This window comes from Methylobacillus sp. (assembly GCF_036844465.1).
Classification (GTDB): domain Bacteria; phylum Pseudomonadota; class Gammaproteobacteria; order Burkholderiales; family Methylophilaceae; genus Methylobacillus.
Window position 1 is genome coordinate 112763 of record NZ_DAIUFW010000001.1, and the last position, 57671, is coordinate 170433.

Consider the following 57671-nt stretch of genomic DNA (forward strand, 5'->3'; position numbering starts at 1 on the left):
AATTAGCATTACGCTTTCATTCCCACGCGCTGCTGAACTCTATTTATCGCAATTTATTGATTGCGAATCACATGTTGTTAAGCTAATTGACAATAATGCCAAATCCGTGTGTGTTACAAGAGGAAACTCTCTGCCTTTATCCTGATCTACTTTATCTATTGACAAAATTGAGCAATGACAAGTTCATGCTAATCTGTCACCTAACTATTCATCAGGAATACCCATGTCTTTTATCCAATATGCACAGGCAGCAATCATGTGCTTGCCTATGCTTTATGTGTCATCTCACGCATGGGCTGAAGATCAATGGTTGCTTGTCGCCCAAGGCGAAGCTATCAATGTAGGGCAATCACTATCCTTCAAGATAATCAAACCTGGCAATGCTGCTGAATGGCCAGCCAGCATGCATATCAAGCTTTCAGGCGCCGGCAGCAGTAATGAAGACATTGAACTGGTTGCGCGCGTAAGCAGCGAAGCAAACCAGATCAGCCGGGAGTATAGCGGTATGCCTCGCCAGGCATTTGTCGGCGTGGTGCGGGCTACACTGGCGGAACAGCCTTCCAACACAGTATTGCTATTAGCCAATAACGAGTCCGTGATTGCGACAGAAGCAAAGGACTCCACCCAGGTTGCTACCACTGAAAATGTTGCTCCGCAGGTTGTGATCGCAGCTCCTGACGATGAGCCTGCACTAAGTGCCGAGGAGCCGGTCTATTTCCTCTTTGGTCATAGGAATGAGCATGGATGGGATGCGCGTTTCCAGATCAGCTTTAAATACCGCCCATTTGAACCCAAAGGCTCGGTGGCGCAATTCGCTCCATTTTTGAGCAATCTCTATTTCAGCTATACCCAAACGACTTTGTGGGATCTTGGCAGCGATTCCAGCCCATTCCGCGATACGAGTTACCGTCCCGGTCTGTTCTATCATTTGGCGGGCAATACTCACGGCTGGCTTCCCGCGCATTGGCGCATCGGCGTGGAACATGAATCAAACGGGCAGGGCGGAAACGACTCGCGCTCCCTTAATACTGCCTATATACGTCCCAGCTGGCAGATCAATTTTGCCAGCGGCAGAAAATTGGTCTTCTCACCCAAGATTTATACCTATCTCGACAAGGATGAAAATCCGGATATCCAGCATTACCGGGGCTATGCAGATTGGCAATTACGTTATGGTAGAGAGGATGGTCTCATGCTCACCGGACTATATCGCCAGGGAACGCGCGGCTACGCCACCGGCCAATTGGACATTACCTATCCCCTGAGCGACCGCATCCTTTCCCGTACCGGCACGTTCGCGCATTTGCAGCTATTTTCCGGCTATGGCGAGACATTACTTGATTACGACCAAGACAGAGATACCCAGATCAGGTTGGGGATTTCCATCACCAGATAGCAGGCAGAATTCAGGAGTGCAGCATGCCAGAAATCACCAAAGCAAGCGCAACAAGACCGCATATCGCTCCGATAATGGCGGCTATGGCGCCAACCCATATCAGCCGGTGAGGTTTTGTTGCTTTGGCGACTTCTTTTTTCAAAGCGTCGAATTGCTCTTGTAGCTGACGCTTCTCAAGCTCTGACCGGATTGCCTGCATGGTATAGGCTGATACAAGGCCTTTATAGATCATGGATTCGCCAGCGGCAATCTTGTCTAGCTCATCGCTGGTGAGATTTCTGATTTCATTTAAATTGATTTTGACGTGTTTTAGCATAATGAATTAGAGACTGCTAAAGTAAATGAGCTCTGAGTGTCAGTTCACTGTCTGGAGAAAGAGTAGGAATGATGACTTGGAAATGAGTATGTTACTAAAGAGAAACCCGGCGTGACCTGCAAGATTAATTACACAGGATCAACGCCGGGATCAATATGGCGTCCCCACGGGGATTCGAACCCCGGTTACCGCCGTGAAAGGGCGATGTCCTAGGCCTCTAGACGATGGGGACTTCATCGTCGGAACCCGGAAAACCGGGTTCCATATTTGGTGGAGATAAGCGGGATCGAACCGCTGACCTCTTGCATGCCATGCAAGCGCTCTCCCAGCTGAGCTATACCCCCGAAAAAGAGCCGCTATATTAATGAGCCAACTGACACCTGTCAACGCCTCAGCGCAATTTAAATCAATAAACCGCTATTTTTCTTGCAACAGACGTTTGAGCTGCTCAGCAAAGCACTGCCACGCTGGCGGAATCAACCGCGGATATTAGATTGCGATGCAAACTCGGCCAGCTCGACGCGGGGCTGCGGCTGCCAGCCCGGCTTGCGGTGTTCTGCGACCACATTGGTGAAAATACCGCCGCGCACGTAGAACTTGGCGGTCAGGCGCATGAATTTGGGATCAGTCGCCGCTACGAGGTCGTCCAGGATGCGGTTGGTGACCGCCTCATGGAAGCAGCCTTCCTCGCGGAAGGACCAGATATAGAGCTTGAGGCTCTTCAATTCCACGCATTTCTGGTCGGGGATGTAGTCCAGGTAGAGCACGGCAAAATCCGGCTGGCCGGTCTTGGGGCACAGGCAGGTGAATTCGGGGATTTCCATATGGATATGGAAATCACGTCCGGGATTAGGGTTGTCGAAGGTTTCCAAATCTTTGCTGGGTTGACTAGACATAAGGGCTACCGTATAAATCGGGTTGTTCAAAAAAGTGTCATTATAGCCAAGAGCTCCACCAATTGCGCCTTACTCACCTCAAGCTTGCCGGCTTCAAGTCCTTCGTCGATCCCACCACCTTGCATATACACGGCCAGCGCGTGGGCGTGGTGGGGCCGAACGGCTGTGGAAAATCCAATGTCATGGAGTCCATCCGCTGGGTGCTGGGGGAGTCCAGCGCCAAGGAAATGCGCAGCGAGTCGATGGACGATGTGATTTTCAACGGCTCGGGCAACCGCAAGCTGGCTTCCCGCGCAAGCGTCGAACTTATCTTTGACAACAGCCTTGGCGGCGCTGCGGGAGAGTGGTCGCAATATGCCGAAATATCCGTCAAGCGCGTGATCGAGCGGGAAAGAGGCTCTACTTACTTTATTAACAATACTGCGGTGCGCCGCCGCGACGTGGCCGATTTGTTCCTGGGTACCGGACTTGGCGGCCGCGCCTATGCCATCATCGGCCAGAACACCATTTCCCGCATTGTGGAAGCCCGGCCGGAGGAAATGCGGGTATTCCTGGAAGAAGCCGCGGGTATCTCAAAATACAAGGAACGACGTCGAGAGACGGAAAACCGTTTGCGCGATACCCGCGAAAATCTGGTCCGGGTGGAAGATATCAGCCAGGAAATGGATAAGCAGATTACCCGGCTGGAGTCCCAGGCTGCGGTGACCTTGCAATATCAAGGGTTGCAATCCAGCCTGCGCCTTACCCAGGGCCAGCTGTGGTTATTGAAAAAGCGTGATGCCGGCATGCAGTGGGAGAAGGCCCAGGCCCTTGTGAACCGCTTGGGCATCGAGTTGGAGGCGCAAATGGCAGCACTGCGCCAGGCAGAAAGCGGACTGGAATCCTTGCGCCAGCGGCATCACGAGGCATCCGCCGGTCTGCAGGCCGCGCAAGCCGCCTATTATGAAGCCAATGCGGAGGTCTCCCGCTACGAACAGCAACTGCGTCATGCGCAGGAAAACCACTCCCGTTTGCAGGTGCAGTTGCAGCAGATTGATGCTCAGGCGCTTAAGCTAGGACAGCAGCATCTTGAGGTAAGTGAAAAACTAACCGGCCTGCAGCAACAGCATCACACTGCCAGCCAGGAAGAAACGGATGCTGCCGAGCAACTAGCGGCATTGAAGCAAAAGCTGCCTGAAATGGATCGGGCTTTCCAGTCCGCGCTGCATATCCACTCGGCGGCGCAGCGCGCCATGCATGAAGCTGAGCAGGCCATCCGCCTGGAAGATACCAATATCAGGCATGCCGAGCGTAACTTCTCCGATATCAGCCAACGGTTGCAGCGCTTGCGTCAGGAATTAAACAATCTCAGGCTGCCGGATGAAACCAAACTGCATAAACTGGAAACTGAATTCAAGGAAAGCACAGCCTGGCAAATTGAGCGGGAGCAACAATTACAGCAACTGAGGGAACTGGAATCCCACCAGGCTGAGCTGATCAAGACATTGCGCGAGAACATGCAGCAATCCGAGCGCCAATTGACCCAGGCCGAGGCTGAAGCTGCCTCTCTGCGCAAGATACAAGCCTCTTTGGGCCAGCAAGGAAAATTGGAAAGCTGGTTGCGCGACCAAGGGTTGGATGGGTGCGAACGCCTGTGGCAAAAGATCAGGATCACACCCGGCTGGGAAACCGCAGTGGAAGCGGTATTGGGTGCTCGGCTCAATGCGTTGATGGCTTCGCAAAATCAGAACCCGTTATCACTGGTCGCAGAGCGCCCGCCTGCTGCGCTGGTGTTGGCCCTGCCTGATAAGGGGGACGTTGTTTCGGCTACGGCACAGCGCTTGAGCACCATGGTCGAAGTGCAGGACTCAGCAGTGCACGCCTTGATCATTCATTGGCTGGACAATGTGCTGATCGCGCAAACCACAGTTGAAGCGCAGGCGATATGTATATCGCTACCGCCAGGGCAAAGTGTGGTTACTGCTGCTGGCGATATATATGATCGCCATAGCATTAGCCTGCATGTGCAGAATTCGGAACTGCATGGCGTGCTGGAACGCCAGCGTGACCTTGATGCGCTGGAAGCTGTGTTACCGGAGATGCGCCGGCTCTTGCAGGAAGCGCAAAATGCCTTGCAAGAGGCAGAACTAAAACAGCAGGAACAACGCCAGCAGCAACAGCAACTGCAGCAGCAATTACGCCAAACCAGCCAGGCGCAGCATCAGCGCAGCTTGCAGATTCAGCAGCTAACCCAGGAAAAGCAGCATGTCGCCCAGCGCCGCCAAGGTCTGGAAAAGGATATTGCTAGCCTCGCAGTACAACAGGAACAGTTGCAGCAGGAGTGTCAGCAGCAGCGGCAAAAACTTGATGAGTTGCAAGCATCGCTCAGCCAGTTGCAAACCCAGCGCCAAACAGCCCAAACCAAACGCAATGCCATGGAAAGCGAATTGAGCGCGGCACGCGCCGCCTGGCAAAAAGCCGAACGCACAGCGCAGGAAAAAACGTTCAACCATAAATTGCTGGCCACCAGCTTGTCGGATAGCCAACACCGCTTGAGTGCGATCCAGGAAGAGCAGCAGGGTATTGCTGCCCGCCGTCAGGAAACATTGGAATTGCTCGCGGTTTCAGACCTGGAAAACCTGAAGGCCAGCCTGGAAGCTGCGCTTGCCTTCAAGCATCAGCATGAGGCGGCACTGGCAAACGCGCGCGATGCCCTGGCTGAAACCGAGCATGTATTGCAGCAACAGGAGCGCAGCCGCATGCAGTGCGAACAATCGCTGCATCCGCTGCGCGACAGACTGGAACAATCTCGCCTGAATGAGCAGCAAGCCAGATTGTATTTTGAGCAATGCCAGCAGAGCTTGCAGGAATGCGGCTTGGATGAGGGCGAGTTGGTGCATGGTCTGACTGCCAATACCAAGGCTTCCGACCTTGAGCGCAGGATTGCTTCCCTGGGGCAGGATATCGAAGCGCTCGGCCCGGTGAATCTCGCGGCCTTGCAGGAACTCGAAAGCGAACGCGAGCGCAAGCATTATCTGGATAGCCAGGCGGCGGATCTCGAGCAGGCGATTACCACGCTGGCAGACGCGATACGGCGCATAGACCGTGAGACTCGCAGCCGCTTGCAGCACACTTACGACGAGGCCAACCGCAATTTTGCTGAACTATTCGCCGAGCTATTCGGCGGAGGTCAGGCCAAGCTTGAAATGCTGGGCGACGAAATCTTGGATACCGGCATGCAGGTATTCGCGCAACCACCCGGCAAAAAGAACAGTACAATCCATCTTCTGTCCGGCGGCGAAAAGGCATTGACGGCCCTAGCGCTGGTATTCGCGCTATTCAGGCTCAATCCGGCGCCGTTCTGCCTCATGGATGAAGTGGATGCGCCGTTGGACGACAGCAATACCGAGCGTTTTTGCGCCTTGGTGAAAAAAATGTCCGAGCGCACGCAATTTTTATTTGTCAGCCATAATAAAATAACCATGGAAATGGCCCAGCAGCTCGTGGGGGTCACCATGCAGGAATCCGGCGTTTCACGTATTGTGGAAGTGGATATCGCTGCCGCATTGCAAATGCATGAAGCGACATGATGGGAACGCCGCCCTTGACGCCAAAAGCGCATTCAACATGTTTAACAAGTTCAGGATCACTTAAGCAGATCAAAAAGCGTGGAGTATCAAAATAATGACTGATCTACATTGGGCCTTATTGGGGCTGGGCGCACTTATCATTGGCGCCGTACTTGCCTTCAATTGGTGGCAGGAACGCAAATTCCGGCAAACATTCAAGCGCTTGGATGAGCCTGAGTACGATGCGCTGATGGAAGAGGCCCGCGCGGTCCGCAATGAGGAATTCCATATCGACCACAGCATGGTCAGGGATATTGATGATGCGCCTGTCGAGGAGCTCCAGGAGCAATCCGAGGTTGAACAGCAAGCCCGGCAAGCTGATGAGTATCAATACGAAGCGTCATACGAACCTGAAGTGCCTGTTGCCCCTTCCACACCTGAGCCTAGCATCACAGATTATGCTCCCGCCGCTACAGAGGAACTGCCACCGTGGGAAGATGAGCCTTCGACACAGCTTGACCATGAGACTGAGCCGGAATTTTCTCCCCAGCCAGTCACGCTTCCCGTCATTACCATTCCGCCGGAAGTGAATCCCGAAATCGACCTGGTCGCCGTGCTTTCCCTGGCTGCTCCTGCCAGCGGCCAGGCATTGCGTGAATTCTTGCTCTCCATCACGGACATCGACAAGCCGGTGTATGCGTATGGCTTGGGTGACGACCAGCGCTGGCACCTGCTGACGCGGGAACAGGAAGCCGCTCATTTCCATGCTGCCGTCTGCAGCTTGCAGCTCGCAGACCGCGCAGGCGCTGTTTCAACCGGTACCTTGTCGCGCTTTCACCTGGCAGTGGAAGAGTTGGCGCAAGCGCTGGGTGCCAGCCTGGAATGGCTGAATGTGGACAATGCATTGCAACAGGCCAGGGAGCTTGACCAATTCTGCATCGAGGTGGATCAACTGGTGAGTTTCCACTTGGTGCAGGGAAATGGATCATTTACCGGCACCAAGCTCCGTGGCCTTGCCGAGGCCGGCGGCCTGTCGCTGGGCGAGGATGGCGCTTATCATTATGTGGCAGAGAATGGCGACGGCAATCCGCATGTGCTGTTCTCCGTGGTAAACCAGGACAACCAGCCATTCGGCGTGGATATGCTGCGTACTTCAGTTATCCGCGGACTGATTTTCCAGCTGGATATCCCGCGGGTGCAAAACTATGTTGAAGCCTATAACCACATGGTGTTGCTAGCCCGACAGATGGAGCACAGCCTGGGGGCGCATCTGGTGGACGACAAGCAACGCGCGCTCAACGATATGCAGATCGACAAGATCCGCCAGCAGGTCAAGCTGATTCACGACAAGATGATTGCGCACGGCATTATGCCAGGGCAGGCTTATGCCTTGCGCCTGTTCTCCTGACATGGCGGATATGCAAACAGGACTGTTTCCTGAGCAGGAACCTGCTACTAAACCGCCGGAGTTGCTGAAAACGGCGGAAGAGTTACGCGCCACCCTTCGGCGCTACGATCATGAATACTATGTGCTGGATGCGCCCAGCGTGCCGGACAGTGAATATGACCGGATGTTTCGCGCGCTCCAGGCACTGGAAAACGAACACCCGGAGCTGCTGACGCCAGATTCGCCCACGCAACGCGTCGGTGGTGCTCCCATGGGCGAACTGATGCCAGTCCGGCATCGCATTCCCATGCTATCAATTGAAACAGAAACCGATATCACGCCGCAAGGCGCTTATAACTTCGATGCGCGTGTGCGCAAAAAGCTTGGATTGCTGCCAGAGGATGCGCCCATTGAATATGCCGCGGAACTGAAATTCGACGGCCTGGCCTTGAGTTTGCGTTATGAACAGGGGAAATTGGTACAGGCAGCCACTCGCGGCGACGGCGAAGTCGGTGAGGATGTCACGCATAATATTCGCACCATCCGGCAGATTCCTCTGCAATTGCATGGCGACGTGCCGGAGGTGATCGAAGTGCGCGGCGAGGTCTATATGAGCCGCCCTGATTTCGAGCGCTACAACGCCCGTCAGCGCGAGCACGGCAAGCCTGCGTTGGTCAATCCGCGTAACGGCGCTGCCGGCAGTATTCGCCAGCTCGACCCGCGCCTGGCTGCGCAACGGCCTTTGTCATTTTTTGCCTATGGCCTAGGCGAAACGCTGGGCTGGACAGTGCCGTCCACGCATGCGCAAGTGCTGGATGCCATCAAGGCATTCGGGCTGCCCGTCTGCGGCGAGTGTGTGGTAGGCCAAGGGCCGGATGTTCTGGCTGCCTTCCACCAATACATCGCTGCCAAACGCGATCAGTTATCCTATGACATCGATGGCGTGGTATATAAAGTCAACCGCCTGGACTTGCAGCGTGAACTCGGTTTTCGCTCGCGCGAACCCAATTGGGCCGTGGCGCATAAATTCCCGGCACAGGAAGAAATGACCGTGCTGGAGCAGATTGAGGTGCAAGTGGGGCGCACGGGCGCCATCACGCCGGTGGCGCGCCTGCAGCCAGTATTCGTTGGCGGCGTTACCGTCACCAATGCCACCTTGCACAACCAGGATGAAATCGACCGCAAGGATGTCCGTATTGGCGACACTGTCATCGTGCGCCGTGCCGGTGATGTGATTCCTGAAGTAGTATCTGTCGTCCAGGATAGGCGTCTGCCGGGCTCGCAGCCTTATATCTTACTGGAAGCCATCAACCACCAATGTCCGATTTGCGGCTCCCACGCCGTGCGCCTGCCAGATGAAGCTGCCGTGCGTTGCACGGGCGGTCTGTTCTGCCCGGCCCAGCGCAAGCAGGCTATGCTGCATTTCGCCTCTCGCCGCGCGATGGATATTGAAGGACTGGGAGAAAAACTCGTCGACCAACTCGTGGATGGTCAGCTTGTGGCAACATTGGCCGATATCTACCAGCTTGACCTTGGGACGCTAGAAAATCTTGACCGCATGGCGGAAAAATCCGCGCAGAATCTGCTGGATGCTTTGGAAAAGAGCAAGCAAACCACACTGGCCCGCTTTATTTACGCACTTGGCATTCGCAATGTGGGCGAGGCTACTGCCAAGGACCTGGCGCGCTATTACGGCAACCTCAATGCATTGCAGGCGGCGGATACGGGTTCCTTGCAGCAGGTGCCGGATGTAGGGCCGGTGGTAGCTAATTCGATTGCGGAGTTTTTTGCCGAAACACACAACCGTGAAGTCATCAGGAAGCTTACTGATGCCGGCGTGCATTGGGAGGAAAACGAAGGCCAACCTGCCAGCAGCGGCAAGCTGGAAGGCAAGACATTCGTACTGACCGGCACGCTTCCCACCTTATCCAGGGAACAAGCCAAGGAACGTATCGAGGCTGCTGGCGGCAAGGTAAGTGGCAGCGTTTCCAAGAAAACCAGCTATGTGGTGACCGGCAGTGAGGCAGGCAGCAAGCTTGCCAAGGCCCAGGAGCTTGGCTTGGCTATCCTGGATGAGGCTGGGCTATTGTCCCTGCTGACAGAATGAACGATGACTTTCTCCCAGCAGTGATTCAGTTGGCGCATGAGGCCGGAGCGGCCATCATGCAGGTATACCAGAGCGATTTCGCCGTAGAGCATAAGGATGATCAGTCTCCACTGACCGAGGCCGACCTGGCCGCTCAGCGGGTGATCAGTCAAGGTTTGCGAGATTTATGCCCGGAATTGCCATTGATTTCCGAAGAGTGCGAGCTTGCCCCCTATACGGAGCGCAAATGTTGGCAGCGGTATTGGCTGGTGGATCCACTGGATGGTACGCGCGAATTCGTCAAGCGCAACGACGAATTCAGTATCAATATCGCCCTTATCGACCATGGGCAGCCCGTGCTGGGCGTGGTATACGCCCCAGCGCTGGATTTATGCTACTACGCAAACAGGCAGGGAGCATACAAACAACAGAGCGGCATGCCGCCCCAACGCATTCACGCTCGCCATTTGGACTTGGGTAATATCACCATTGCCGCCAGCCGCGCTCACCCAGGGCAGAAAATCCAGGCGATGTTGCGCCATATCAGCAGCCAACATGGGGCGCCCCAAATCATCAATATGGGCAGTTCGCTCAAGATATGCCTGGTTGCCGAAGGAAAAGCCGATATGTATCCGCGGCTGGGGCTAACTGCCGAGTGGGATACCGCAGCAGCGCAATGTATTCTGGAGCAGGCGGGCGGTAAGCTGGTTGACCGTCATGGGTTACGTCTTTACTACAATCGCAAGGACACTATCCTCAACCCGGAATTTTTCGCGCGCGGCGCTACCGTGCATGACTGGAATCAATACTTGGAGTAAGCATGCTCGCTGCAAGACTGACGCTATTACTGTTGACCGGCTCTGCCATGACTTCTGCCTTTGCTGCCTCGGCAGATAACTGTCTGAAACTGCTGGGTGAAGGCCAGGCAGAGGAGGCAATCAGGCAGGCCGAGCTGGCTCTTGTTCAGATCCCAAACCATTATGAAATTTTACTATGCAAGGGCAGGGCAGAGTTAAAGCTGGAGCACAGCCAAGCCGCCATCAGCAGTTTTACGGCTGCTGAATCCGCCGCGGCTAATCCGCATCAACATCTGCTGGGTCACATTTTTAAAGGCCATGCCTATAAGGCTGGCATGCAACCAGCGCAAGCCCAGGCTAGCTACGAGGCTGCCTTGACAGTGGCTGAGCAAGAAAAAAACCAGAAATTCCAAGTTATATCTCATCTTTTGCTTGGGGAATTGCTGGTGGAAGCAGCCCAGTTTCCGCCAGCCAAACAACATTATGAACAAGCGCTCAAGCTGGCTGGTAATTATAGCGAGCGGGCAGATGCCAATTATCATCTTGCCGAACTGGAAGCGGCACAGGGCCGTTATGAGGAAGCCATACCATATCAACTGCAAGCAGTGGTCATGTATGCATCTCATGGCAGCTTTGATGAATATGCCAATGCAGGGCTGGAACTCGGCCATTATCATCTTCAGGCCAAAGAGTTTGCCAATGCGGAAAAGAATATCAACAGGGTATTGAATAAAGCTCGCGAAGCGGAAGATGCCTATTGGCTCGCTAAAAGCCATCTCTACTTGGGAATGACCTATGCAGCTTCCCAACAAACTTCACAAGCCAAGGAGTCCTTCCAGCAGGCGCTGGATATCTGTGAGGCGGTAGGTGCTGAAAAACTGGCTGCCGAGGTGCGGTTACAACTTGGCAAGCTTTCACAGTAGCCTTGCGAAATTAATAAAAAATATTAGATAAATATCATAATCTTAAAGGAAATTGATTAAGTATTACTTTAATAAAAGTGCGCTTTTGGTTTGCGATGTCCTGGCATTTACGCGAAAATATGCGCCTTGTTTAACCTCGCCAAGCAGCTGCATTGGCTCACACAAAGCTTTGATTATAAAAGCTTAAATCAATATAAGGAGTGTGCACATGCAACATCAGATTGATATTTTCCTCTCATCTCTCAACGAGTTCTGGTCCCAGGTCGCCACGTTTTTCCCCAAGATGCTGGCTGTTATCGTCATTCTGGGATTTGGCTGGGTGTGCGCCAAAATTGCCTGCCTGGGTGTCAAACGAGTGCTTGAGTTAGCCCATTTTGATAAGTTTGCCGATCGCTCCGGTCTCGAAGCATTCCTGAAACATGGTGATTTCGACCTTACTCTGAGCGGTGTGATCAGCCAGGTTGTTTATTGGCTGGTAATTCTCTTATTTGTGATTACCGGCGCCAACACCCTGGGCCTGACCGAAGTGGCCCACATGCTCAATAACCTGGCCAACTATCTGCCTAAAATTATTGTGGCCATTCTGGTGCTCATCTTCGGCACTTTGCTTGCTCGTTTCGTGAACCGCCTGGTGTTTGCCTGGCTGCATGGCATGAAATACGATGGTGCATTAAGAATCAGTACCACTACGGAATACGGTATCCAGATATTTGCTTTGTTTGTTGCCCTTGAGCAGCTCGATATCGGCACCCAATTGCTGACAGCATTGTTCGTCATCGTCTTTGGCGCCATCTTCCTGGCGCTCGCCATAGCCTTTGGCCTGGGCGGTAAAGAGAGGGCAGCCCGCCTGATCGAAGAGGCAGAATCCAAACGCAAGTAAGTGTCGCATCTCCAGCCGGCGCCGCGAGCCGGCGCTGGTTTCGTGCCAGATAATTCTTACACCATAATCAGCCACCTCCTATCCGCTCCTGAAAGCGCCTGCTTTAGCATGAGGTGGCAATTTGATATTGCCTTCACCACTCAAATGATTCGGGAGAAATAGCATGGCGTTCGGTACGGTCAAATGGTTCAACAATGAAAAAGGTTTCGGCTTCATTTCTCCAGATGATGGGGGAGATGACCTGTTCGCCCACTTTTCAGAAATCCAGGCCACTGGTTATAAAAGTCTGAGAGAAAACGACAGGGTGCAGTTTGAAATCACCCAGACAACCAAAGGGAAACAGGCTTCGCATATTCAAAAGGCTTAGCCAGGTTCCAGGGGTGATGAGAATCGCCCCGTTTCTGTTTTGCCTCCCTTTCCTCTTCAAAGGCAATTGATCAATCGCCTCGTCACTACATCAGTCAGATCATCATTTCCAGCATTATGTTTTGCAAACAGCTATGCTAGAATTCACAGTTAATATTCATGTTCGACTTAATCTCCTTTAACAAACATTAAGTTGTGCCGAATGCTGGTGCAGAACTGATTCCAGTTTTGCAATTGTTTAATTTCAACTACTTGATTGATGCCATGAAGCCAAATAGTTGGCGGGGCGTTACGATCAAAATCTCGATTTAAGGAATACAGCAGATGCAAGCAACCGTTGAGACCATCAGCAATCTCGAACGCAGGATGACGGTTTCCTTTCCAGTACAGCCACTGGAATCCGAAGTAAATGAGCGCATCAATCGTTTGGCTCGCACCGCCAAGATGCCTGGCTTCCGCCCTGGCAAGGTGCCATTGAACATGGTGCGCCAGCAGTACGGAGCGCAGGTACGTAACGAGGTGCTTACCGATGCAGTAGAGCGCAGCTTCAATGATGCTATTCAGCAGAACAAACTGCGCGTGGCTGGATACCCCAACATTGAACACAAGCCTTATGCGGAAACCGACGAAAGGCTGGAATATATCGCAACCTTTGAGATATTCCCTGAAGTTAAGGTCGGTGACGTTTCCAAGGTCAAGATCGAGCGTCCGGTACTGGAAGTCGGTGAAGCCGAAGTCAAGAAAACCATAGATGTCCTGCTGCGCCAGCGCGCCACTTTCGAGCCGGTCAAGCGTGCCTCCAAGAAAGGCGACAAGATCAACATCAGCTTGATTGCTTCCATTGACGGTCAGGAAGTCGAGCGCACCGATGCAAACGGCCTGGACCTCATTATTGGCGAAGGCGGTCGCTTCCCGGCTTTTGAAGACGAGCTTTCCGGCAACAAGCCAGGCAGCAACAAGGTATTCGAAATTGCTTATCCGGCAGATCATCGCCCTGAACAACTTGCAGGCAAGACTGTCAGCTACGATGTCACCTTCAATACCGTTGAACAAGCCAAGTTGCCTGAATTTGATGCAGACTTTGCCCGCAGCCTGGGTGTGGAAGATGGCAACGTGGAAGAGATGCGCGAGGAAATCACTGCCAGCCTTAAGCAGGAAGTGGAAAAGCGCGTGCGCGCCAAGCTGAAGGAGCAGGTATTCCAGGCATTGATTGACTCCAGCGAGCTTGAGTTGCCAAAAGCCTTTATCAATGCGGAAATTGGTCGACTGATGCAGTCGACACAGAACAACCTGAAACAACGCGGCGTTGATTTGTCCAATGTGAACCTGGAGCCTGCAATGTTCGAAGAGCAGGGCAAGCGCAACGCTACGCTGCGCCTGGTGCTTTCCGAGATTGTCAACGCCAATAACCTGCAAGCTACTGCTGATCAGGTTCGCGGCATGGTGGATACTTTCGCGCAAAGTTTTGAGCGTCCAGAGGATGTGGTGTCCTGGTACTACGCAGATACCAAGCGCCTGGATGAACCAGCTGCATTGGCAACAGAAGAAAACGTGGTTGACTGGGTGCTGAAATCAGCCAAGGTGACTGATAAAAAAGTCAAGTTCGATGACCTGATGGGAAATAGCTAATGATGCATTATCCTGCAACTGCGCAAAGCCAGTTTGAAGCTCAAGGCCTTGGGTATATCCCTATGGTTGTGGAGCAAAGTGGCCGTGGCGAGCGTTCTTACGACATTTATTCCCGGCTGTTGAAAGAGCGCATTGTTTTCCTGGTCGGCCCGGTCAATGATGTCACCGCGAACCTGGTGGTTGCTCAGTTGCTATTTCTGGAGGCGGAAAACCCTGACAAGGATATTCATCTCTATATCAATTCCCCTGGTGGTTCGGTAACTGCCGGCATGGGTATTTATGACACCATGCAGTTTATCAAGCCTGACGTTAGCACCTTATGCGTCGGTCAAGCGGCCAGCATGGGCGCCTTGCTGTTGACGGCAGGAGCGAAGGGTAAGCGCTTCTGCTTGCCGAATTCCCGCGTCATGATTCACCAGCCGCTAGGCGGCTTTCAGGGGCAGGCATCCGATATCGAGATCCATGCCAAGGAGATCCTGTTTCTGCGCGAGAAGCTTAACCGCATCCTGGCGAGCCATACTGGCCAGCCTGTGGAAAAAATTGCTCTTGATACAGACCGTGACAATTTCATGAGCGCGGAGCAGTCAGTGGCTTACGGCTTGGTGGATAAGGTGCTTGCCAACCGCACGGATGCTGCCTGACACGATATTTAAGTTTATTTAGGATAGTTTGATGACCACAAAAGCCGAGGGCGAAAAATTACTGTATTGCTCGTTTTGCGGCAAAAGCCAGCATGAAGTGCGTAAGCTGATTGCCGGCCCATCTGTTTTTATCTGTGATGAATGCGTTGACTTGTGCAATGACATCATCCGCGAAGAAATTCAGGATGAAAACGGCCTTAAGCCCAAGAGCGGCAAGTTGCCGATTCCCAAGGAAATCTGCGGTATCCTCGATCAGTACGTGATTGGACAGACACAAGCCAAGAAAAATTTGGCTGTGGCTGTCTACAATCACTACAAGCGCCTGGATCAGGGCGTGCAAAAGGATAAGGATGATGTCGAGATTGCAAAAAGCAACATCCTGCTGATCGGCCCGACAGGTTCTGGAAAAACCTTGCTGGCGCAGACATTGGCCCGCTTGCTGGACGTGCCTTTTGTCATGGCGGATGCCACCACCTTGACCGAAGCGGGTTATGTGGGCGAAGACGTCGAAAACATTATGCAGAAGCTGCTGCAGAAATGTGATTACGATGTCGAGAAAGCTCAGCGCGGTATTGTTTATATCGATGAAATCGACAAGATCTCGCGCAAATCCGACAATCCATCCATTACGCGCGATGTATCGGGCGAAGGCGTTCAACAGGCATTGCTCAAACTGATCGAGGGTACGATTGCCTCTGTGCCACCACAAGGTGGTCGCAAGCATCCCAATCAGGAGTTTGTGCAGCTTGATACGACGAATATCCTGTTTATTTGTGGCGGTGCTTTTGATGGGCTGGAAAAAATTATCCGCCGCCGCTCCGAGAGGGGCGGAATTGGTTTTGGTGCAGAGGTCAAAAGCAAGGAGGACACTCGTGCTGTCGGCGATCTCCTGCGAGAGGTTGAGCCTGAAGATCTGATCAAGTTTGGCCTGATTCCGGAATTTGTAGGTCGCCTGCCTGCTGTTGCCACGCTTGAGTCACTGGATGAAGCCGCATTGGTCACCATTTTGGTGGAACCCAAGAATGCCTTGACCAAGCAATATACCAAGCTGTTCAAGATGGAAGGCGTTGAGTTGGAATTCAGGGAGCCTGCTTTGCACATGATTGCCAAGAAAGCACTGGAGCGTAAAACTGGTGCACGCGGCTTGCGTTCCATCATGGAGCATGCGTTGTTGGAAATCATGTATGACCTGCCTTCATTGTCCAACTTGAGCAAAGTAGTCATTGATGAGGGAGTCATCAAGGGCGACTCTCCGCCTATCCTGATTTATGCGGATGAGCCCAAGCTGGAAACAGCGAGCTAAATAAAAAGGCTGCCTCGTGCAGCCTTTTTTATGTTTTACGTGAGAATATAGAGGCACAGACACTTGAAGTGCCCAGGTATGGCCCCATGATGTATAACAGCGTTCGGCATGTTGCCTTGCTGCTGACAACACTGAAAGTATTTCCATGACAGAACAAACACTACCGGTTTTCTCTCCAGATTCTGGATTGCTCCCACTATTGCCATTGCGCGATGTCGTGGTGTACCCGCATCTTGTCATTCCTTTGTTTGTTGGTCGCGAGAAGTCGGTCAAAGCTCTGGAACTGGCTTCAGATCAGGAAAAACAGATTTTGCTGGTTGCACAGAAATCACCGAATAAGGACGAGCCTGACGCGGACGACCTCTATGATGTAGGGACCGTCGCCACAGTATTGCAAATGCTCAAATTACCTGACGGCACCGTCAAAGTGTTGGTGGAGGGGCTGCATCGCGCCAAAGTGGTGGAGTTCGTCGAAACCGAGGAATGTTTTGCTGCCAGAACGGAAAAAATTGAAAGTCCAGCAGAAGAAGATAGCCAGACCCAGGCTCTGATGCGAACTGTTTTCACCCAGTTTGACCAGTATGTGAAACTCAACAAGAAAATTCCGCCGGAAATCCTGACTTCGCTTGCAACCATTGATGATGCCGGCCGTCTGGCCGATACTATTACTGCCCATCTGACTCTGAAACTGGAAGAAAAACAGAGGATTCTGGAAATGTTCAGTGTTGCTGAACGCCTGGAGCATCTGTTGAGTCTGCTTGAGTCTGAAATAGACATCCTGCAGGTGGAGAAGCGCATCCGTGGTCGTGTCAAACGCCAGATGGAGAAAAGTCAACGCGAGTACTACCTGAACGAACAGGTCAAAGCTATCCAGAAAGAGCTCGGTGAACAGGACGAAAATGCCGATATTGAAGAGCTGGAAAAACGCATTGCCGATGCGCGCATGCCTAAAGACGCGTTGACAAAGGCAACTGCCGAACTCAAAAAACTCAAGATGATGTCACCTATGTCAGCCGAAGCGACAGTGGTACGCAACTATATTGAGACCCTGGTTGGTCTGCCGTGGAGAAAGAAAACCAAGATCAGTCGCGACCTGGGTACGGCTGAGAATATTCTGGATGCGGATCACTACGGCCTGGAAAAGGTCAAGGAACGTATTGTCGAATATCTCGCGGTACAACAGCGCGTAGATAAGCTAAAGGCGCCTATCCTTTGCCTGGTAGGGCCTCCCGGTGTCGGCAAGACCTCCCTTGGACAAAGTATTGCAAAAGCGGTCAATCGCAAATTCGTGCGTGTCGCCTTGGGCGGCGTGCGAGATGAATCCGAAATCCGTGGTCATCGCCGCACCTATATCGGCTCCATGCCCGGCAAGATTCTGCAAAGCATGTCCAAGGTAGGAGTCAAGAATCCATTGTTCCTGCTGGATGAGGTGGACAAGATGGGGCAGGATTTCCGTGGCGATCCATCCTCTGCATTGCTGGAAGTACTTGATCCAGAACAGAACCATACTTTTGTCGATCATTATGTCGAGGTTGAGTATGACCTTTCTGATGTGATGTTCGTGGCAACAGCTAACTCCTTGAATATTCCAGGACCATTGCTGGACCGTATGGAAGTCATTCGCGTGGCCGGTTACACCGAAGATGAAAAGGTCAATATTGCCATGCGCTACCTGCTGCCCAAGCAGTTGAAAACCCATGGATTGAAAGAGACGGAAATCGGAATTTCCGAAACTACAATTCGGGATGTCGTCAGGTACTATACCCGTGAAGCAGGGGTGCGTAGCCTGGATCGCGAAATTTCCAAGATTTGCCGTAAGGTAGTCAAGGAAATCCTGACCTCCAAAGCCAAGACAGATACTGCTCGCAAAGTAACTGTCACTCCAAAGAGTTTGGAAAAGTACTTGGGAGTGCATCGTTTCGACTACGGTGTGGCCGCCAAGGAAAATCAGGTCGGACAAGTGACCGGACTGGCATGGACTGAAGTAGGGGGTGAGTTGCTCACTATCGAATCAGTGCTGTTGCCAGGTAAGGGTAAGGTGATTACCACCGGAAAACTGGGCGAAGTTATGCAGGAGTCCATTCAGGCCGCTATGAGCGTTGTACGCAGCAGGGCTAAACGGCTAGGATTTGCTGAGGACTTCTATGAAAAAAATGACATTCACATTCACTTGCCCGAGGGCGCCACTCCCAAAGATGGCCCTAGCGCGGGGATTGCAATTTCCACAGCCTTGGTTTCCGTATTGACCAATATCCCTGTGCGTGCCGATGTGGCAATGACAGGTGAAATTACCTTGCGTGGAGAGGTGCTGCCTATTGGAGGCTTGAAGGAAAAATTGCTGGCTGCCCATCGTGGTGGAATCAAGACAGTATTGATTCCGGAGCAAAATGTGAAGGATCTGACCGACATTCCAGCCAACATCAAAAATCAGCTCGATATTCATCCGGTCAAATGGATAGATGAAGTATTGAAACTGGCGCTTGAGCGTATGCCGGAGTCGGATGAAACTGGCGCGACTGTTGCAGAGGTAAAACCTAAAGATGAGCCAAGCAAGGCACCTTCCGTTACAAAGCACTAGGATACTATGTAAATCAAGTAGAAGAGGCTTGACATAGTCTTTTAGCGCTTGATATAACACATGGCACAGGGAGGTAACTCCCTGTTTCTATAACAACGGAAGGGGATTACAGGTGAATAAGTCTGAACTGATTGATCAAATCGCCAAAGCCGCTGGAATTTCCAAGGCTGCTGCTGGTCGTTCTTTAGATGCAACAACTGCTGCAATCACCAAGGCATTGAAAAAAGGGGATCCTGTCACCCTGATCGGCTTTGGTACCTTTTATGTTGGAAAACGTGCTGCGCGCAACGGGCGGAATCCCCGCACCGGCGCCACTATCAAGATTGATGCTGCCAACTCCCCTAAATTTAGAGCTGGCAAAGCACTCAAAGATGCTGTAAACTAGCGGTCTTCGTTGGTTGAGATGGGTGCTTAGCTCAGTTGGTAGAGCGTCGCCCTTACAAGGCGAATGTCGGCGGTTCGACCCCGTCAGCACCCACCATAACAACCATCAATCAGACGTTAGTTTTATTAAGAAAATAACGTGAAGTCATGGAGCGGTAGTTCAGTTGGTTAGAATACCGGCCTGTCACGCCGGGGGTCGCGGGTTCGAGCCCCGTCCGCTCCGCCAGAAAAAGCGAACCTTCGGGTTCGCTTTTTTGCTTTATTCATCCTGCTTTTCCCCCTACTTCCTCCCTTTTGATAATTGCTTTGGCTAGGCGTGCCTTGCTTAAAGCTTGTGTGGTATATTTAAGAGTTAGGTTTATTAATCAGCCCTGTACAGATTGGGCTGGATCATTTTGATAAAAATTGAACAGTGAAGAAGGCAAATAGTTATGTTGGAAGCAATTCGTAATCGTTCCCAAGGATGGCTAGCCAAGGTCATATTGGCTGCAATTACCATCCCGTTTGCATTGGTAGGTGTGGATAGTTATTTACGGGATGCGGGCTCGAATGTTGCTGTAGCAAAGGTCAATAAAGATCCAATTACAATCCAAGAGTTTGGTGATGCGTTGCAAAACCTGCGCAACCGCTTGCAAAGGGAAGGTGAGGTTGATCAAGCTGTTATTGACGGGCCTGAACTGAAGCAGGCTGTTATTGACCATCTTGTAGAGAGAAGATTGTTGGAAGCAGAAGTCCGTCGCGCTCATTTTGTCGTCAGCGATGAGCAGCTTTCCCATTACATTACCAGCGAAGATGTATTCCATCAGGATGGAAAATTCTCTCAGGAGCTTTATGATCAATTTCTGTCAGAACGTCGCCGCACACCTTCTCAATTTGAGGGCGAAGTAAGAAACGATCTGCTAACCATGCAGGCACGCGATGGCATCTCTGCATTGGCCTTCGTCTCAAACGGTGTTGCCAACAATACAATCAAGATTGACCATCAATCGAGAGAAGTCAGTGTGGTTGAGTTCAAAACCGCTGACTTCATTCCACAGGTCAAAGTCACTGAAGATGAAGTCAAGGCTTATTACAACGAGCATCAAGACAAATTCAAAGTACCCGAGCAGGTTAAGCTGCAATTTGTCTTGTTGTCTGCGAACGGCTTGATTACCAGTCAACAGGTCAGCGAGCAAGAGGCTCGCGATTATTATGCGCAGAATGCTGCTCAATTCCAAGGCGATGAACAACGTCGCGCAAGCCATATCCTGATCAGTTTCGGTGTTAGCCCAACTCCGGATGCCAAGCAAAAAGCTAAGGAAAAGGCAGAAGAAATCCTTACCCAGGTGAAGAAAAATCCCGATCAGTTCGAGCAACTGGCTCTTCAATATTCTGATGACCCTGGCTCGAAGGATAAAGGTGGGGATCTTGGCCTGTTTGGCCCTGGCGCCATGGTAAAACCTTTTGAGGACGCTGTATTCTCAATGAAACCAGGCACTATCAGTGAGTTGGTTGAAACAGATTTTGGTTATCACATCATCAAGCTAACCGAAATTCAGGGTAGCGGCCAATCGTTTGAGACAGTGCAAGGCCAGATTCGTGCCGAACTGATGTACCAGAAAGCACTGGCTAAATTCTCTGAACAAGCGGAAAACTTCAGCAACATGGTGTATGAACAATCTGGCAGTCTGGAGCCTATTGCCAAAGAGTTTGACCTCCAAGTACAAACCAGCGGCTGGTTAAGTCGTGAGGACGGAGCAAAATTCTTCAAGAATGATAAATTGATGAATCTTGTATTCAGCGACGAAATCTTGAAGGAAAAGCGTAACACTGAAGCTGTAGAGGTCTCGCCCAATAACCTTATTTCTGTACGCGTGGATGAATATAAACCAGCAACTGCGCGTTCTTATGAAGAAGTGAAAGTAGCGATCGAAGACTTCCTGAAACAGGAACAAGCTGCCAAGCTGGCGAAGGAGAAGGGTGAAGCTACGCTGGCTGATCTGCGTGCAGATAAAACACCGACCTTGAGCTGGACTGCGCCAACCACCGTGGATCGCTATAGTTCACACAGCCTGACAGGCTTATCAGTTTCAGCTGCATTCAAGGCAGATACTGCAAAGTTACCTGCATACAATGGCGTTGCTGATCGAAATGGTTACCTCTTAGTTAAGGTAACTTCAGTCCAGTTCATGATGGAAAATGACGAGGATCAGCGCGCATCAAAAATGCAATTGCAATCCGCATTGGCTACTGAATACAAACGGGCATACATCAACTCTTTGAAAGAAAAGAGCAAAGTTACAGTCAACAATCAATTACTAAACGCTGACGATACCTTTAGAAACTAATCAATGGTTTTCGTCGTCTGCAAAGGCGGAGGTCTATATTCAGGCCTCCGCCTTTTTATTTCCAATACATCATCTCATGATATAATGCTGGCCTTATTTGGATGACTTGAAAATCAAAAAGGAAGTGTGGCCGAGTGGTTGAAGGCACCGGTCTTGAAAACCGGCGACCCGCAAGGGTTCGTGAGTTCGAATCTCACCGCTTCCGCCAGTAAACCCGCTTTACAGCGCTGTTTCAAGCCCACTCATAATTTCTTGGGGCAAAATTGGGGCATTTAGTGCCTCGCTCATCTTAATATCTCGTTATTCCTTTGCCCGGGTGGTGAAATTGGTAGACACAAGAGACTTAAAATCTCTCGCTCTTTGAGCGTGCCGGTTCGATTCCGGCCCCGGGCACCATGAAAAATCAATCACTTAGATTTTTCTCCTTTTTCTAAAATTCCCCATTAGTCAACATTGTGTCAACTTCGCAAGCGGGTTAAATGTTTTCGCTTCTTGCAGATGATCTGGTGCCATGTGTGCATAGCGCATGGTCATGGCTAGCGTGGAGTGACCTAGTAGTCGTTGCAGTACGAGGATATTGCCGCCGTTCATCATGAAGTGCTGGCGAAGGTATGGCGCAGCACGTGGGATAGCTGGCCTCGTGGCAATTGAAGTTTGCTATTTTCTACAGCATTCCTGAATTGGTTATAGGCCGGCTTGAAGAGATTGCCGCCTAGTGTCTTTGGCTTCAGGTTTGCGAGTTCTGCATAGAGCGCTGCATCAATCGGAATTGAGCGATTTTCCGGATTTAGTACGGCTCAGGACGAGCCGTTTACGTGGTTTGTACGCAGATCTAACTCTAGCTCCCGATAGATGCGGTAAACGCGCTTGTGGTTCCAGCCAAAGCCTCTGACGTTGCGCAGGTACAGAAAGCACAATAGCACAATCCAAATCCCCAGTTCCGGTGGTTGTCGGTTAACCGCAGCAACCAGTTGGCAATTTCCTCGTTCTCGGCGTCAGTCTTGGCCACGTATCGGTAACACGTCTGGCTCACTTTGAAAGCTTCACATGCCAGGTATAGCGACACGCCGCTTTGCTGCACTGCGTGTTTGGTCATCTCGCGACGACGAGACGGCCTCACCACTTTTTTTCAAGAGCTCCTTGTACGATCTTGGTCTTGAGCTTCTCTTCGACATACATTTTGCGTAGCCGTGCGTTCTCCGCCTCCAGCTCCTTCATGCGTGCCATCATCGATACGTCCATGCCGCCATACTTTGAACGCCACTTGTAGAAGGTTGCTGTGCTGATGCCAAACTCCCAGCAAAGCTCTGGCACTGCCAAGCCGGACTCTACCCGCTTGAGCGCTTCCATGATCTGACTGTCTGTGAATCTCGACCACTTCATCTTGTAGAACTCCTCAATAAGAAAGTTCTACTTCTGAATACACCGCTTTTGCGGGAGGATTACCAAGGGATCATGTTCCATTCGGATCAAGTATGTGAGCCGTAAGTTCCAGCAGCGGCTCTGGCGTTACCGTATGGTGCAGAGTATGAGACGGCCGAGGTAACTGGTAAGTGCTGGGGGACAATACGTCGATGGAGAGGTATTTCGTAGCTTGAAAACAGAGTGGATGCCGTCGATGGGTTACCACGGTCTCGCGGCTGCGCAGAAGGATATTAGCAGTTACCTGATGGGCTACTACAATCAGGAGCGCCCACATACCTTCAATGGTGGCGTTGCTCCGGTAGTGGCCGAAGAAAAACTTAAAACTGTGTCCGAAATTAATTGATCACTACAGCATGATGGATGTTGGTCGTGGTTAGCCAGCATAGCTTTAATAAAATCAGGGCCTAATCCATAAATAACCTCGCATATTCAGCAGAATACGCGGGGTTTTTATTTGTTGCCTACCAACAAGACAAGCAGTTGGAGTTAGATCATTGCGCTGGCTCCGCGACGAAAATCTCTACGCGACGGTTCTTGGCGCGGTTGGTTGCTGTATCGTTGGCAACCAAGGGTTCGTGCGAGCCGCGGCCGTCAATGGTGAAGCGGCTGGCGGCGATGCCGCGTGCGGTCAGGTAGTCGCGGGTATTGGCGGCGCGGTTGACGGACAATGGGTTGTTGATGGAATCAGAACCGGTGTTGTCGGTGTGGCCGATGATGGTGACCAGGGTGTTGGGGTTGTTTTTCAGGGTGGTGGCGAAGTTGTCAAGCACGGTGCGGAAGTTGGGCTGGATATCTGCCTTGCCGGAAGCGAAGGAAATGTCGCTAGGGATATTCAGCTTGAGCTGGTTGTCCTCGGTCTGGGTGACCTGCACGCCAGTGCCTTGGGTAGCTTCTTCCATCTGGCGCTTTTGCTCTTCCATGCGCTTGGACCAGACGTTGCCGGCAATTGCGCCAGCACCCGCGCCCACGGCGGCGCCGATGGCGGCGCCCTTGCCCTTGCCGGCGATGGCGCCGACGACAGCGCCTGCGCCTGCGCCGATGGCTGCACCCTTGGCGGTGCCTTTTTGAGTTTCAGACATATTGGCGCAACCGCTCATGACAAGGGCTGCGACGAGTGCGCTAACGGTAAGTTGGGTTTTCATGATTTTCCTTTTTTGTTGATGACCATGGTGTTTTGGTCAGCATAATACAAGATAAAGTTCGCTGCAAAGCAGGTTCACAATTGTTCATTTTTCTGCAAAAAAGCCCGGCTCATGATGAGCCGGGCTTCTGGAGAGATAACGCCTGTAATGACAATGGTTTGAGCCTGTTATTTAAATACCAGGATTTCTCCCTTGCCGTCGTTGGCGATGTCGCCTGCATAGCGTTGCACCCTGTTCTGGTTGATGCTGGCGAACTTGCTGGGCAAATTGCGGAACGACTTGAACATGAGGCTGAGGAAGGGCAGGGTATGCGTGCCGCAATCCTGCAGCGTGGCGTGCAGCTTGGGTTCCTTGGTTAGCAGCAATGTGCCGCGGCGCATGCCGTAGCCCACATAGTCTCCTACGCTGCCGAGCACGCCGATGGTGCCTGCCAGCATGCGCGAGGCGAGGTAGCCGCCTGCGTTGCCTTCGATCAGGATGATGCCGCGGCGCATCTGGTCGCCAGCCCGCTCGCCGACGTTGCCGCTGATGAGCACCATGCCGCCCTTCATGCCCTTGCGGTTGCCGGGCAGCGCGGCGGCGAGGAAGTCGCCGGTGCTGCCCTTGATCTCGATCAGGCCGTTCGCCATTTCACTGGCGGCAAAGGCATCCGCGTTGCCGTTGAGCACGATGTGCCCGCCGCGCATCTGCAGGCCGAGATAGGAACCGGCGCCGCCGTTGACGGTGATTTTGCCGGTTTTCATCTGGCTGCCGATGAAGTCCAGCTTGCCGTTGGCATTGTTGAAGACGATGTCGGACGCATCATCGCCGCTGATATCGAACAGGTTGTCCGCACGCAGCTTTTCACGGCCGCTGACGAGCAGGGTGACGGCGATGTCTGCCGGGTTCTTGCCTGCCAGGTTGTCAGGCGTGAGCGGGGACAGGTCCACGCGTTGTTGCAGGGATGCTTTTAGAGTGAAGGTCAAAGCGCTCATGCCATGATCTCCCGAAGTTTGAAATGATAAGGGCCGAGTTTGCCGCCGTAGTTGCCTGCGGAGATGCGCTTGATGCCGTTCTTGGCGCCGAGTTCGCAGGCTGCCGCGATGCCGGCGCGCATGGCGATGCGGATGTCGGGGTCGGTGAGGCCGTCGATGACGATTTCCATCACCGATTCGATCTCGGGCGAAAGCTCGGTCTTGGTGATGCCCTTGAGCGTGGGGCAGAACGCATCGTTGGTCGATGCGATCAATGCCTTGTACTTGGAGCCGACCTTGGAGCCGGAGCGCACCACGCCGCCCGGGAACGGCATGATGACGTTGGGCACCTTGCTCATGGCGTCGATCGCGGCTTCGCATGCGGCGAGCGCCTGAGGCTGCGATTCCGCCAGGATCAGGAAATTGCCGCCGCCCACGGAGCGGATCATCCCTGTGCTTTCTTCCGTGAGGAATTCGCCGTCCATCACCGGCACGCGCCAGTAACGCTTGCCGTTGAACTGCTTGGAGATTTGGAATCCGTCACCAAAGAAACGCAGGTTCTTGCCGAGGTTGATCTTGGTGATTTCCTCGTAGCCATCATTGATGCCGGAGAATGCCGCCGCGGTAGGGCAGGTCAATACGCATTGCCCCATGCGGGTTTCCAGTTGCTTGATCAACACTGCGCTGCTCATGGCAAACATGAGGATGGAAACGCCAGGGCGGCCATCCGGAGTTTCTTCCTCTGTGAGCTCGCGTTCAATGCCAGCTTCTACGCCACAGGCAATCACCGAGGTGGCAAAGCCAGTCATGGCGCGTGCTGCGTTGTAGGCCCAGCGCAAATTCTGTGCAGTGATGATGACACGGGTGCCGCGCATGCCGAAGGCTTCGGCAAAGGTGTCGTCTATGGTTACGCCGTTAATAATCATTATGCTGTTTTCTCCCTGCGACCCTTGGCTTCCTGAACAATCACTTTGCCACGGCCACCGTCTTCAAGCTCGGCGGCGTTGACCTTGTAATTTTCCATGTTCATGGTGTGATAGCGGTCGAAATATTGCTTGAGATCCTTCTCGATACTGCGGTCAAAGTCAGGCTTGACGGTATGCGTGCTACCCCAAGTTACTTTGACCACTTGGCCGTCCCTGACTACCAACTCGCCGTCCTTGAATACATAATCCGGCTTGGCAAACATGGCTTCGCGGTCTGGATTGTCGGTATAGACGGTGATGTCAGCTGCGCCACCAACGCCAAGATGTCCACGGTCATGCAGGCCGACCAGCTTGGCTGCACCGGCACGTGTCATGATGGCGATCTCGTAGAGGCTATATTCGCGCTCGATAGAGGTCAGCGTGCTCATGGCCTGGGCATCCAGGTTGAGCTTGGTGAACATGTCGTTGCGGAAGCTCTTGTCCATCAGCAAGCGGATCAGGTGCGGGTAGCTGGTAAATGGTGCGCCATTCGGATGATCGGTGGTGAGGAAGATGCGCCATGGGTCTTCAGTTAACAGGAAGATTTCCAGGCCAATCGCCCATTGCAAGGCGTTGACGAAGTTCTTGTCCTTGTACTTGAACGGCACCACGCCGCAGCCGGAATCGCACTCGATGTCCATGAGCACGGCCTTGTTCGGATGCGCATGGCCGGAGTTGGCATACTGGCGCATGGTGTCGCCGGAGGCGGTGACGGTCTGGCCGAACAGGATCTGGCCGACGTCTGCGGAGACATTCTTATGCTTATTCAATGCTTCCGCCACGGCGGCCGCGCCGGAGGAGAACTTGCGATCGCCCTCTGTGCCGTAGCTGTGGAACTGGATATGCGTGAGGTGGACCGGGTAGCCTTCCACCGCGCCCATGGTCTTGAGCGTGGTCTCGACGTTGCCGGGCACGCCCAGGTTGTTGCCGTGCACATGCAGCGGGTGGGCAATGCCCAATTCGTAGACAGCACGGGTCAGTGCTTGCAGCACTTCGCGCGGCGTCACCTGATAATGCACGTTCTCCTCGTCCAGGTTCAAGGCGCGCTGGTTGAACTTGAAGGCGTTGATGCCGCCCGGGTTCACCACCTTGATGCCGATAGCCTGCGTCGCATGCAGTATCCACGCAACGTAGTCGTTGATCGCGTTCTGGTCTTTCTTCGCAGCGAGCATGCGCAGGAAGTAGTCGTCGCTGCCGAGCATGGCGTAGCCGCCCTTGTCCAGGATGGGGATGTCGCACATTTCCAGGTGCGACTGGCGCGCATTGACCGGGGAGAGCGCCGGCTCGAAGCCTGCGGTGTAGCCCATTTCTGCGTAGCGGTAGCCGGTGTTCAATGTCGAGGGGGCTGCATGGCCGCATCCGGCGCGGCAGGCTGCCGTATGCGTGGTGGCGGAGCTGCGGTGGTCCTCGGGCAGCATCAGGCGGGCGATATTGACCTTGCCGCCGCCAATGTGGGTATGCATGTCGATCGCGCCCGCCATGACCACCTTGCCGCGCAGGTCGTATTCCTGGTCTATGGTGTCGTTGTCGCCGGGACGGTCGATGATGCGGCCGTCGCGGACGTAGATGTCCATGACCTTGCCGTCGATCTGGTGCGCAGGGTCGTAGACCCGGCCACCTGTCAGTTTAATCAGCATGTTTCTGGTTCCTTGACTTGCTTAAGCGACCTTCAGTGCGGACTCTATGGCAGAGAGCACGTCGGCGAGTGTGGGCAGGCTGGTGTCGCGCAGTTTGCGCAATGGCAACGTTACCGAGCTGTCGCTGCGGAATTGCGCGCCGTTGGCTTCCAGGCCGGGAATCGCGATCGGGATGAACACCTCAGGCGCTTGCTCGAACTGCATGGCCGGATGGCCGATGACGATGGTAGGCGCCTTGCTCTTGGGCGGCACGCGCTCCGGCTTGAAGCTGTTGATCCAGACCAGTACGTCGGCTTCGCCCTCGGCCAGCAGGCGCGCGGTGTCGTAGTGGTAGGGGTCGTAGTCGGGGTAGCCTCGGCGATAGGAGTTGCGGAACGGATAGCCGCTGATCCAGGTGCTGACGTTGTAGGCCGTCACGTCGCCGTCGTTGCCGCTCAGCGGCAGGCCGGCGCTGCGCGTAGTCTTGTTCAGTTCCTGCACGACGCCGACGATGTTCTGGATGGAAAGCTCGGCATGCGGGAAATCCAGCGCGCTGCCGGTCCAGGCGATCACGCTGTACTTGGCGGCCTTGAGGCGTTCGGCGAGTTTCTCCAGCGACTCGCGGGCGATGCCGGCGACATTGTCCGCCTTCAGCGGCTTGCCGGCGACGATCGCGCGCAGTGCGGCCAGCACCTCAGGCACGCGGTCAAGGTCGCAAGGCAGTACGTCGGGTTGTTTGCCGTTCGGCGAAACGCCCGGCGCGGTATTCAGGTCTCGGCCGCCCAAATAGACGATTTCGCGGTCTGAGGTGTTCTCGGTGAACATCGCCTCCTTGTTCCAGATCACGCGCTCGAAAAAACGCGGGAAATAGCTGACGATATCGGTGCCAATCACCACCAGCAGGTCCACGCGGTTCTTCACTTCGCTCAGTGTGGTGACGAACCAGCCGGAATTCTGCATGACCAGGATGTTCTTCATCGAGCTCTTGGAATTCATGTGGTCGATGGTGGCGCCGGAGGTTTCGGCGAGGTTCATGACTGCACGCATGCCGTAGACGTCTGTCGCCAGGCCGGACAGCAAGGGGTGCCTCGCCGCGCGAAATATCTCGGTTGCCTTGGCGATGGCCGCATCCAGTGTGGTTGCCTGTCCGTTGACGGCTGGCGTAGCGTTGCCGCGCGGATGCTCGAAGAAAGCCTTGGCCTTGGGGCATGGCGGGGAAATCAGGGCAAGGTTGCCATCCGCGTCGCGCTCAAGTCTGAGATCGTCGCTCAGCAGGCCATCCGCGGGATGGGTAACGGCTTCCAGCGATGCTGCCGGAAAAAGGGTTGATTGGGTCATGTTCTCCATCCGAAAACTGGTTAGTTCCTTAAGGTTCATGCCTTGGTCGGGCATGAGACAAACCGGTGACACCGATTGAATTGGTGCAGGCCTGTAGGCTGCAGCGGAATTATACTCCTTGATCCACCCCGAAAACAGCTTGTAACTATGACAAGGCTACTTTAATTACTGACGAATTCCGAGGTTGGGGAGGACAGTGAAAAATCATGATCCAACTTTTTAAACCACGTCAGGCTGGGCTACAATAATGGATTATTGGCATCACAAGTGCCGGTTTCTCGCAAGCTGAAGGAAATTATCATCAACAAGCAAGGCGTCAGTGTTGTCACCACGGCACGGTTGCACATGGGTTTCTTTGATCTCAATGGGGATCTGGGACGCCGTTTTGGCAGCATCGGGGTTTCCCTCAATCGCCCTGCGACCGAGTTGCATGCATGGCATGCCGGGACATTCACCGCTGAAGGGCCAGGAGCAGCGCGCGCGGTGCGCATGGCACAAAAGCTTGCAGCTTCCTTGCAACTGACCGGAGGCATGCATATGCGCTTGGTGAGGACTATTCCCGAGCATTCCGGCCTGGGCTCAGGCACTCAAATGGCACTGGCAGTCGGCTTGGCCTTGAACCGCCTGCACGATCTCGGTCTATTCATCCGTGACGTTGCCATGCTGACCGAGCGTGGAGCGCGTTCCGGTATCGGGCTGGGTACGTTTGCGACCGGCGGCGTCATCATCGACGGCGGGCGCGGCGCGCAGACCGTGGTGCCGCCCGTGATTGCCCGCGCGGAGTTCCCTGCGGATTGGCGCATTATCCTGATTTTCGACCGTACCCAGACCGGCGTGCATGGTGAAGACGAGGTGGCTGCGTTTCGCAACCTGCCCCAGTTTCCCGCGGATGCCGCGGCGATATTGTGCCGGCATGTCCTGATGCAGGCTTTGCCCGCGCTGGCCGAGTGCGACCTGGAGGCATTCGGTGCGGCGATCAGGGAATTGCAGATCCGCACCGGCGACCATTTCGCGCCTGCACAAGGCGGGCGCTACGCCAGCCCGCGTGTGACGGAAGTGCTGGCTTGGCTGGAATCAGCCGGGGTTGCCTGTTTCGGCCAAAGCTCATGGGGCCCGACCGGGTTTGCGGTGCTGGAGGATGAGGATGCAGCGGCGGCCATCGCCGCGCGCCTGCGCAAGGAATTTGCCCATCACGGGGCTTTGGAGTTCATGATTTGCGAGGGCCGTAACGAAGGCGGTATCGTCAGCGATATTCCGTAGTTGGTGACGGCGATTCAAGAAGATTCAATTTAAAATCCACATAGGTGAAACAATGGAAAAAGTATCAATCCTGCATTTGATCACGGCAGCCAAGAATGCCAGCCCGTTCGATGTCAACATGGCGTACGACGCCGGTTTCGACAAGATCATGCCTTATACCAACGTCGAGCTGAAGGAAGTGACCGGCCTGGTGCAGGACGCCATTTTCTCCCGCAGCCCCAGCGGCGTGAAGCGCGAAAGCGTATTTATCGGCGGTCGGGATATCGACGTGGCCATGGATATGCTGGAGATTGCTCGTAAGTCCATGGTGCCTCCATTCGAGATATCCGTATTCGCCGACCCTTCTGGCGCCTTCACCACGGCTGCAGGCATGATGGCCAAGGTGGAACAGCACCTGACCAAGAATTTCGGCGGCGACTTGAGCGGCCGCAAGGTCAGCGTATTCGGCGCGACCGGCCCGGTAGGCGGCTGTACTGCAGTGATTGCCGCCAAGTACGGCGCGGAGGTGGAGCTGGTGGCGCACCGCGCGGTGGCCGATGTCGAGGAAAAGGCGGCTTCCTACAACAAGCGTTACGGTATCAATCTCGGCTATACCGACGGCAGCACCGACGAATTGAAGCAGAAGATTCTGCACAGGACCGACATCGCCCTGTGCGCAGCAGCAGCGGGCATCCAGGTCATTAGCTTGGCGCAGATGGCAGGTTCCCCGACATTGAAGGTGGTGGCCGACGTGAACGCTGTGCCGCCTACCGGCGCCGAGGGCGTGGACGTGTTCGCCGACGGTGTGGCGATCCCTGGCACCAATGCGTTTGGTATCGGCGCGCTGGCGATCGGCAATGTCAAATACGCCACCCAGAACAGCCTGCTCAAGCAGATGTTGGAAGCGACCGAGAAAAAGGTTTATCTAGATTTCCTGTCTGCGTTTGAAACCGCGCGCAACTGCTTGAAATAAGCCGGTGGCTGGCAAGCTCGTCGTTGCGGCTGTCTGCGCCAGGCCCTACGTGGCGATGGCAAAAGCAGCCGGTTATGACGTGCTTGCCCTGGATATATTCGCCGATACCGATACCGCCAGCCTGGCGCAGCAGGTATTCCGCTTGCCTTATGTTGATGGCGGCTTCGAGCCAGCAGGGTTTGAAGCGGCTTTGTCTGCCATTGCGGGCCAGCATGAGGTGCAAGGCCTGGTTTATGGCAGCGGGTTTGAGCGTAACTCGCACTTATTGAGCATTGCCAGCCGTTATTTGCCTGTCTTGGGGAATAGCGCAGACATTGTGGCGAAAGCCAAGGCGGTGCCGAATTTTTTCCGGTTGCTGGATACTCTGGATATTCCCTATCCTCCTAGCACTATCAACATGCCCGTGTCGATTGGCGGCTGGTTGCGTAAGCGTAGAGGGGGGTCCGGCGGGACCCATGTATGCCGCCTGCAGGCGGGCAGCATTCATTGCGATGGGGATTATTACCAGCAGGAATTGGCTGGCACGCCGGTTTCGGTATTATTTGCGGCTGATAGCAAGCATGCTTGCGTGGTTGGCTATAACAGGCAGGAGGTTTCGGCTTGGGGCGATTTGCCGTTCCGCTACGGCGGGCTAGTGACGCATGCCAGCTTGCCGGACGATTGCAGGCAAGTCTTGCAGAGTGCGGCGGAAAAATTGACTGCGGCATTGCAGCTGCGTGGCCTCAATAGCCTCGATGCCATATTGATGCCGGAAGGTCATACTTTTGTGCTGGAATTGAACCCGCGTCTGACTGCCAGCGCCGGGCTGTATCAACCGCATGCCGACCTGATGCGTATGCATCTGGACGGTTGCCGCGGTGCGCAAAAACAGCTCCAGGTGGAACAACAGGCCACGGCGCAGCTGGTGGTGTATGCCGAAAGTGATTTTATCGTGCCGCCAGATTGGCCTTGGCCAGAATGGGTAGCCGACATGCCGGAGGCGGATAGCAGCATCATGGCCGGAGATCCGGTCTGCACCGTATGGGCGCAGGCCGGGAGTGCGGAAACTGCCCACAGGCTGGCGCTGCAAAGATTGCAGATGATGGTTGCCATGCAGCAGGCGGCCAGTAATACCGATCAGGCGACAGTTTGCCGCTATTAAATTTGAGAAACTTTGAATCAGCCGCGCATTAAGCGTGGGAATGAACAGAGATTACTGAACAATTAAATGGGAAATGGAACAAAAATGAGCGAAAGTAAACTTGATGTCAGTCTGTGGCCCAGCGTCAACCAGCTGACCAACCCTCTGGTCAAGCACCTGGTGGATAATGCCAAGACCTTGCGCCTGCTGGTAGAGAAGCTGCCCAGCGGTGCGACCGTGATCGATGCCGGTATCAAGGCCGAAGGGGGCCTGGAAGCAGGGAGCCTCATTGCGGAAATCTGCATGGGCGGCCTTGGTCACGTGAATCTCCATTCTTCCAATACCTTCCCGCATTGGCCGTGGATGTTGTCCGTGCATTCCAACAATCCCGTGCTTTCCTGTCTGGGTAGCCAGTACGCCGGCTGGAGCCTCGCGCACGAAAAATTCTTTTCTCTGAGCTCTGGCCCTGGCCGAGCCCTGGCAGGCCGTGAAGAACTATATAAAGAGTTGGGCTACAAGGACAGTGCCGATGCCGCGGTGCTGGTGTTGGAAAGCGACAAGGTGCCACCGCAGGAAGTGATTGAGAAAGTGGCGCGCGATACCGGCGTCAAGGCGGAAAACCTGACCTTCATCCTGACCCCGACCCGTAGCCTGGCCGGCACCGTGCAGATCGTGGCGCGCGTACTCGAAGTGGCGTTGCACAAGGTCCATACCCTGCATTTCCCGCTCGAGCATGTCGTGGACGGCATGGCAAGCGCGCCGTTGCCGCCGCCTGCTCCGGACTTCCTCATCGGCATGGGCCGCACCAATGACGCCATTCTTTTCGGCGGCCATGCCCACCTGTTCGTCAAGGGCAGCGACGAAGCCGCCGCCAAGCTGGCTCAGGAGCTGCCAAGCAGCGCCTCGCGCGATTATGGCCGTCCGTTCGCCGAAGTGTTCAAGGCCGTGAACATGGATTTCTATAAGATCGACCCTATGCTGTTTAGCCCGGCAGCTGTGACCGTGACTGCGGTCGAATCAGGCAAAAGCTTCACTGGCGGCAAGCTGGATGCGGCCTTGCTAGACCAATCCTTCGGCTACGGCGCGTAGTGAACCCGCCGCGCATTCCCATCTTTACCGATGATCCGGGCTGGCATGGCAAGCGTCTGACCGAGGCGTTTGCCGCGCGCGGCTATGAAGCCGTGTTTGTCTCGCTCAAGGATTGTGCCTTGCGGCTGGGCAGCGGCGAGCAGGCGGTCTTGATCCCGGGCTTCGAGCAAGCGCTACCTGTGGGCGCGTTTGTGCGTGGCGTTCCTGGTGGTACCTTGCAGCGCGTAATTGCGCGGCTGGATATCCTGCATGCGCTGGAAATGCTTGGCGTGACGGTCTATAACGACGGCCACGCGGTAGAGCGTACCGTGGACAAGGCCATGACCAGTTTTCTGTTGCATCTCAATGGTGTGCCGACTCCGCCAACCTGGGTTTGCGAGTCCAGGTACCATGCGCATGAGGTTTACCTGCGAGAAACCATGGCTGGGCGCGAGCTGGTCATCAAGCCGTTGTTCGGTTCGCAAGGACAGGGAATACGCAAGCTTACTGCTGAAACTGCATTGCCTGTGCCGCTTGAGCAGTATGTGGATGGTCTCTATTATCTGCAACGCTATATAGATAGCGGAGAAGGAGCGTGGCACGACCACCGGGTGTTCGTCATCCGCGGCAGGGCAGTGGCGGCCATGATCCGCCATGGCAGCCACTGGGTGAATAACGTGGCTCAAGGTGGGCGCTGTGAGGCCATTGCTGCGCAAGGAGAGCTGGCGCAGCTGGCGGAAGCCGCTGCAGCTGCCGTCAAGGTGGATTATTGTGGTGTGGACATTATCCGCGACCGGGACGGCAGGCATTATGTGCTGGAGGTCAATAGCATTCCCGCCTGGAGGGGCTTGCAAGGTGCGACTGGTATCGATATCGGTCAATTGTTGGTGGATGATTTTCTCGCCCGATTGCATGTGCAGCCGGAATTGACAGCGGTTTCATGAGCACATCCCGAATTGCCGAAGCATTCCGCGCAGCCTGCATGGCGGAGTTGACCAGCCTTAAGCCTGGCAATGTCCATATCTTCGCGGATGGGCATGGTATGGTAGTACAGCAATTTATTCAGAGTGCTGATGCCGTGGCTGCCGTGATTGCGGAACCTGGGCTGAGTGTCGGGGAGCGAATCCTGCGTTCGGTAGAAGCAACCTGGAGCGTGGTGGACTGCAATACCAACCTGGGGATTGTGCTGCTTTCCGCGCCGCTCGCGCATGCCGCCTTGATGCCTGATGGCGCCCCGTTGCAGGAGAAAGTGGAGGAGGTGCTGGAGCGATTGGATGTTCATGATGCGGCGCTGGCCTTCAAGGCGATTGTGCGGGCGGCTCCAGCGGGGTTGGGGACATCCGATAAGCACGATGTGCATGAAACGCCTGACATTACCTTGCTGCAAGCCATGCAATCTGCCGAAGGCCGGGATCATATTGCTTGGCAATACAGCCACGGTTTTGCGGATATCTTCGGTCTGGGCTGCGATACCTACCGCCAGGCAATGGTGCGCTGGAACAATCCGGCCTGGGCGACTACTGTGCTTTACCTCACCTTCCTGAGCAATTTCCCGGATAGCCATATCCGGCGCAAATACGGGCTGGAGCGGGCGCAGGAAGTGAGCCGTCAGGCTGCAGTCCATCTGGAAGCATTGTTGACGCATGAGAATCCTAAGCTGTACCAGCGAACCCTGCTGAATTTCGATACGGAGTTAAAGGAGCAGGCGCTGAATCCCGGAACCAGCGCCGACCTGACCGTGGCAACATTGCTGGCCCATGCATTGCAGTGATGGATTTTCTATAGTTGCCGCGCAATTTCAGTTATACTTTCAAGGATTCGCTCGTGACTGGATTCAGGCCTTATTCATGGGTTTGGATAGCCAGTTTTCCGGGTTGCTGAATTTTTCTGTGTTTTCGTTCAAGTGTGTTCTCTAGGAGGAGCAATATGGCTAATTTATTCGATCAACTGAAGGAAATGACAACCATCGTGGCCGACACCGGCGACGTGGAAGCAATCAAGAACGTCAAGCCTTACGATGCTACGACCAACCCATCCTTGTTGTTGAAGGCCAGCACCATCCCTCAATATGCTCCGTTGATTGATGAAGCAATTGCCTACGCCAAGTCCCAAAGCAGCGACAAGGCGCAGCAAATTGAAGATGCAGCCGACAAGCTGGCTGTACTGATCGGTCTGGAAATCCTCAAGCATGTTCCTGGCAAGATCTCCACTGAAGTGGATGCACGTCTGTCCTTTGATACCGATGCAATGGTGCAAAAGGGCCGCAAGCTGATCAAGCTGTATCAGGATTCCGGCGTTGCCAAGGATCGCGTGCTGATCAAGCTGGCTTCCACTTGGGAAGGCATCAAGGCTGGTGAAATTCTGGAAAAAGAAGGCATCAACTGTAACCTGACATTACTGTTCAGTTTTGCACAAGCTCGCGCTTGCGCTGAAGCTGGCGTATTCCTGATCTCTCCATTCGTTGGCCGTATCCTCGACTGGTACAAGGCCAAGACTGGCGAAACCTATACTTCCGAAACTGATCCAGGTGTACTGTCCGTTCGCAGAATCTATGCATACTACAAGGAACACGGTTACAAGACCGTGGTCATGGGCGCTTCCTTCCGCAATATCGGTGAAATCACTGCACTGGCTGGTTGCGACCGCCTGACCGTTTCTCCAAACCTGCTGGAAGAACTGAAGGCAACTGAAGGTAACCTGCCGCGCGTCCTGGTTGACAATGGCGCTACCAAGCAGCGTCCTGCCTTGCTGACCGAGAAGGAATTCCGTTTCGAGCAGAACGAAGATGCCATGGCAACCGAGAAGCTGGCCGAAGGCATTCGCGGTTTCGTGGTTGATCAGAACAAGCTGGAAAAAGCCCTAGCTGAAAAGCTGTAATACGCTTTAAACCGGATGTCATGCCAGTTTTGGCGTTGACATCCGGAGCGCTTGGCGATTAAGATTGCCGCTCGACTTTTGTTGTATGAAAAGTAATTTTCATTTTTAGTTGTACTCAATTTGTAACCCTTTTGGAGGAAGTATCGTGGCATTGACACAAATGGCATTAGATTCACTGGATTTCGACGCAACCGTTGCACTGGCTGAGAAGGTTGCTCCTCACGTTGACATTCTCGAAATCGGTACCCCATGCATCAAGCACAACGGTATCAAGTTGCTGGAAACTCTGCGCGCAAAGTTCCCTAACAACAAGATCCTGGTTGACCTGAAGACCATGGATGCTGGTTTCTACGAAGCTGAGCCTTTCTACAAGGCTGGTGCTGACATCGCTACCGTTCTGGGTGTAGCTGATCTGGGTACTATCAAGGGTGTAATCGACGCTGCTAACAAGTACGGCAAGAAGGCTCAAGTTGACCTGATCAACGTTGCTGACAAGGCTGCTCGCACCAAGGAAGTTGCCAAGTTGGGCGCGCACATCATCGGCGTTCACACTGGTCTGGACCAACAAGCTGCTGGCCAAACTCCATTCGCTGACCTGGCAACTGTTACCGGTCTGAACCTGGGTCTGGAAGTTTCCGTTGCTGGTGGCGTTAAGGCTGCTACCGTTAAGCAAGTTAAGGATGCTGGCGCTACCATCATCGTTGCTGGCGCTGCTATCTACGGTGCTGCTGATCCAGCTGCTTCCGCTGCTGAAATCACTGCTCTGGCTCACTAAGTTTCACTTAAGTCAGAAATAGCGTAAAAATCCACCACGCGAGCTCATTGAGCGAGTCTGGTGGATTTTTTTATGACGCATTCCACAGTTAAAGTTTTCAAAGGTGAGTGCCATGAATAAATATCAAGAACTCGTGGTCAGCAAGCTGACCAATGTAATCAATAACACAGCAGAAGGCTACGACGACAAGATCCTGAGCTTGGTCGATGCTGCTGGCCGTACCTTCATCGGTGGCGCAGGTCGTTCCCTGCTGGTTTCCCGTTTCTTCGCGATGCGCCTGGTTCACGCTGGCTATCAAGTCAGCATGGTCGGTGAAGTGGTGACTCCAAGCATCCAGGCTGGTGATCTCTTCATCGTGATCTCCGGCTCCGGCAGCACAGAAACTCTGATGCCATTGGTCAAGAAGGCTAAGAGCCAAGGTGCCAAGATCATCGTGATTTCCATGAAGGCACAGTCTCCAATGGCTGAGCTGGCCGACTTGGTGGTACCGGTGGGTGGTAACGATGCACATGCATTCGACAAGACCCACGGTATGCCTATGGGCACTATTTTCGAGCTGTCTACGCTCTGGTTCCTGGAAGCGACTATTGCCAAGCTAGTAGATCAAAAGGGTCTGACAGAAGAGGGTATGCGTGCTATTCACGCCAACCTTGAATAAAAATAGTCTTGGACTATGAAAAAACCCGGCTGCATTATTTGCGCCGGGTTTTTTATTAACTTAATCAGGGATATAAAATGCACGGAGCCTCCTTTTCGGTTATAAAGTAATAACGTACCCATATCTGACGATAGAATAAGGAAACATGCGGGGTATTGGGTTGTTGGCCTTATTTTTGTAAGGAAGCGAATTATTAGTGGGATGTCGTCACATAAATTTCATAAATATATGTATAATATTCCGCAAATTTCAAGCTTGACGTTAAACAGGCGTCAGGCAATTTTAGGGCATAGCTAACCAAGCAATGCCGGCGTGTTTCTACGGAAACTTTATATTGGAGAATAAAATGGCAGTTATTGATCGCGTTTTAGTAGGTGAAGCACTTGTAGTTGACAACCGTCCAGATGGTAGTGGTTTGGATCTGCTGAACGTAGCCCACATCGACCTGATTATCGGACCACGCGGTAGCGCTGCAGAAGACGCTTTCTGCCGTACTCTGACCGATCAGAAAGAAGGTGTGAACGGCCTGCTGGCAATCGTTGCACCTAACATGATGGTAAAACCAGCGACTGTAATGTTCAACAAGGTAACCATCAAGAACGGCAAGCAAGCTGTTCAGATGTTCGGCCCAGCACAACGCGGTATCGCGATGGCTGTGATGGATTGTGTTGCTGATGGCACCATTCCTCAAGAGGAAGCTGAAGACGTATTCATCTCCGTAGGCGTGTTCATCGACAGCCGTGCTGACATTGACGAGCGTATCCAGGAATGGAACTACCAGGCTACCAAGCAAGCGATCAAGAACGCTGTTGCTCGCGAGCCTAAGGTTGCCGAAATCCTGAAGAACTACAAGGAATCTGCTCACCCATTCCAAGCCAAGAAGTAAGCTTGGTTATGGACTGTCCGATGTCAGTATTCTGATATCGCTAATGCAGCATCAACGCCCTGATATTTTGTTATCGGGGCGTTTTGTTTTATACATCAAGCAGGGCATGCAACTCGGCTTGACTGAGAACACCATTATGCAGGGCGCTGGCGACTAATGCGCCCTGTATACCTTGGCGGTTGAGTAATTGTAGATCGCCCTGGTGGCGCACGCCGCCCGCCGCATAAAAATGATGCGATGGATATTGGGTGCGGAAGTGGTTGAGGCGTTCCATATCGGGCCCGTTATTGCTGCCTACATGGGGCAAGCTCATCACAATGACATCCTGAGGCCAGTGTTGGGCTTGATAAAGAATCTCGGGTGGACCTTGGTATCCGTCAACTGTGAAGTCCAACGACAGAACAGGTGGGTTGATACATGACTGCCGCAATTGTTGCCAAGCTGCGAGGTCAGGAATGCTCTCAGTGCCGAGCACCGGACGCAAGCGAGAGTGTCGCCAAGGGGCAAGGGTTTCCACGGACTGGATACCCGCATCGATCCAGATTTGCAGCGCAGGATGCTGGTTCAGCAACTTTATGACTAGATCGAGATGGTGTCCGCGTTTCTGGATGGCATCCAGGTCGGCAATATAGAGTAGCGGGAATGGGTATAATTCCAGCAATGCTGCCAAAATTTCCGGTGCCGCGCTGTCGTTGCAAAGGCTGGATACGATAGGCGCGTAATGTGCGCGATCTCCTTTGCGTGCATGCACGACAATGCCATTCATCAGATCAATTACAGGTATTACTTGCACAAGCGTTCCTTCTTTTTTCCACAACATGCCCCATTGCCATGCGTATCCTGATTATTGAATACCTGACAGCGGGAGGATTATACCGCGAGCATATCCCGCCAGCATTGGCGCGGGAGGCGGTCTTGATGCGGGATGCCATGCTGTCGTCCATGAACGCGATTACCGAAGTGGAATTACTCCATGTGCATGACGCACGCTTTTCCTTGCCATCAGAAGTATCTGGCTGCCACGTATTGCAGGTTGATGAATATCCATGGGATATATGGGCCTCGCTGGTATTACAGGCCGATCTGGTGTGGCTGGTGGCGCCGGAAAGTGCCGGGGTATTATGGAAATTGACCGGGTTGATAGAGTCGTCCGGTAAAGGCCTACTTTCCAGCAATCAGGCCGCAGTGGAAATGGCCAGCAGTAAATGGCTGACCTACCAGAAGCTGAAATCGGCAGGTGTTCCAGTGGTGGAAACAATGCATTCTCCAGCATTGCCGCTTGCCGCTAGAGGATGGGTTGTTAAACCTGACGATGGCGTGAGCTGCGACGATACCTGGTATTTCCCCGATGCGCACAGCCTAGAGCAATGGCTGGAATATGCCCCGGCAAGCCACATTATCCAGCCTTATATTGAGGGAGTTGCCGCCAGCCTGACCATGCTGTGTCGTCATGGAGAGGCTTGGTTGCTGACATGCAATCAGCAATTGATCGAGATCAACCAGGGCAGGATGCACTACCGTGGCGGAATCGTGAATGGATTGGCTGAATATTGGCATGAGTGTGAGGAGCTTGCGCGGCAAGTGGCTGCTACCATGCCTGGATTGTTCGGCTATGTGGGCGTGGATTTCATGATCGACAGCAATGCTCCTGATCGTAACACACGGCTACAGGTGCTGGAGGTGAACCCGCGCTTGACGACATCCTTTGCAGGGCTCCAGGCCGCTATTGGCTACAACCCGGGCCGACTGCTGCTGGACTTGTTTTATAATGAAGACTTTAAGCTGCCGCACGAACTGCAGCGCAACCGAATTGAAATCAATCTGAATGACTGAAACAATCCTCTCATCCCCGCATTATCTTGGCTGGGATATTGGCGGCGCCCATCTGAAAGCGGCATTGGTGCGTGCGGATGGTGTTGCTGTAAAGGTGGTGCAGGTACCTTGCCCCCTCTGGCAGGGGCTAGATCAGCTGGATATGGCATTCGAGGCCGTGGCCAGACAACTGGATATGACGCAGGTGATGCATCATGGCGTGACCATGACTGGCGAACTGGCCGATATCTTTCCCGATCGCCTCACTGGTGTATGGGAAATTGCCTCGCGCGCCCAGGCCAGCCTGACAGGTGAAGTATTGTTCTTTGCCGGAACCAATGGCTTCGTGCCATTGGGAGAAGTGCGGGCGAATGCTAATGCGATTGCCTCCGCCAACTGGCTCGCAAGCGCGGCCTTTGTTGCGCATAAGTTGAAGCAGGGTTTGTTCATTGATATTGGCAGTACCACCGCAGATTTTGTCCTGCTCCGCGAGGGTTATCCGGCCAACTTGGGACAGACGGACGCCGAGCGCATGCGCCATGAAGAACTGGTTTACACCGGCGTGATCCGTACTTCGCTCATGGCCTTGGCCTCCAGCGTTCCTTTTGCCGGACAGTGGCAGAATGTGGCTGCCGAGCATTTTGCTACCACTGCTGATATCTATCGTTTGACTGGCGAATTGGACCCGGCAGAGGATATGGCCGCCACAGCGGATGGTGCAGGCAAGAGTATTGAAGAAACCTGCCAGCGCCTGGCCCGCATGGTGGGAAGGGATGCGGTTGATGCGGACAAGTCGGCATGGATACATCTTGCGCGGGCGTTCAAGCAGCAGCAGCTTGATTTGCTCAGGCGCGCCATCTTGCGCAATCTCTCCCGTGATCTGGAGTCACCTGCGATGCCCTTCATTGGCGCAGGCGCAGGCGCATTTCTTGTACGCGAACTGGCACAACAGTTGGGGCATGAGTTTATTGCTGCCAGCTCGTTATTGAAGGCAGAATCAGATGAGGTGCGGGACTGGGCAGGCATTTGCCTGCCAGCTTATTCCGTGGCTAATCTGGTCATGGATGCATGGGGCGGCGAAACGACATGTTGAGGCTAGCGCTACCATATCTTGCCGATAGCTCCACACTATTTGAGAAAATCGTGCAACAGCCATGGGCCATTTATCTGGACAGTGGCTACCCCGGCAATGATTATGGGCACTATGACATCATGGTTGCCGATCCGATCGTGACATTCACTACGCGTGATGGTGTGACTGAAATTGTTGACCAGCAGGGCGCGCGCGTGTCCAGCGACGATCCGTTCCTGCTATTAAAGCAGACATTGCAGCAATATCCCCGCGTGGAGACAGAGTTACCATTTATCGGCGGCGCGGTGGGGTATTTTGGCTACGACCTTGCCCGTAGCATTGAAACCTTGCCGAATCAGGCGCTGGATGGTGAGCATATTCCTGAAATGATGGTTGGCATTTATGATTGGGCCATCATCATTGACCATCGCAAACAGCAATCCTGGCTGGTATGTTGCCTGGAGACGGAGCAGAGCAAGGCGCGCTGGGAGCATGTATGCGCATTGCTGGATAAACCGGATATGCCGGAAATGGCTGCATTTGCCGTGCATGAAGCGATTCATTCCAACGTTGACGAGGATGGCTATCAGCAAGCCTTCGAGCGCATACAACACTATATTCATGAAGGTGATTGTTACCAGGTCAACCTGGCGCAGCGTTTCAGTACGGCAGCGAGTGGCGATGCCTGGCAGGCATATCGGTACTTGCGCGAGATAGGCCCAGCACCTTTTATGGCCTATATGAATCTGCCGGGTGTGCAGGTGCTGTCCGATTCTCCCGAACGCTTTCTCCAGGTCAGTGGCCGCCATGTGGAAACCCGTCCGATCAAGGGCACGCGACCTCGTTCTATGGATGCCGAAGAGGATGCGCGTCAGGCAGCCGACCTAAAAAATAGCCTCAAGGACAGAGCTGAGAATCTCATGATTGTCGATCTCCTGCGCAACGATATCGGCAAGAGTTGCGCCATTGGCTCAGTACGTGCGGATCGTTTATTTGCGCTGGAAAGCTATACCAATGTGCACCATCTGGTCAGTACTGTGACAGGCCGGCTGGATCAACAGCATGAGGCGGTTGATCTACTGCGGGGAGCATTTCCTGGTGGTTCTATTACCGGCGCACCCAAGCTCCGTGCCATGGAAATTATCGAGGAATTGGAGCCGAACCGCAGGGGCGTTTATTGCGGCGCCATTGGCTATATTGGTTTTGATGGCAATATGGATACCAATATCGCCATCCGCACTGCGATTTATTCGCATGGAACAATTCGCTTCTGGGCCGGAGGTGGTATCGTAGCGGATTCGGAGGCTGACAAAGAATATCGTGAGACTTGGGACAAGGCGTCTACCATGCTGAAACTTATCGAACATTTTCGGGGATAACCAACATGTGGGTCATTAAACTGGGCGGCAGCCTGTTGGGCTCGCCCGAACTAAACATCTGGCTCGATATCGTGGCCAGACATGGTGATGGCCAGGTGTTGATTGTTCCCGGCGGTGGAATCTTTGCCGATGCCGTGCGCGATGCTCAGATCAGCAGCGGCATTGATGATGCGACAGCCCACCGCATGGCGGTGATGGCCATGGATCAATATGGCGTATTAATGACTGGCCTCAGTCCAAGATTGGTAACTGCGCGTAGCGAGCTCGAAATCGCCGAACGCGGCTGGCAGCATCGCGGCATCGTCTGGATGCCGAGCGACATGGTATGCGCAGACGAAAGCATCCCCATGAACTGGGGAATCACGTCTGACAGCCTGGCTGCTTATCTTGCCGCAAAGCTGAATGCGGAGCACCTCATTCTCGTCAAATCCTCCCGGCCAGATGCAGACCAGCAAGTCTCGCTGGAAAAGCTCACCAAGGAAGGTTTTGTGGATAGTGCCTTCGGCGATCACATTGCCGGCAGGGCGTTCAATACTTGGGTCGTAGGCCGCCAGGACTGTGTAGCATTCAATGATGGTTTTACCGAAGAAGAACTGGCGCGGGTCGGGTTACCCGTCAGATGTTCCTGGAATTAAAGGAGAAAAACATGAGCGAAGCAGAACGTACTTACAATGAAGCAGAAATCCAGGCCAAGCTGGAAGCGGAGTTACCGCACTGGTATTACGAAGACGGCTGGATTCGCCGCAAATATAAAACCAGCGGCTGGAAGGGTACCTTGATGGTGGTGAATACTGTCGGCCATCTGGCCGAAGCGGCATGGCACCATCCAGACCTGACCGTCTCCTATGCCTTTGTCATCGTCAAGCTCTGCACCCACACTGCCAAAGGCATCACCGACAAGGACTGGGAACTGGCAAAGAAAATAGAATCAGTCATCCAATGGCAACCCGGCAAGGAAAATGGCGCACTGGAAGGCACACCCAATGACGACGCCCGGTTTAAATATATCAAGTACGACTGATCTATCAATCTAAACTATTGTTGTGAGCTACTGCCGGTTTCGTGGACACCATCCTAAGCTAACCATTATGCGCCACTCAGTTTCACGCACCACTAGCAGGTAAGGTACACCCACCCACCTCGCTGCTATACCTTTCAAAAAGCTGCGACCTACTTCGCGAAGGAACTGAAATGAAGTTCGGTTTCATTGCGAAGCATCGAGGAATCTGGCCGTCGACATGGCTGTGCGAGACACTCGATATTTCACGAAGTGGCTTCTATGCGTGGCTGACACGCGACCCCAGCAACCGGCAGCGTAGTAACGAACCTCTCATCCGAGGTGTGCTCAAGCTTCATGCAACAGGAGGGATTAGCAGCCTGCGTGGGCTTAACTATAGAGAGTAGATGCACTGGCTAAACCGGAAATCTGCGCGATGCCGAAACAAACAACCGCACCGGAAAATAAGATGCCGGAATCAACAGACAGCAACAGAAAGATGAAACAACATGGCTGATAAACCAAAGGCGGCGGGACAGGATCATGCTGATGTGCCTGCAAGCCGGTTCGATACAGTACGCCGTCTCCTGAATCCACACCGCTTTGGAGAAAGCCTGGAGCTTGACGCGCAGCCATCACTACGCAATGCGACACTGGCGGGGTTGCAGGCCGCCATTACGGTTGCTGTCTGTGTACCCATTTTCGCCCTTTCACAGTGGTCGCATCTTGTAGGATTTGCTTCACTGGGGGCATTGGTGGCGCTTTTTGGACGCTTTGCTCCTCAGTACCGACGCTCTGGCATCGTGCTGAAGTGCGTATTCTGGCAGACCTGTGCTGTTTTTTGCATGTCGGCAACAGCATGGCTGGGCTGGTCGCAGATAGCCCAACTGACGTTATTGGCTTTTGCCTGCGGTTTTTATTTGATGGTTTGTTTCAATGGCAAGTTCGGCGCTCCTGGTCCATTGATCTTCAGCTTTGCAGTCGGAGCTTCCATCACAACACGCTTAGCCTGGAACAAGTCATGGAGCGCACGCTGGCGACTGTCGCTACAGCCTTGTTTGCCTGGTTGATCTGTGTTGCCAGCGAAAAACTGCGCCACTATCCCACAGCGGAGCGCCCCTTTCCCAGCGTTCCGGAGCAACCGATGAGCTATCTGCTTTTCATGTCGGCGCGGGTTGCGTTTGCGGCGCTCATTGTTGTCTTCATCAGCCATGCCTGTGGCTTGCACTATCCTGCCTGGGCAGCGATGGGGGCAGTGGCTGTCATGCAGGGTAGTTATCTGCATATCAATATGCAGCGTGCTTTACAGCGCACGGCCGGCACGATAGTGGGCGCCATGCTGGCATGGCTGCTACTTGCTCAGCAACCTTCGATCTGGCCACTCATCATTGTGCTGGTGCTGCTGCAATTCCTTGTCGAAATCGTGATTGGGATTAACTATGCGCTGGGACAAGTGCTGGTCACGCCAATGGCGTTGTTGATGACACATCTCGCCGCGCCTGCTTCAGCCGGGGCGGCCATGGTGCCTGAACGGGTGATTGATACTCTACTGGGCGCGATTGTCGGCATGGCAATTTCTGTCGTGCTCTCGAATATAGAGGACAGGCGAATGCTGGAACGCCATCATCGTTCGCGCATGCGCCGTTAGTTTTGCCATGTTTTGTGCCGTTCTGTCGCGGTCACTGTTGATGGCAGGAAATGAAAGCCTTACAGGGGAGCAAGGTTACCCGATGGTTACGGATTCAGGCTGTGGGCGTGCGGTTGATGGCAATATGCGGTAGCCGCATGATCTTGTCGATAGCAAGCCGCGCCAATGCCCAGGCACGTTCTTCCCGCATTTGTTTCTTTTCACTCTCTGTATGGGGAAGAAATTGCCCACCGAAGGTCAGAGAGTGGCGAATGGTAGTGCGTTCATTCATATAAGCTTTGACAACATCCCGCACACGTTCTTCACGACTTTTATATAACGACCGCATCCCGAATCTTTCTGCATCTGTTTCACAACAAGCATGTTACATGGCGTTTGTGACACTGTGCCAAGACATTATGTCGAAAAGTCGAAAATTCCTACACAATCTTCGGAAGAATGATGATTACACCATGCCCAGCGTGTATTTAGCATGATGCAGTTGATGAGTGGAGGATAGATAGATGAAGTTCTGCAGGCATGCCGTATTACTGCTGGTGGTTTTTCTGCCCCTGCATGTGCACGCTGAAAATGAGATAGCCGATGGATATTGTGATAATGCAATTTGTGCAAAAGTCAGGTCAGCATTGGAACGCGACCCCATGCTGAAGCTGTTTGATATCCGGGTCCAATCCGATGACTTGGGCGCAGTACATTTGAGCGGCACAGCGAAATCCCAGGCGCAAGTGAGCCACGCTGTCACTGTGGCGCGAAGCGTGAGCGGGGTAATGTCGGTGCAGAATGATATCGTCATCGATAGTGCAGATGGCATAAAAAAGAAGTAACAGTGTGCTGTGTATTCGAAGTTAGAATATACGGGTTAGTGCCGTGAATAAGGCAGTAAGCCTGCATGCAGGCCGATGAGCCGTCATTGACCCAGTGTGACTCTGCCGATATAGATTGGGCGCACTAACCCGGATAATGACAGGCTAGGCCTATGGATGGCCTGGCCTGTTTTTATGTCAGCAAACATTGAACGACAGGGGAGCTGCAGCGTAAGCCTGCTAATTTTTCTTGGCCTGTTGCTGTCCTTTGTCGAGATTCAGCAAGATAGAAGGCAAATGGTTCATTCAGCAGATAATTGCTTGTAAATATCCGCAATAATGCGGTATGACTGCAAGCGTACCTGATGGTCGAACACATGTCCGGTCACCATCAACTCATCCGGTTTTATATCATTCAGCATCATTCTCAAGCCTGATTCGACAGTAGCAGGAGAGCCTACCAGCGAGCAGGACAGCATGCGTTCCACACCTGCCTGGGTGGAAGCGTCCAGATAGTCATCAATATTGTCGACTGGTGGGGGTAGCTCTGCCGCTTTGCCGCGATGCACGTTGGCGAAGGCGAGTTGCTGTGAGGTGAACCAGTAGCGTGCTTCGGCATTGGTCTCCGCAGCCAGGATATTCACCGTGAGCATGAAATAAGGCTTGTCCAATTGCGTCGAAGGGACGAAGTTGCGCCGGTAGGTATCCAGCGCCTGCAGCAAGAAGGTTGGGGCGAAATGCGCAGCAAAGGCGAAAGGTAGGCCGTTGGTGGCGGCATATTGCGCGCCGTAGAGGCTGGAACCCAATATCCAGACCGGGATATCCAGCCCGGCGCCCGGCACTGCGCGAAGCGCTTGCCCTGGTTGGGCCGGGGCGAAATATTGCCGTAACTCAGCCACCAGTTCAGGGAAATCATCGGCATAGATGTTGAGATTGCGGCGCAGGGCGCGTGCGGCAATGCTGTCGCTGCCCGGCGCGCGGCCCAGCCCGAGGTCGATGCGCCCGGGATAGAGCGATTCCAGCGTGCCGAACTGTTCCGCAATCGCCAGCGGTGCATGGTTGGGCAGCATGATGCCGCCTGCGCCGACGCGTATTGTGCGCGTATGGTCGGCAATATGGCCGATGACCACAGAAGTCGCCGCGCTGGCGATACCCGGCATGTTGTGGTGTTCCGCGAGCCAGAAGCGCCGGTAGCCCAGCTCGTCTGCAAGCTGGGCCAGGCTGACGGAGTTGCGGAATGCCTGCGCCGCGGTGCCGCCCTGGACGATGGGGCAGAGGTCGAGAATGGAAAAAGGAATCATCTGTTCAGCTTCATATTATGGATAAGGATGGCTCATTGAATTATGCACGCGACTCAACAATTTCTGTGGGTAACTTTGTGGGCAGCATGGGCATGAGTAGGGTAACTGGCTGTTGTATCAAGGGTAAATGGGATGTGCCTATTTTTTGAGCAAACACACAAAGCTTAATTTATATGCACAGAGAACATACAATGCCCGAAACTGTCACTTTATTAACCTCTTTCAACCCATTCATTATCTATGCTGACTTTCGACAACCGCTTCCTGCAGGAATTACCCGGCGACCCGGAAACCGCCAACCAGCTCCGCCAGGTTTACCATGCCTGTTGGTCAAGCGTGCAACCTACGCCAGTTTCCGCGCCCAAATTGCTGGCCTATTCACGCGAAATGGCGAGAGAGTTGGGCTTGAGCGAAGTGGATATCCAATCGCCAGAATGGGTGAATGCATTGAGCGGTAATGTCCTCATTCCTGGCATGCAGCCTTACGCCATGTGCTACGGCGGCCACCAGTTCGGCAACTGGGCAGGACAATTGGGCGATGGGCGCGCCATCAGCCTGGGCGAAGTGGTCAACCGCCAGGGGCGGCGCTGGGAGTTACAGCTCAAGGGCGCGGGCGTCACGCCGTATTCGCGCATGGCCGATGGCCGCGCCGTGCTGCGTTCCTCGGTGCGCGAATTCCTGTGCAGCGAGGCCATGCACCACTTGGGCATTCCCACCACGCGCGCGCTGAGCCTGGTGCAGACCGGCGATACCGTCATCCGCGACATGTTCTATAACGGCAACCCGCAAGCGGAAAAAGGCGCGATTGTCTGCCGCGTCTCGCCTTCCTTCATCCGTTTCGGCAATTTCGAGATTTATGCCATGCGCGGCGACAAGCAGACCCTGCAAACCCTGGTCGATTTCACCATGCGCCGCGATTTCCCCGAACTCGCGAATTACCCTGAACAAGAGCGCTTTGCCGAATGGTTCGCCATCATCTGCGCCCGCACCGCACGCCTGATCGCGCAATGGATGCGCGTCGGCTTCGTGCATGGCGTAATGAACACCGACAACATGTCCATCCTCGGCCTCACCATTGATTACGGCCCTTACGGCTGGGTAGATAACTTCGACCCCGGCTGGACGCCCAACACCACCGATGCGGCAGGGCGGCGCTACTGTTTTGGCCGTCAGCCCGACATCGCGCGCTGGAACCTGGAACGTCTGGCGCAGGCACTATATTTCCTGAACCCTGAACGCGAAATCTACGACGAGGGCCTCATGCTTTACGACCAGACCTACAACAAGGAATGGGGCGCCGTGCTGGCCGCCAAGTTCGGGTTTGCTGGCTGGCGCGATGACCATGAACCGCTCATCAATGAAGCGTTTGACCTCATGTACCACGCCGAGATGGACATGACCGTCTTCTTCCGCCAACTCGCCCGCGTCGATATCGCGCAACCTGACGTGGAAATATTGCAGCCAGCCTGCTACAGCCCGGCACTATGGGAAACCTTCAAACCGCGCTTCGAGCAATGGCTGAAGCAATACGCCGCAGCCATACTTGCAGATGGACGCGATCCGCTGGAACGCATCAATGGAATGAACCAGGCCAACCCGCGTTACGTCCTGCGCAATTATCTGGCACAACAAGCCATCGACCTGGCCGACCAGGGCGATACCAGCATGATAGAAGAACTGCTCGAAGTGCTGCGGCGGCCTTATGACGAACAGCCGGGCAAGGAGCGCTTTGCCGAGTTAAGGCCTGACTGGGCTAAGCATAAGGCGGGGTGTTCGATGTTGTCGTGTAGTTCGTGATGGAGGGGTAATATTCGAAAAGTAGTATCGAAAAATTAGGAGTAAAACATCCAGGCTGGCATCAGCCCAATTTTAGGCAGTCTAAATCATCATATAGAGTTTAATGGTATTGTAATTACTGGGAAATTCATTGATTTGGCCTGCCTGAATTACATACAATTCGGATTTCTAAATATAGTTAGGCATCACAAGAGCGGAGAAAATTATGGAAATTCTAGTCTTTGTAGCCGCTGTCCTTGTCGTTGGCTTTGTTGTACTAGCGGGACAAAGGAAAGAATTTGACGATCCTAAGCCAATGTCAAACCAACATTTGCTATCGGCAATTGCCGGTCAAGCGGATTGGTTGGAAAAAATGAGTCGAACGCCCATAGAGACCCAAAATTCTTCATCAACCCTTAAGCTGGCCAAAATGCGTAGAGGTTATATCGCGCGACTATGCTTGGAAGTAGTATCAAGAGGTGACGGCTCTGGAGGTCCAGGCACCCAGGAACTGAAATATCCCGGAGCCACTGCCGCTATGAATGTTTTCTCAGAAACATACGAGTACGCCAAAAGGCTGGAAGCAGAAGGAAATAGCAAAGAAGTAGCCGCGACAAAGGCAGTTAAGGAAAAGCTATTTATTTCTAATGGTGTATTTTACTCAACCCAATGGGAGGTTAGCCAAAAATGATTCGCTGGCTCATTGTTTCAGCCATGTATGCTGCCGTGTTTTTGATGTCGTCAAAGTTCGATGCAATGCAAGCCATCATTGGTGGCTTGATGTGTGGTGCCGCCTCCATTGGCGCATCAAAACTTTTTGGAATAGGAAAGCAGGAATAGCTCCGTGCTGAATTTCTTTCTAAAAAAATTCCGAATATTTTTCCGTACAAATCATCCAGAGGATTTTTCTTGTTATCTTCCGCCTAGACCAGAATCACCCAAGGAAAAACTAATTCTTGAATGTCAGCGCAGAGGTGTGCCGATATTTAAAGACGACTCATCCGAGACCAGTGCAGGAGTATATGCTCATCTTCGAGCAGTTGCTTCTGAGGCAGAGTTACAAAGCCGCCTCATCTCCTCTCTGTCGCTTGAAAAGGCTAAGTGGGCAAATAGAATAGCTTGGCTCGCGTTAGTAGTAGGTTTTTTGGGTCTTATTGTTGCATGCGTGAAATAGTACTCAACTCTGCGCTCAAGCCGACTCGCCTTCGGCGGGCGGCTTATCTGGGCTGTTAGGTAACTTCAGCAAGTACATACACCCATGCTTAAATCACTATTTGTTCAACTGTGGTGGATATTTCCTCTACTCATTGTCGGCGCTGTCCTTAAAACACCATGGTTTAAGGGAGTCTTTGGTGAATGGTTGGTCAGCTTGTCTGCAAAGTTCTTCCTTGACCCAAAGGAGTACCGCCCAATTCACAATGTCACGCTTAAAACGCCCGATGGAACGACGCAAATCGATCATATCTTCGTGTCACGATTCGGTTTGTTTGTCGTTGAAACAAAGAACTATAGCGGCTGGATTTTTGGTGATGAAAATCAGCCCATGTGGACACAGAAGATTTTCAAGAAAACCAACAAATTTCAAAATCCGCTTCGTCAAAACTATAAGCACGTCAAAGCATTTGAAGCCCTATTAAATCTTCCGCCGGAGAAAATTCACTCTGTCGTTGTCTTTGTCGGGGGGAGCGAGTTCAAGACGAAGATGCCGGCAAACGTTACTTACGCGGGTGGATATATTTCTTACATCAAGTCAAAGACCGAAGTTTTTCTATCGCTTTCCGAAGTTGAGGCAGTGGTCACTGCAATTAGCACCGGCAGAATGGTACCGTCGCTCGCCACAAGTCGTGAACATGTACGGAATGTTCAACGTCACTTAAATCCAGATGCGCCAAGATCATGTCCAAAATGCGGGGAAAAAATGGTTCTGCGCACAACAAAAAGTGGAGACCTCATGGGTAGCAAGTTCTGGGGATGCTCCGCTTTTCCAAAATGCCGCACGATCCAAAAAGTTATCTCTCAAGAAGCACCAAGTAACTGATTGATTTTTCTGGTTGTCTTATGCGATATTGTCGCCCGGAACAAGCTGCATGCCCATGGATTTTGCCTTATAGATGAGGTTGTGCAAGATGCACTGGCGGTAGCGCGTCTTGTTGTTTCATCAAGCAGTAACCTTTCGTTCAAGCCATCCCTACTCTAGTCTTTGGAGCATCCCCATGACCACACATACTGCCAGAGAAGCTCGCGCCAATCTGTATCGACTCATGGAACAGACAGCGCAATCACATTGCCCAGTCCTTATCACTGGAAAACGTAGCAATGCGGTACTTGTTGCGGAGGAGGATTGGATTGCCATCCAGGAAACGCTCTGTTTACTCTCTGTTCCTGGTATGCGTGAGTCGATTAAGGCCGGTGTGACTGAGATTGTTGACTCCTGTGCGACAGAGCTTGATTAGTGATTGGGAGCGTTGTTTTCACCAAGCTATTGTAGAGGGTAGTAGGAAGTACCGAAAAAAAGCCGCTCAGCTTTGCTGAACGGCTTTTGTCTAACTGAGCGTTACTTCAGATAGGTTTTTTACTTATCGTCCTGGCGGAATTTCGAAAGCCAGTGTTCCATTAGTTTGCCGGCCGCTTCGCGTCCGCCGAGGCCGAAGGATAGCGCCACGGCTACTGCGATAGCGCCTAGTGTCAGGCCGAATGCCAGGTTGACGATGTCGTCGGCGATGCCCATGGCGCGCAGGCCCATGGCGACTACTAGGCCAAGGATGGCGAAGCGGGCGATGCGTGCCAGGCCGCGGCTGTTGGGGCCTGCGGCGCGACTGATGGCTTCATGCGCCATGCCGGCCAGCCAGAAGCCGATCACCAGGATCACGGAGCCGAGCAGCACGTCGCCGCCGAAACGGATGAAGGTGGCGATGATGTCGCTGACTTGCAGGAAGCCGAGCTGGTTGGCGGCTTCCACCGTGGCGAACAGCATGGCGAAGAACAGCGCGACCTTGCCGACGAAACCGGAAGCCGATTTGCCTTCAAAAGCATGGCCGAGCCCGACGCGAGCCGGCAGGGTATCGAAGCCGAGCGTTTGCAGCAGGCTGGCCAGCAGGCGCGAAGCAAACGAGCCCACCAGCCAGGTGACCGCGAGGATCAAGCCGGCAGCGATGATGTGCGGCACGGCTGCCAGGAACATGGACAGCATGTCGGTGGCCGGGCGGGAAATCGCCTCGATGCGCAGGGCGTCGAGCGCGGCGATCAGCGACGGCAAGAACACCGCGATGAATACCAGCAAGCCTCCCACGTGCGACAGGCGCAGCGTTTCCGTTATACCGGCGCGCTGGCCGAGATTGTCGGCGCCGGCGGTGCGCAACAGGTTGCTGACCAGGTTGCGCAGCACCGTGGCGACGATCCAGCCGACGCCGCCGATCACCAGCGCAGCGACGGCATTGGGCAGGATGTCGAGCGCCCTTGCCACCATGTCGCGCAGCGGGTCTAGCAGGCCTTGCAGTTGCAGCGCTCCCAGCACGGCTGGCACGAACAGCAATATCACCAACCAGAACAGCGCCTGGGCCAGGCCGTCGCTGATGGGCGCCATGCCAGCATGCTCGGCCAGCCTTTCATCCAGCGCGGTCTTCGCCAGCACGCGCGTGATGAGCGCGCGCACCAGGCTGGCCAGCAACCAGGCGACCAGCGCCAGTATCAGGGCCGCGAGAATGCGCGGCGCATAGGCGAACATTTCGGTGAGCAGCGCAGCGAACGGGCCGGATACCATGGCCAAGTCGAGAGAATTGAGCACCGCGACGAAGGTGAACAACAGCACGATCCAGAACAGGCTGACGGCCACACCTTTTTCGATATCCACCGGCTTCCCGGTCTGCCCGGTCAATTGCGCAAAGCGGCGGTTGGTGCCTGCCATACCCAGGCCGCGCCGCACGCCGGCGCGCACCAGCACTGCGAACAGCCAGCCCAGCACGAGGATGGCCAGCGCGCCGAGCAGTTGAAGCATGTTGTCGCCGAGGCCGGTTTGTACCGCGCCCCACATACTGTTCCATTCCGTATTCATGCGATCCTCCCGTGTTGTTTAGATGACAATATCCGGTGTCTTACGGTCTAGATGATGGCCGCGTCGGGAAAGACTTGTCAACAAGGCCGTGCCATCTCAAAGCTGCTCGCTATCCAGTTTGCGGATGCCGCTGTTCAGCGTGGTGAGGTCGAAATGCTGTTGGCGGCGTTTAAGAAGGCGCATGAGGACAATCACGGCGACCGGGACCAGGGCGGCGAGCAGGAAGGATTCCAGCAAATGCGCCACCGGCTGGTTGGGCATGGGGAACATGGATAGGCCGGCGGCGAGCCCTGCAGTGGTGCCTATGACGGCTTCGCGGCCGGTGTGGGAGCGGCTGAACAGGCCGAAGAACACCGGGAATGCCGCGGCGGCGCATAGCAGGTCGGCGAGCAGGAACAGGTAGAGCACGCTGTAGCCTTGCGCGGCGACGATCAAGACGGGAACCGCAACCAGCAGCACCAGCCAGCGCGACAGGCGCATCAGGCTGGCGGCGCTGCTCCTCGGCATCACCCGGCCGATATCCACCGCCACGATGCTCGAGATGGCGCTGATGGCCGTGTCCGCGCTGCACATCACCAGCGAGATGCCTAGCGGAATCAGGGCGACGGCCAGCCAGAGCGGGATATTGGGCATGACCACGCTGAACAAGGCCACCGAGCTGTCGCCATCCGGTGTCATCGCCATGAAGGCCAGGCCGAACAGGCCCATGATGAAGATGAAGGGCACGACCAGCAGGCCGCCGAGCAGGAAGCCGTTGCGCATGGTGGGAATGTCCTTGGCGGAGTAGATGCGCTGCCAGTTGCCTTGGTGGAAGATGCCGGTGAGCAGGATGGCGACGAAGAAGGTCAGCCCGGCCTTGATGCCGCCGATATCCTCAAGGTTGATCAGCTGCGGCGCGGTTTGCTGCAGCTTTTCCGCGACCGGGGCAATGCCGCCGGTGGCCTGCCAGCCGATGAAGACCAGCGCCGCCAGCAACGGGATGATGATGACGATCTGCACCTTGTCGGTGAAGATGGAGGCGCGCAGGCCGCCGTAGGTGGTGTAGAGCAGGGTGAAGCCGAGCACGATGGCGGCGGTGGCCCAGAGCGGCACGGGCGCCAGCAATGTCACCATCTTGGCGATAGCGGTGATCTCGGCGCTCATGGCGATGAACAGGTAGAACAGCATGATGGTCAGTGCGAGCAGGTACATGGGCTTGCCGTAGCGCGCAACCAGGAATTCGGTGAGGGAGTGGCCGTTGGGCATCAGCTCGCGCATGCGCTTGCCAAGCGGGATCATGGCGATGCGCGGCGACATGGCGCCGATGGCGTAGCCGATCACGGCGGTCAGGCCGCCCCAGGTCGCCGCTTGCGCGGGCGAGAACAATATCCACGCGCCCAGCGACGAAGCCAGCAGGGTCATGATGCTGGCCAGCGTGCCCTGGCTGTTGCGCGCGACGATGTATTCTTCAAGGTTGCCGCGGAACCTGCGCGAATAGGCCATGCCGGCAATGGCAAAAACGGCGGCGAAAAAGACTAGCCAGGCGAGGGCGGCTTGTGTACTGAGCATTGCGTGGTGACTCCTGTAATCGACGAACGACAAGGAGTACGCACAATGATGGATGCGCTATTTCCTTCCCTTCGCCAGCATGATCTGGATCAAGTATTAAGGGTCATGGCAATTGCCATTTCTCAGCCGCAAGCGGCTCCCCTAGGATTGAAACGGCCCAATAAGGTTTTGCCGTTTCGGTGCCAGATTATAACGATTTTCATGGTGATTTTCACATGATGCCGGATGTAAATTCTTTATATTCCATGCTATGGTTCTGTCTTTCGGCACGGGGTGCCTTGTTGCAGTATCTGCTTTAGGGCTGAGAACACACCCGTATACCTGATCCAGATCATACTGGCGGAGGAATGCCTGTCGCAGCTTGCCTGCCTTGTAATTCCTTGCCATGGACCATTGCAAAGGAATCACATGGGCAATCCATCTTCACCGCTATTCCCGATTCAAGAACAACTCGTGCTCGTCACCGGCGCCGGCCGCGGGCTGGGCCGGCATATCGCCCGCGCTTTCCTCGACCAGGGGGCGGGCGTGGTCGTCAACTATCTTCACAGCGCGGAAGCCGCCGAGGCCTTGGCCAATGAAGCGCCGGGACAGGCTTTGGCGATCCAGGCGGACGTGAGCGATGCTGCTGCCGTGCGGGCGATGACAGAGCAGGCGCAAGCGCATTTCGGCAAGCCGATCACGGTTGTGGTCAATAATGCCCTGCCTGATTTCAAGTTCAACGGCGATGCGCGGGCGCATGCGCATGACCTTGGCTGGGAAGGGTTGCAGCAGCAATTCGAAGGCGTGGTGCGCGGCGCGCTCAATACCGTCCAGGCCTGTTTGCCCGGCATGCGCGCGCAGGGCGGCGGACGGGTAGTCAACATCGGCACCAACCTGTTCCAGAACCCGGTAGTGCCTTATCACGATTACACGGCGGCCAAGGCGGCGCTGCTTTCCCTGACGCGCACCTTGTCGCAGGACCTCGGGCCGGACGGCATTACCGTCAACATGGTATCGGGCGGCCTGCTGCGCACCACTGACGCCTCGGCCGCCACGCCGGATGCCGTGTTCGACCTGATTGCGGCGAGCACGCCGTTGCGCCGCGTCACCACGCCGGAAGAGTTCGCCGACGCGGTGCTTTTCTTCGCCTCGCCCTGGTCGCGCGCTGTGACGGGGCAGAACCTGGTGGTTGATGGCGGCCTGGTCAAGAACTAGCGCGGCTGACAAGACTTTCCTGGCGTTGTTACTCCGCCTTGCCGTACTAGTTGTACTCTCTGCGACGGGGCGCCTAGCGGATCGCTAAGCCAAGCTTTGTCAGCCACTCTTGATCGCACATGCTATCCGCTAATTCAGCGCCTGCCATTCCTGAATTCACTAAAGAGGCTCTTGTTCTGCCATGATGCACATCAACCTGTTCCTGTTCGGCTGCGGCCACCACAACGCGGCCTGGCGTCACCCGGATTCCCCGGTCGAGCGGCTGGGAGATATCCGCTATTACGAGGAAATGGCGCAGCTTGCCGAGCGTGGCAAGCTGGATGCGGTGTTCTTTGCCGACGGCCATGCCACCAACAACATCACCGACGGGCCGCGCTGGTTTCTGGAGCCGGTGACCACTTTGACGGCCATCAGCCGGGCGACTAGTCACATCGGCCTGGTGAGCACGATTTCCAGCACCTTCTTCACGCCGTTCCATGCCGCGCGGCTGATGGCTTCGCTCGACCATATTTCCGGCGGACGCGCGGCATGGAACGTGGTGACGTCCATGTTCGATGTGGAAGCGCGCAATCACGGCTACGAGGCCATGCCCGGCCACGCCGAGCGCTACGCGAGGGCGGACGAATTCATTCAGGCCGTGCTGCAATTGTGGGATAGCTGGGACGATGGCGCCTTGCTCAACGACCGCGCGGGGGATTACGTCGATGAAAGCCGGGTGCGGCAGATCAACCATCGCGGCAGGCATTTCATGGTGGATGGCCCCTTGACCGTGCCGCGTCCGCCGCAGGGCAACCCGGTGCTGTTCCAGGCGGGCGCTTCCGGCTTCGGCCGCGACCTGGCGGCGAAATACGCCGAGGCGATTTATGCCGTGGCCTACGACCTGCCTTCGGCCCAGGAATACTACAGCGACGTCAAGGCCAGGGTGAAGGCTGCGGGCCGCACGGTGGACGTGCCCATCCTGCCCGGACTGGTGACCTATGTCGGCTCGACGGAAGCGGAGGCGCGCGCCAAGCAGCGCGAGCTGGATGAACTGCTGCCTGCGGAAACCTCGTTGCGGCAATTGCAGTTGTTCATCGACCAGGACTGCATGGATTGGGAGCTGGATGCTCCGGTGCCGCCGTTGCCGCCACTGGAAGCTTTCACTGGCCCCAAGGGGCGCTATGCCACGGTGCTGCGCATCATCGAGACCGAGCGGCCCACGGTGCGCCAGTTGCTGGGCAGGTTGGCGGCGGGCGGCGGCCACTGCACCATGGTCGGCACGCCGGAACAGGTGGCGAACCAGATGGAGCACTGGTTCCGCAATGGCGGCGCGGACGGTTTCAATCTGATGCCGCCGTCGCAGCCGGACAGCGTGCGGGATTTTGTCGAACATGTGGTGCCGGTGCTGCAAAAGCGCGGCTTATTCCGTAAAGACTACGAGCACGCCACTCTGCGCGGCCACCTGGGGCTGGAGCGTCCCGCAAGAAAATAGCCCGTTGCCGCGTTTTTAGGCGTTGGACCATCATGTATGATGACGATTGCGCCATTTGAGAAAACATTCCATGTCCGAGCTGCTTTCCGTAGACATCATGCTCAACCTGCTCATCGCTTTGGGAGCA

The 57671-nt window shown here is 54.3% G+C and carries 53 protein-coding genes, 6 tRNA genes, 3 pseudogenes and 2 riboswitches (1 of these 64 cut by a window edge); of the genes and pseudogenes, 47 read left to right on the forward strand and 15 right to left on the reverse strand.

The window, feature by feature from the left end; translation table 11 throughout:
- Positions 1-223 precede the first annotated feature (223 nt).
- Entirely contained in the window at positions 224-1396 is a 1173-nt protein-coding gene (locus V7Z75_RS00565; protein ID WP_334106370.1) for a phospholipase A, read from the forward strand.
- A gap of 10 nt (positions 1397-1406) precedes the next feature.
- Here V7Z75_RS00565 and V7Z75_RS00570 read toward each other — a convergent pair whose 3' ends face one another.
- From V7Z75_RS00570 to queF, 4 genes are all read right to left on the reverse strand, one after another.
- Entirely contained in the window at positions 1407-1712 is a 306-nt protein-coding gene (locus V7Z75_RS00570; RefSeq protein WP_334106372.1) for a hypothetical protein, read from the reverse strand.
- 156 nt (positions 1713-1868) lie between these two features.
- Positions 1869-1944, reverse strand: a tRNA-Glu gene (locus V7Z75_RS00575).
- Between the two features lie 36 nt (positions 1945-1980).
- A tRNA-Ala gene (locus V7Z75_RS00580) sits at positions 1981-2056 on the reverse strand.
- Between the two features lie 132 nt (positions 2057-2188).
- Positions 2189-2608, reverse strand: a complete 420-nt coding sequence (gene queF, locus V7Z75_RS00585; protein WP_334106374.1) for a preQ(1) synthase — start codon at positions 2606-2608, stop codon at positions 2189-2191.
- Between the two features lie 62 nt (positions 2609-2670).
- Here queF and smc point away from each other — a divergent pair, with 62 nt between their 5' ends.
- From smc to V7Z75_RS00670, 17 genes are all read left to right on the forward strand, one after another.
- Positions 2671-6177 carry a chromosome segregation protein SMC gene (gene smc, locus V7Z75_RS00590; RefSeq protein WP_334106375.1) on the forward strand — a complete coding sequence of 1169 codons (3507 nt, stop codon included), beginning with the start codon at positions 2671-2673 and terminating at the stop codon, positions 6175-6177.
- Between the two features lie 94 nt (positions 6178-6271).
- Positions 6272-7564: a cell division protein ZipA C-terminal FtsZ-binding domain-containing protein gene (locus V7Z75_RS00595; protein ID WP_334106376.1), complete on the forward strand. Its 1293-nt coding sequence runs from the start codon at positions 6272-6274 to the stop codon at positions 7562-7564.
- Position 7565: 1 nt separating this feature from the next.
- The gene (ligA, locus tag V7Z75_RS00600) at positions 7566-9650 is read left to right on the forward strand and encodes an NAD-dependent DNA ligase LigA (RefSeq protein ID WP_442919850.1); all 2085 of its coding nucleotides are present in this window, start codon (positions 7566-7568) and stop codon (positions 9648-9650) included.
- Positions 9647-10447, forward strand: a complete 801-nt coding sequence (cysQ, locus tag V7Z75_RS00605; protein WP_334106378.1) for a 3'(2'),5'-bisphosphate nucleotidase CysQ — start codon at positions 9647-9649, stop codon at positions 10445-10447. The genes ligA and cysQ overlap by 4 nt, the downstream gene beginning before the upstream one ends.
- A gap of 2 nt (positions 10448-10449) precedes the next feature.
- The gene (locus V7Z75_RS00610) at positions 10450-11349 is read left to right on the forward strand and encodes a tetratricopeptide repeat protein (RefSeq protein ID WP_334106380.1); all 900 of its coding nucleotides are present in this window, start codon (positions 10450-10452) and stop codon (positions 11347-11349) included.
- A gap of 208 nt (positions 11350-11557) precedes the next feature.
- Positions 11558-12229 (forward strand): mechanosensitive ion channel family protein, encoded by a 672-nt coding sequence (locus V7Z75_RS00615; protein WP_334106382.1) that lies wholly within the window; start codon positions 11558-11560, stop codon positions 12227-12229.
- 163 nt (positions 12230-12392) lie between these two features.
- A complete protein-coding gene (locus V7Z75_RS00620) occupies positions 12393-12596 on the forward strand; it encodes a cold-shock protein (protein ID WP_334106384.1) in 204 nt (67 codons plus the stop codon).
- Between the two features lie 323 nt (positions 12597-12919).
- Positions 12920-14224 carry a trigger factor gene (gene tig, locus V7Z75_RS00625; protein ID WP_334106386.1) on the forward strand — a complete coding sequence of 435 codons (1305 nt, stop codon included), beginning with the start codon at positions 12920-12922 and terminating at the stop codon, positions 14222-14224.
- On the forward strand, positions 14224-14865 hold the full coding sequence (clpP, locus tag V7Z75_RS00630; RefSeq protein WP_334106388.1) for an ATP-dependent Clp endopeptidase proteolytic subunit ClpP: 642 nt from the start codon (positions 14224-14226) through the stop codon (positions 14863-14865). The genes tig and clpP overlap by 1 nt, the downstream gene beginning before the upstream one ends.
- A gap of 31 nt (positions 14866-14896) precedes the next feature.
- Positions 14897-16168, forward strand: coding sequence for an ATP-dependent Clp protease ATP-binding subunit ClpX (clpX, locus tag V7Z75_RS00635; RefSeq protein ID WP_334106389.1), 1272 nt, complete (start codon positions 14897-14899; stop codon positions 16166-16168).
- 145 nt (positions 16169-16313) lie between these two features.
- On the forward strand, positions 16314-18746 hold the full coding sequence (gene lon, locus V7Z75_RS00640; protein WP_334106390.1) for an endopeptidase La: 2433 nt from the start codon (positions 16314-16316) through the stop codon (positions 18744-18746).
- Between the two features lie 112 nt (positions 18747-18858).
- The gene (locus V7Z75_RS00645) at positions 18859-19131 is read left to right on the forward strand and encodes an HU family DNA-binding protein (RefSeq protein WP_334106392.1); all 273 of its coding nucleotides are present in this window, start codon (positions 18859-18861) and stop codon (positions 19129-19131) included.
- A gap of 20 nt (positions 19132-19151) precedes the next feature.
- Positions 19152-19227 (forward strand) — tRNA-Val (locus V7Z75_RS00650).
- Between the two features lie 52 nt (positions 19228-19279).
- Positions 19280-19356: transfer RNA gene (locus V7Z75_RS00655), tRNA-Asp, on the forward strand.
- Between the two features lie 205 nt (positions 19357-19561).
- On the forward strand, positions 19562-21457 hold the full coding sequence (locus V7Z75_RS00660) for a SurA N-terminal domain-containing protein (protein WP_334106393.1): 1896 nt from the start codon (positions 19562-19564) through the stop codon (positions 21455-21457).
- 120 nt (positions 21458-21577) lie between these two features.
- Positions 21578-21665, forward strand: a tRNA-Ser gene (locus tag V7Z75_RS00665).
- Between the two features lie 102 nt (positions 21666-21767).
- Positions 21768-21853 (forward strand) — tRNA-Leu (locus tag V7Z75_RS00670).
- Between the two features lie 405 nt (positions 21854-22258).
- Here V7Z75_RS00670 and V7Z75_RS00680 read toward each other — a convergent pair.
- Positions 22259-22840 (reverse strand): annotated as a pseudogene (locus V7Z75_RS00680) (transposase); the annotation flags it as partial.
- 66 nt (positions 22841-22906) lie between these two features.
- Between V7Z75_RS00680 and V7Z75_RS00685 the strand changes: the two are divergent.
- Positions 22907-23225: pseudogene (locus tag V7Z75_RS00685) on the forward strand (integrase core domain-containing protein); the annotation flags it as partial.
- 148 nt (positions 23226-23373) lie between these two features.
- Here the strand turns inward: V7Z75_RS00685 and V7Z75_RS00690 are convergent.
- The 5 genes from V7Z75_RS00690 to V7Z75_RS00710 all read right to left on the reverse strand — a co-directional run bounded on the left by V7Z75_RS00690 (position 23374) and on the right by V7Z75_RS00710 (position 28968).
- Positions 23374-24024 (reverse strand): OmpA family protein, encoded by a 651-nt coding sequence (locus V7Z75_RS00690; protein WP_334106395.1) that lies wholly within the window; start codon positions 24022-24024, stop codon positions 23374-23376.
- 167 nt (positions 24025-24191) lie between these two features.
- Complete coding sequence (locus tag V7Z75_RS00695) at positions 24192-24998, reverse strand: formylmethanofuran dehydrogenase subunit C (protein ID WP_334106397.1); 807 nt, start codon at positions 24996-24998, stop codon at positions 24192-24194.
- Positions 24995-25903 carry a formylmethanofuran--tetrahydromethanopterin N-formyltransferase gene (gene fhcD, locus V7Z75_RS00700; protein ID WP_334106399.1) on the reverse strand — a complete coding sequence of 303 codons (909 nt, stop codon included), beginning with the start codon at positions 25901-25903 and terminating at the stop codon, positions 24995-24997. The genes V7Z75_RS00695 and fhcD overlap by 4 nt, the downstream gene beginning before the upstream one ends.
- A complete protein-coding gene (locus V7Z75_RS00705) occupies positions 25903-27579 on the reverse strand; it encodes a formylmethanofuran dehydrogenase subunit A (RefSeq protein WP_334106400.1) in 1677 nt (558 codons plus the stop codon). Before V7Z75_RS00705 ends, fhcD begins: the two co-directional genes overlap by 1 nt.
- Positions 27580-27600: 21 nt before the next feature.
- Positions 27601-28968, reverse strand: a complete 1368-nt coding sequence (locus V7Z75_RS00710; RefSeq protein WP_334106401.1) for a formylmethanofuran dehydrogenase subunit B — start codon at positions 28966-28968, stop codon at positions 27601-27603.
- Between the two features lie 195 nt (positions 28969-29163).
- On the opposite strand from V7Z75_RS00710, the gene V7Z75_RS00715 reads away from it, so the two are divergent.
- The 10 genes from V7Z75_RS00715 to fae all read left to right on the forward strand — a co-directional run bounded on the left by V7Z75_RS00715 (position 29164) and on the right by fae (position 38492).
- Positions 29164-30156, forward strand: a complete 993-nt coding sequence (locus V7Z75_RS00715; RefSeq protein WP_334106402.1) for a beta-ribofuranosylaminobenzene 5'-phosphate synthase family protein — start codon at positions 29164-29166, stop codon at positions 30154-30156.
- 52 nt (positions 30157-30208) lie between these two features.
- Positions 30209-31108, forward strand: coding sequence for an NAD(P)-dependent methylenetetrahydromethanopterin dehydrogenase (locus V7Z75_RS00720; RefSeq protein WP_334106403.1), 900 nt, complete (start codon positions 30209-30211; stop codon positions 31106-31108).
- 4 nt (positions 31109-31112) lie between these two features.
- The gene (locus V7Z75_RS00725) at positions 31113-32249 is read left to right on the forward strand and encodes an ATP-grasp domain-containing protein (RefSeq protein WP_334106404.1); all 1137 of its coding nucleotides are present in this window, start codon (positions 31113-31115) and stop codon (positions 32247-32249) included.
- 84 nt (positions 32250-32333) lie between these two features.
- Positions 32334-33317 (forward strand): methenyltetrahydromethanopterin cyclohydrolase, encoded by a 984-nt coding sequence (mch, locus tag V7Z75_RS00730; RefSeq protein ID WP_334106406.1) that lies wholly within the window; start codon positions 32334-32336, stop codon positions 33315-33317.
- A complete protein-coding gene (locus V7Z75_RS00735; RefSeq protein WP_334106408.1) occupies positions 33317-34240 on the forward strand; it encodes an ATP-grasp domain-containing protein in 924 nt (307 codons plus the stop codon). The genes mch and V7Z75_RS00735 overlap by 1 nt, the downstream gene beginning before the upstream one ends.
- The gene (locus V7Z75_RS00740; protein ID WP_334106410.1) at positions 34237-35067 is read left to right on the forward strand and encodes a triphosphoribosyl-dephospho-CoA synthase; all 831 of its coding nucleotides are present in this window, start codon (positions 34237-34239) and stop codon (positions 35065-35067) included. The genes V7Z75_RS00735 and V7Z75_RS00740 overlap by 4 nt, the downstream gene beginning before the upstream one ends.
- A 155-nt stretch (positions 35068-35222) precedes the next feature.
- Complete coding sequence (gene tal, locus V7Z75_RS00745; protein ID WP_334106412.1) at positions 35223-36173, forward strand: transaldolase; 951 nt, start codon at positions 35223-35225, stop codon at positions 36171-36173.
- A 145-nt stretch (positions 36174-36318) separates the two neighbouring features.
- A complete protein-coding gene (hxlA, locus tag V7Z75_RS00750) occupies positions 36319-36948 on the forward strand; it encodes a 3-hexulose-6-phosphate synthase (protein WP_334106414.1) in 630 nt (209 codons plus the stop codon).
- Positions 36949-37060: 112 nt separating this feature from the next.
- Positions 37061-37606, forward strand: a complete 546-nt coding sequence (gene hxlB / locus V7Z75_RS00755) for a 6-phospho-3-hexuloisomerase (protein WP_334106415.1) — start codon at positions 37061-37063, stop codon at positions 37604-37606.
- 346 nt (positions 37607-37952) lie between these two features.
- Positions 37953-38492 carry a formaldehyde-activating enzyme gene (fae, locus tag V7Z75_RS00760; RefSeq protein WP_334106417.1) on the forward strand — a complete coding sequence of 180 codons (540 nt, stop codon included), beginning with the start codon at positions 37953-37955 and terminating at the stop codon, positions 38490-38492.
- Between the two features lie 88 nt (positions 38493-38580).
- On the opposite strand, the gene V7Z75_RS00765 is transcribed toward fae, so the two are convergent.
- A complete protein-coding gene (locus tag V7Z75_RS00765) occupies positions 38581-39285 on the reverse strand; it encodes a HisA/HisF-related TIM barrel protein (RefSeq protein ID WP_334106419.1) in 705 nt (234 codons plus the stop codon).
- A 38-nt stretch (positions 39286-39323) separates the two neighbouring features.
- Here V7Z75_RS00765 and V7Z75_RS00770 point away from each other — a divergent pair, with 38 nt between their 5' ends.
- The 8 genes and pseudogenes from V7Z75_RS00770 (at position 39324) to V7Z75_RS00805 (ending at position 45400) form a co-directional block, all read left to right on the forward strand.
- Positions 39324-40325 (forward strand): ATP-grasp domain-containing protein, encoded by a 1002-nt coding sequence (locus tag V7Z75_RS00770; RefSeq protein ID WP_334106420.1) that lies wholly within the window; start codon positions 39324-39326, stop codon positions 40323-40325.
- Positions 40318-41397 (forward strand): hydantoinase/oxoprolinase family protein, encoded by a 1080-nt coding sequence (locus V7Z75_RS00775; protein WP_334106421.1) that lies wholly within the window; start codon positions 40318-40320, stop codon positions 41395-41397. The genes V7Z75_RS00770 and V7Z75_RS00775 overlap by 8 nt, the downstream gene beginning before the upstream one ends.
- Positions 41391-42755 carry an aminodeoxychorismate synthase component I gene (gene pabB, locus V7Z75_RS00780; RefSeq protein ID WP_334106422.1) on the forward strand — a complete coding sequence of 455 codons (1365 nt, stop codon included), beginning with the start codon at positions 41391-41393 and terminating at the stop codon, positions 42753-42755. The genes V7Z75_RS00775 and pabB overlap by 7 nt, the downstream gene beginning before the upstream one ends.
- Before the next feature lie 5 nt (positions 42756-42760).
- A complete protein-coding gene (locus tag V7Z75_RS00785; protein WP_334106424.1) occupies positions 42761-43390 on the forward strand; it encodes an amino acid kinase family protein in 630 nt (209 codons plus the stop codon).
- 11 nt (positions 43391-43401) lie between these two features.
- Positions 43402-43776, forward strand: a complete 375-nt coding sequence (locus tag V7Z75_RS00790; protein WP_334106425.1) for a 4a-hydroxytetrahydrobiopterin dehydratase — start codon at positions 43402-43404, stop codon at positions 43774-43776.
- Between the two features lie 131 nt (positions 43777-43907).
- A pseudogene (locus V7Z75_RS00795) lies at positions 43908-44099 on the forward strand (IS3 family transposase); the annotation flags it as partial.
- 162 nt (positions 44100-44261) lie between these two features.
- Positions 44262-44822 (forward strand): hypothetical protein, encoded by a 561-nt coding sequence (locus V7Z75_RS00800; protein ID WP_334106427.1) that lies wholly within the window; start codon positions 44262-44264, stop codon positions 44820-44822.
- The gene (locus V7Z75_RS00805) at positions 44774-45400 is read left to right on the forward strand and encodes an FUSC family protein (RefSeq protein ID WP_334106429.1); all 627 of its coding nucleotides are present in this window, start codon (positions 44774-44776) and stop codon (positions 45398-45400) included. The genes V7Z75_RS00800 and V7Z75_RS00805 overlap by 49 nt, the downstream gene beginning before the upstream one ends.
- Before the next feature lie 94 nt (positions 45401-45494).
- Here the strand turns inward: V7Z75_RS00805 and V7Z75_RS00810 are convergent, their stop codons facing one another.
- Complete coding sequence (locus tag V7Z75_RS00810) at positions 45495-45671, reverse strand: hypothetical protein (RefSeq protein WP_334106431.1); 177 nt, start codon at positions 45669-45671, stop codon at positions 45495-45497.
- Between the two features lie 232 nt (positions 45672-45903).
- Here V7Z75_RS00810 and V7Z75_RS00815 point away from each other — a divergent pair, with 232 nt between their 5' ends.
- Positions 45904-46224: a BON domain-containing protein gene (locus tag V7Z75_RS00815; RefSeq protein ID WP_334106433.1), complete on the forward strand. Its 321-nt coding sequence runs from the start codon at positions 45904-45906 to the stop codon at positions 46222-46224.
- A gap of 281 nt (positions 46225-46505) precedes the next feature.
- Here V7Z75_RS00815 and V7Z75_RS00820 read toward each other — a convergent pair whose 3' ends face one another.
- Complete coding sequence (locus V7Z75_RS00820) at positions 46506-47504, reverse strand: LLM class flavin-dependent oxidoreductase (RefSeq protein WP_334106435.1); 999 nt, start codon at positions 47502-47504, stop codon at positions 46506-46508.
- A gap of 240 nt (positions 47505-47744) precedes the next feature.
- Here V7Z75_RS00820 and V7Z75_RS00825 point away from each other — a divergent pair, with 240 nt between their 5' ends.
- From V7Z75_RS00825 to V7Z75_RS00850, 6 genes are all read left to right on the forward strand, one after another.
- Positions 47745-49301, forward strand: coding sequence for a protein adenylyltransferase SelO (locus V7Z75_RS00825; RefSeq protein ID WP_334106437.1), 1557 nt, complete (start codon positions 47745-47747; stop codon positions 49299-49301).
- Between the two features lie 205 nt (positions 49302-49506).
- On the forward strand, positions 49507-49971 hold the full coding sequence (locus V7Z75_RS00830; protein ID WP_334106439.1) for a hypothetical protein: 465 nt from the start codon (positions 49507-49509) through the stop codon (positions 49969-49971).
- Positions 49968-50120, forward strand: coding sequence for a hypothetical protein (locus V7Z75_RS00835; protein ID WP_334106441.1), 153 nt, complete (start codon positions 49968-49970; stop codon positions 50118-50120). The genes V7Z75_RS00830 and V7Z75_RS00835 overlap by 4 nt, the downstream gene beginning before the upstream one ends.
- 4 nt (positions 50121-50124) lie before the next feature.
- Positions 50125-50454: a hypothetical protein gene (locus V7Z75_RS00840; protein WP_334106443.1), complete on the forward strand. Its 330-nt coding sequence runs from the start codon at positions 50125-50127 to the stop codon at positions 50452-50454.
- A gap of 84 nt (positions 50455-50538) precedes the next feature.
- Entirely contained in the window at positions 50539-51318 is a 780-nt protein-coding gene (locus tag V7Z75_RS00845; RefSeq protein WP_334106445.1) for a nuclease-related domain-containing protein, read from the forward strand.
- A 175-nt stretch (positions 51319-51493) separates the two neighbouring features.
- The gene (locus V7Z75_RS00850; protein WP_334106448.1) at positions 51494-51733 is read left to right on the forward strand and encodes a type II toxin-antitoxin system Phd/YefM family antitoxin; all 240 of its coding nucleotides are present in this window, start codon (positions 51494-51496) and stop codon (positions 51731-51733) included.
- A gap of 119 nt (positions 51734-51852) precedes the next feature.
- Here V7Z75_RS00850 and V7Z75_RS00855 read toward each other — a convergent pair whose 3' ends face one another.
- Positions 51853-53331 (reverse strand): mechanosensitive ion channel, encoded by a 1479-nt coding sequence (locus V7Z75_RS00855; RefSeq protein ID WP_334106450.1) that lies wholly within the window; start codon positions 53329-53331, stop codon positions 51853-51855.
- Positions 53332-53427: 96 nt separating this feature from the next.
- Positions 53428-54879, reverse strand: coding sequence for a sodium:solute symporter family transporter (locus V7Z75_RS00860; RefSeq protein WP_334106451.1), 1452 nt, complete (start codon positions 54877-54879; stop codon positions 53428-53430).
- Between the two features lie 49 nt (positions 54880-54928).
- A riboswitch (TPP riboswitch) is annotated at positions 54929-55032 on the reverse strand.
- A gap of 106 nt (positions 55033-55138) precedes the next feature.
- A riboswitch (TPP riboswitch) is annotated at positions 55139-55244 on the forward strand.
- 28 nt (positions 55245-55272) lie between these two features.
- Between V7Z75_RS00860 and V7Z75_RS00865 the strand changes: the two genes are divergently transcribed.
- The 3 genes from V7Z75_RS00865 to V7Z75_RS00875 all read left to right on the forward strand — a co-directional run.
- Positions 55273-56073 (forward strand): 3-oxoacyl-ACP reductase, encoded by an 801-nt coding sequence (locus V7Z75_RS00865; protein WP_334106453.1) that lies wholly within the window; start codon positions 55273-55275, stop codon positions 56071-56073.
- A gap of 184 nt (positions 56074-56257) precedes the next feature.
- The gene (locus tag V7Z75_RS00870) at positions 56258-57544 is read left to right on the forward strand and encodes an LLM class flavin-dependent oxidoreductase (RefSeq protein WP_334106877.1); all 1287 of its coding nucleotides are present in this window, start codon (positions 56258-56260) and stop codon (positions 57542-57544) included.
- 70 nt (positions 57545-57614) lie between these two features.
- Positions 57615-57671: the 5' end (the start) of an MgtC/SapB family protein gene (locus V7Z75_RS00875; RefSeq protein WP_334106455.1), read on the forward strand. It continues 1206 nt past the right edge of the window; 57 of the gene's 1263 nt are visible here — the first part of the coding sequence; it begins with the start codon at positions 57615-57617; its stop codon lies beyond the right edge, outside the window.

Excerpts from the sequence above, each read along its gene's own strand:
- ligA (WP_442919850.1), top strand. The coding sequence starts at position 7,566 with ATGGCGGATATGCAAACAGGACTGTTTCCTGAGCAGGAACCTGCTACT.
- V7Z75_RS00830 (WP_334106439.1), top strand. The coding sequence starts at position 49,507 with ATGGAAATTCTAGTCTTTGTAGCCGCTGTCCTTGTCGTTGGCTTTGTT.
- tig (WP_334106386.1), top strand. The coding sequence starts at position 12,920 with ATGCAAGCAACCGTTGAGACCATCAGCAATCTCGAACGCAGGATGACG.
- V7Z75_RS00855 (WP_334106450.1), bottom strand. The coding sequence starts at position 53,331 with ATGAATACGGAATGGAACAGTATGTGGGGCGCGGTACAAACCGGCCTC.
- V7Z75_RS00820 (WP_334106435.1), bottom strand. The coding sequence starts at position 47,504 with ATGATTCCTTTTTCCATTCTCGACCTCTGCCCCATCGTCCAGGGCGGC.
- V7Z75_RS00740 (WP_334106410.1), top strand. The coding sequence starts at position 34,237 with ATGAGCACATCCCGAATTGCCGAAGCATTCCGCGCAGCCTGCATGGCG.
- V7Z75_RS00570 (WP_334106372.1), bottom strand. The coding sequence starts at position 1,712 with ATGCTAAAACACGTCAAAATCAATTTAAATGAAATCAGAAATCTCACC.
- hxlB (WP_334106415.1), top strand. The coding sequence starts at position 37,061 with ATGAATAAATATCAAGAACTCGTGGTCAGCAAGCTGACCAATGTAATC.
- V7Z75_RS00610 (WP_334106380.1), top strand. The coding sequence starts at position 10,450 with ATGCTCGCTGCAAGACTGACGCTATTACTGTTGACCGGCTCTGCCATG.
- mch (WP_334106406.1), top strand. The coding sequence starts at position 32,334 with ATGAGCGAAAGTAAACTTGATGTCAGTCTGTGGCCCAGCGTCAACCAG.
- V7Z75_RS00800 (WP_334106427.1), top strand. The coding sequence starts at position 44,262 with ATGGCTGATAAACCAAAGGCGGCGGGACAGGATCATGCTGATGTGCCT.
- tal (WP_334106412.1), top strand. The coding sequence starts at position 35,223 with ATGGCTAATTTATTCGATCAACTGAAGGAAATGACAACCATCGTGGCC.
- pabB (WP_334106422.1), top strand. The coding sequence starts at position 41,391 with ATGTTGAGGCTAGCGCTACCATATCTTGCCGATAGCTCCACACTATTT.
- queF (WP_334106374.1), bottom strand. The coding sequence starts at position 2,608 with ATGTCTAGTCAACCCAGCAAAGATTTGGAAACCTTCGACAACCCTAAT.
- V7Z75_RS00810 (WP_334106431.1), bottom strand. The coding sequence starts at position 45,671 with ATGAATGAACGCACTACCATTCGCCACTCTCTGACCTTCGGTGGGCAA.
- V7Z75_RS00565 (WP_334106370.1), top strand. The coding sequence starts at position 224 with ATGTCTTTTATCCAATATGCACAGGCAGCAATCATGTGCTTGCCTATG.
- V7Z75_RS00815 (WP_334106433.1), top strand. The coding sequence starts at position 45,904 with ATGAAGTTCTGCAGGCATGCCGTATTACTGCTGGTGGTTTTTCTGCCC.
- V7Z75_RS00850 (WP_334106448.1), top strand. The coding sequence starts at position 51,494 with ATGACCACACATACTGCCAGAGAAGCTCGCGCCAATCTGTATCGACTC.
- V7Z75_RS00720 (WP_334106403.1), top strand. The coding sequence starts at position 30,209 with ATGGAAAAAGTATCAATCCTGCATTTGATCACGGCAGCCAAGAATGCC.
- V7Z75_RS00695 (WP_334106397.1), bottom strand. The coding sequence starts at position 24,998 with ATGAGCGCTTTGACCTTCACTCTAAAAGCATCCCTGCAACAACGCGTG.
- V7Z75_RS00845 (WP_334106445.1), top strand. The coding sequence starts at position 50,539 with ATGCTTAAATCACTATTTGTTCAACTGTGGTGGATATTTCCTCTACTC.
- lon (WP_334106390.1), top strand. The coding sequence starts at position 16,314 with ATGACAGAACAAACACTACCGGTTTTCTCTCCAGATTCTGGATTGCTC.
- V7Z75_RS00615 (WP_334106382.1), top strand. The coding sequence starts at position 11,558 with ATGCAACATCAGATTGATATTTTCCTCTCATCTCTCAACGAGTTCTGG.
- V7Z75_RS00690 (WP_334106395.1), bottom strand. The coding sequence starts at position 24,024 with ATGAAAACCCAACTTACCGTTAGCGCACTCGTCGCAGCCCTTGTCATG.
- V7Z75_RS00785 (WP_334106424.1), top strand. The coding sequence starts at position 42,761 with ATGTGGGTCATTAAACTGGGCGGCAGCCTGTTGGGCTCGCCCGAACTA.
- V7Z75_RS00595 (WP_334106376.1), top strand. The coding sequence starts at position 6,272 with ATGACTGATCTACATTGGGCCTTATTGGGGCTGGGCGCACTTATCATT.
- V7Z75_RS00790 (WP_334106425.1), top strand. The coding sequence starts at position 43,402 with ATGAGCGAAGCAGAACGTACTTACAATGAAGCAGAAATCCAGGCCAAG.
- V7Z75_RS00705 (WP_334106400.1), bottom strand. The coding sequence starts at position 27,579 with ATGCTGATTAAACTGACAGGTGGCCGGGTCTACGACCCTGCGCACCAG.
- clpX (WP_334106389.1), top strand. The coding sequence starts at position 14,897 with ATGACCACAAAAGCCGAGGGCGAAAAATTACTGTATTGCTCGTTTTGC.
- clpP (WP_334106388.1), top strand. The coding sequence starts at position 14,224 with ATGATGCATTATCCTGCAACTGCGCAAAGCCAGTTTGAAGCTCAAGGC.
- fae (WP_334106417.1), top strand. The coding sequence starts at position 37,953 with ATGGCAGTTATTGATCGCGTTTTAGTAGGTGAAGCACTTGTAGTTGAC.
- V7Z75_RS00825 (WP_334106437.1), top strand. The coding sequence starts at position 47,745 with ATGCTGACTTTCGACAACCGCTTCCTGCAGGAATTACCCGGCGACCCG.
- V7Z75_RS00620 (WP_334106384.1), top strand. The coding sequence starts at position 12,393 with ATGGCGTTCGGTACGGTCAAATGGTTCAACAATGAAAAAGGTTTCGGC.
- V7Z75_RS00835 (WP_334106441.1), top strand. The coding sequence starts at position 49,968 with ATGATTCGCTGGCTCATTGTTTCAGCCATGTATGCTGCCGTGTTTTTG.
- V7Z75_RS00870 (WP_334106877.1), top strand. The coding sequence starts at position 56,258 with ATGCACATCAACCTGTTCCTGTTCGGCTGCGGCCACCACAACGCGGCC.
- V7Z75_RS00805 (WP_334106429.1), top strand. The coding sequence starts at position 44,774 with ATGGAGCGCACGCTGGCGACTGTCGCTACAGCCTTGTTTGCCTGGTTG.
- V7Z75_RS00860 (WP_334106451.1), bottom strand. The coding sequence starts at position 54,879 with ATGCTCAGTACACAAGCCGCCCTCGCCTGGCTAGTCTTTTTCGCCGCC.
- V7Z75_RS00660 (WP_334106393.1), top strand. The coding sequence starts at position 19,562 with ATGTTGGAAGCAATTCGTAATCGTTCCCAAGGATGGCTAGCCAAGGTC.
- cysQ (WP_334106378.1), top strand. The coding sequence starts at position 9,647 with ATGAACGATGACTTTCTCCCAGCAGTGATTCAGTTGGCGCATGAGGCC.
- fhcD (WP_334106399.1), bottom strand. The coding sequence starts at position 25,903 with ATGATTATTAACGGCGTAACCATAGACGACACCTTTGCCGAAGCCTTC.
- V7Z75_RS00770 (WP_334106420.1), top strand. The coding sequence starts at position 39,324 with ATGCGTATCCTGATTATTGAATACCTGACAGCGGGAGGATTATACCGC.
- V7Z75_RS00775 (WP_334106421.1), top strand. The coding sequence starts at position 40,318 with ATGACTGAAACAATCCTCTCATCCCCGCATTATCTTGGCTGGGATATT.